Annotated in this window: 51 protein-coding genes, 7 tRNA genes, 1 rRNA gene, 1 other RNA gene and 1 pseudogene (2 of these 61 cut by a window edge); 5 read left to right on the top strand and 56 right to left on the bottom strand. The window is 60.4% G+C overall.

The window, feature by feature from the left end:
* The 5 genes from B8V81_RS11020 to B8V81_RS11000 form a co-directional block, all read right to left on the bottom strand.
* Positions 1-631, bottom strand: partial view of a carbohydrate ABC transporter permease gene (locus B8V81_RS11020; RefSeq protein WP_028599313.1) — the 5' portion only. Its footprint begins 257 nt before the window's first position; the window shows 631 of its 888 coding nt (coding positions 1-631); it begins with the start codon at positions 629-631; its stop codon lies beyond the left edge, outside the window.
* Between the two features lie 14 nt (positions 632-645).
* A complete protein-coding gene (locus tag B8V81_RS11015; RefSeq protein ID WP_028599312.1) occupies positions 646-1,536 on the bottom strand; it encodes an ABC transporter permease in 891 nt (296 codons plus the stop codon).
* 91 nt (positions 1,537-1,627) lie between these two features.
* Positions 1,628-3,334: an extracellular solute-binding protein gene (locus B8V81_RS11010; RefSeq protein ID WP_028599311.1), complete on the bottom strand. Its 1,707-nt coding sequence runs from the start codon at positions 3,332-3,334 to the stop codon at positions 1,628-1,630.
* Positions 3,335-3,462: 128 nt separating this feature from the next.
* Positions 3,463-4,512 (bottom strand): response regulator, encoded by a 1,050-nt coding sequence (locus B8V81_RS11005; protein ID WP_101808374.1) that lies wholly within the window; start codon positions 4,510-4,512, stop codon positions 3,463-3,465.
* Positions 4,509-6,239, bottom strand: coding sequence for a sensor histidine kinase (locus B8V81_RS11000; RefSeq protein ID WP_180968425.1), 1,731 nt, complete (start codon positions 6,237-6,239; stop codon positions 4,509-4,511). Before B8V81_RS11000 ends, B8V81_RS11005 begins: the two co-directional genes overlap by 4 nt.
* 213 nt (positions 6,240-6,452) lie before the next feature.
* Between B8V81_RS11000 and B8V81_RS10995 the strand changes: the two genes are divergently transcribed.
* Positions 6,453-6,716: an AbrB/MazE/SpoVT family DNA-binding domain-containing protein gene (locus B8V81_RS10995; RefSeq protein ID WP_028599308.1), complete on the top strand. Its 264-nt coding sequence runs from the start codon at positions 6,453-6,455 to the stop codon at positions 6,714-6,716.
* Positions 6,713-7,117, top strand: a complete 405-nt coding sequence (locus B8V81_RS10990; protein WP_101808372.1) for a type II toxin-antitoxin system death-on-curing family toxin — start codon at positions 6,713-6,715, stop codon at positions 7,115-7,117. Before B8V81_RS10995 ends, B8V81_RS10990 begins: the two co-directional genes overlap by 4 nt.
* A 178-nt stretch (positions 7,118-7,295) precedes the next feature.
* On the opposite strand, the gene B8V81_RS25240 is transcribed toward B8V81_RS10990, so the two are convergent.
* The 19 genes and pseudogenes from B8V81_RS25240 to B8V81_RS10905 all read right to left on the bottom strand — a co-directional run bounded on the left by B8V81_RS25240 (position 7,296) and on the right by B8V81_RS10905 (position 26,639).
* Complete coding sequence (locus B8V81_RS25240; RefSeq protein ID WP_180968424.1) at positions 7,296-7,445, bottom strand: hypothetical protein; 150 nt, start codon at positions 7,443-7,445, stop codon at positions 7,296-7,298.
* A gap of 105 nt (positions 7,446-7,550) precedes the next feature.
* Positions 7,551-8,483, bottom strand: a complete 933-nt coding sequence (locus B8V81_RS10985; RefSeq protein ID WP_101808371.1) for a DUF4928 family protein — start codon at positions 8,481-8,483, stop codon at positions 7,551-7,553.
* Positions 8,446-9,597, bottom strand: coding sequence for a DNA cytosine methyltransferase (locus B8V81_RS10980; protein ID WP_101808370.1), 1,152 nt, complete (start codon positions 9,595-9,597; stop codon positions 8,446-8,448). Before B8V81_RS10980 ends, B8V81_RS10985 begins: the two co-directional genes overlap by 38 nt.
* Before the next feature lie 70 nt (positions 9,598-9,667).
* Positions 9,668-10,087 (bottom strand): very short patch repair endonuclease, encoded by a 420-nt coding sequence (locus B8V81_RS10975; protein ID WP_101808369.1) that lies wholly within the window; start codon positions 10,085-10,087, stop codon positions 9,668-9,670.
* A gap of 669 nt (positions 10,088-10,756) precedes the next feature.
* Positions 10,757-11,530 carry a DUF2971 domain-containing protein gene (locus B8V81_RS10965; RefSeq protein WP_180968423.1) on the bottom strand — a complete coding sequence of 258 codons (774 nt, stop codon included), beginning with the start codon at positions 11,528-11,530 and terminating at the stop codon, positions 10,757-10,759.
* A gap of 146 nt (positions 11,531-11,676) precedes the next feature.
* The gene (locus tag B8V81_RS26340; RefSeq protein ID WP_101808366.1) at positions 11,677-11,994 is read right to left on the bottom strand and encodes an endonuclease NucS domain-containing protein; all 318 of its coding nucleotides are present in this window, start codon (positions 11,992-11,994) and stop codon (positions 11,677-11,679) included.
* A 72-nt stretch (positions 11,995-12,066) separates the two neighbouring features.
* Positions 12,067-12,207: pseudogene (locus tag B8V81_RS26335) on the bottom strand (DUF7669 domain-containing protein); the annotation flags it as partial.
* A gap of 80 nt (positions 12,208-12,287) precedes the next feature.
* Positions 12,288-12,896, bottom strand: coding sequence for a hypothetical protein (locus B8V81_RS24785; RefSeq protein WP_146000484.1), 609 nt, complete (start codon positions 12,894-12,896; stop codon positions 12,288-12,290).
* A gap of 75 nt (positions 12,897-12,971) precedes the next feature.
* Positions 12,972-13,335, bottom strand: a transfer-messenger RNA (tmRNA) gene (gene ssrA, locus B8V81_RS10955).
* A gap of 270 nt (positions 13,336-13,605) precedes the next feature.
* Complete coding sequence (gene smpB, locus B8V81_RS10950) at positions 13,606-14,091, bottom strand: SsrA-binding protein SmpB (RefSeq protein ID WP_101808365.1); 486 nt, start codon at positions 14,089-14,091, stop codon at positions 13,606-13,608.
* 65 nt (positions 14,092-14,156) lie between these two features.
* Positions 14,157-17,867, bottom strand: a complete 3,711-nt coding sequence (locus B8V81_RS25535) for an RNB domain-containing ribonuclease (RefSeq protein ID WP_244912751.1) — start codon at positions 17,865-17,867, stop codon at positions 14,157-14,159.
* Between the two features lie 169 nt (positions 17,868-18,036).
* Complete coding sequence (gene secG, locus B8V81_RS10940) at positions 18,037-18,267, bottom strand: preprotein translocase subunit SecG (protein WP_028599304.1); 231 nt, start codon at positions 18,265-18,267, stop codon at positions 18,037-18,039.
* A gap of 243 nt (positions 18,268-18,510) precedes the next feature.
* Positions 18,511-19,275: a sugar phosphate isomerase/epimerase family protein gene (locus tag B8V81_RS10935; protein WP_028599303.1), complete on the bottom strand. Its 765-nt coding sequence runs from the start codon at positions 19,273-19,275 to the stop codon at positions 18,511-18,513.
* A gap of 161 nt (positions 19,276-19,436) precedes the next feature.
* A complete protein-coding gene (gene eno, locus B8V81_RS10930) occupies positions 19,437-20,732 on the bottom strand; it encodes a phosphopyruvate hydratase (RefSeq protein ID WP_028599302.1) in 1,296 nt (431 codons plus the stop codon).
* A 132-nt stretch (positions 20,733-20,864) separates the two neighbouring features.
* Positions 20,865-22,403, bottom strand: coding sequence for a 2,3-bisphosphoglycerate-independent phosphoglycerate mutase (gene gpmI / locus B8V81_RS10925; protein ID WP_028599301.1), 1,539 nt, complete (start codon positions 22,401-22,403; stop codon positions 20,865-20,867).
* Position 22,404: 1 nt separating this feature from the next.
* Entirely contained in the window at positions 22,405-23,160 is a 756-nt protein-coding gene (tpiA, locus tag B8V81_RS10920) for a triose-phosphate isomerase (protein ID WP_028599300.1), read from the bottom strand.
* Between the two features lie 15 nt (positions 23,161-23,175).
* Positions 23,176-24,357 carry a phosphoglycerate kinase gene (locus tag B8V81_RS10915; RefSeq protein ID WP_028599299.1) on the bottom strand — a complete coding sequence of 394 codons (1,182 nt, stop codon included), beginning with the start codon at positions 24,355-24,357 and terminating at the stop codon, positions 23,176-23,178.
* Positions 24,358-24,475: 118 nt separating this feature from the next.
* On the bottom strand, positions 24,476-25,480 hold the full coding sequence (gene gap, locus B8V81_RS10910) for a type I glyceraldehyde-3-phosphate dehydrogenase (protein ID WP_028599298.1): 1,005 nt from the start codon (positions 25,478-25,480) through the stop codon (positions 24,476-24,478).
* 133 nt (positions 25,481-25,613) lie between these two features.
* Positions 25,614-26,639: a sugar-binding transcriptional regulator gene (locus B8V81_RS10905; protein ID WP_028599297.1), complete on the bottom strand. Its 1,026-nt coding sequence runs from the start codon at positions 26,637-26,639 to the stop codon at positions 25,614-25,616.
* Between the two features lie 270 nt (positions 26,640-26,909).
* Here B8V81_RS10905 and B8V81_RS10900 point away from each other — a divergent pair.
* Together B8V81_RS10900 and clpP are read left to right on the top strand one after the other, a co-directional pair.
* Positions 26,910-26,984 (top strand) — tRNA-Arg (locus tag B8V81_RS10900).
* A 246-nt stretch (positions 26,985-27,230) separates the two neighbouring features.
* Positions 27,231-27,812 carry an ATP-dependent Clp endopeptidase proteolytic subunit ClpP gene (gene clpP, locus B8V81_RS10895; protein ID WP_028599296.1) on the top strand — a complete coding sequence of 194 codons (582 nt, stop codon included), beginning with the start codon at positions 27,231-27,233 and terminating at the stop codon, positions 27,810-27,812.
* A 156-nt stretch (positions 27,813-27,968) separates the two neighbouring features.
* Here clpP and B8V81_RS10890 read toward each other — a convergent pair whose 3' ends face one another.
* The 23 genes from B8V81_RS10890 to hprK form a co-directional block, all read right to left on the bottom strand.
* Complete coding sequence (locus B8V81_RS10890; RefSeq protein WP_052333329.1) at positions 27,969-28,760, bottom strand: SIMPL domain-containing protein; 792 nt, start codon at positions 28,758-28,760, stop codon at positions 27,969-27,971.
* A 179-nt stretch (positions 28,761-28,939) separates the two neighbouring features.
* Positions 28,940-29,209, bottom strand: coding sequence for an HPr family phosphocarrier protein (locus tag B8V81_RS10885; RefSeq protein WP_028599294.1), 270 nt, complete (start codon positions 29,207-29,209; stop codon positions 28,940-28,942).
* A 152-nt stretch (positions 29,210-29,361) separates the two neighbouring features.
* Positions 29,362-30,294: a DNA-binding protein WhiA gene (whiA, locus tag B8V81_RS10880; RefSeq protein ID WP_028599293.1), complete on the bottom strand. Its 933-nt coding sequence runs from the start codon at positions 30,292-30,294 to the stop codon at positions 29,362-29,364.
* 7 nt (positions 30,295-30,301) lie between these two features.
* Positions 30,302-31,291 carry a gluconeogenesis factor YvcK family protein gene (locus B8V81_RS10875; protein WP_028599292.1) on the bottom strand — a complete coding sequence of 330 codons (990 nt, stop codon included), beginning with the start codon at positions 31,289-31,291 and terminating at the stop codon, positions 30,302-30,304.
* Positions 31,292-31,303: 12 nt separating this feature from the next.
* Positions 31,304-32,185: an RNase adapter RapZ gene (rapZ, locus tag B8V81_RS10870; protein WP_028599291.1), complete on the bottom strand. Its 882-nt coding sequence runs from the start codon at positions 32,183-32,185 to the stop codon at positions 31,304-31,306.
* Positions 32,186-32,251: 66 nt separating this feature from the next.
* Positions 32,252-33,202 carry an ROK family glucokinase gene (locus tag B8V81_RS10865; RefSeq protein WP_028599290.1) on the bottom strand — a complete coding sequence of 317 codons (951 nt, stop codon included), beginning with the start codon at positions 33,200-33,202 and terminating at the stop codon, positions 32,252-32,254.
* Positions 33,203-33,601: 399 nt separating this feature from the next.
* Positions 33,602-34,549, bottom strand: a complete 948-nt coding sequence (gene trxB / locus B8V81_RS10860; RefSeq protein ID WP_028599289.1) for a thioredoxin-disulfide reductase — start codon at positions 34,547-34,549, stop codon at positions 33,602-33,604.
* A gap of 102 nt (positions 34,550-34,651) precedes the next feature.
* Entirely contained in the window at positions 34,652-36,370 is a 1,719-nt protein-coding gene (locus B8V81_RS10855) for a tetratricopeptide repeat protein (RefSeq protein WP_043111478.1), read from the bottom strand.
* Between the two features lie 155 nt (positions 36,371-36,525).
* Entirely contained in the window at positions 36,526-37,476 is a 951-nt protein-coding gene (locus tag B8V81_RS10850; protein ID WP_028599288.1) for a ribose-phosphate diphosphokinase, read from the bottom strand.
* 95 nt (positions 37,477-37,571) lie between these two features.
* Positions 37,572-38,378, bottom strand: a complete 807-nt coding sequence (gene hisJ, locus B8V81_RS10845; RefSeq protein WP_028599287.1) for a histidinol-phosphatase HisJ — start codon at positions 38,376-38,378, stop codon at positions 37,572-37,574.
* A gap of 92 nt (positions 38,379-38,470) precedes the next feature.
* Positions 38,471-39,172, bottom strand: coding sequence for a bifunctional phosphoribosyl-AMP cyclohydrolase/phosphoribosyl-ATP diphosphatase HisIE (hisIE, locus tag B8V81_RS10840; RefSeq protein WP_028599286.1), 702 nt, complete (start codon positions 39,170-39,172; stop codon positions 38,471-38,473).
* A complete protein-coding gene (hisF, locus tag B8V81_RS10835) occupies positions 39,169-39,927 on the bottom strand; it encodes an imidazole glycerol phosphate synthase subunit HisF (RefSeq protein ID WP_101808364.1) in 759 nt (252 codons plus the stop codon). Before hisF ends, hisIE begins: the two co-directional genes overlap by 4 nt.
* Positions 39,928-39,945: 18 nt before the next feature.
* Complete coding sequence (gene hisA / locus B8V81_RS10830; RefSeq protein WP_028599284.1) at positions 39,946-40,701, bottom strand: 1-(5-phosphoribosyl)-5-[(5-phosphoribosylamino)methylideneamino]imidazole-4-carboxamide isomerase; 756 nt, start codon at positions 40,699-40,701, stop codon at positions 39,946-39,948.
* 28 nt (positions 40,702-40,729) lie between these two features.
* Positions 40,730-41,362: an imidazole glycerol phosphate synthase subunit HisH gene (gene hisH, locus B8V81_RS10825; protein ID WP_101808363.1), complete on the bottom strand. Its 633-nt coding sequence runs from the start codon at positions 41,360-41,362 to the stop codon at positions 40,730-40,732.
* A 1-nt stretch (position 41,363) separates the two neighbouring features.
* Positions 41,364-41,975, bottom strand: a complete 612-nt coding sequence (hisB, locus tag B8V81_RS10820) for an imidazoleglycerol-phosphate dehydratase HisB (protein ID WP_101808362.1) — start codon at positions 41,973-41,975, stop codon at positions 41,364-41,366.
* 2 nt (positions 41,976-41,977) lie between these two features.
* Positions 41,978-43,306: a histidinol dehydrogenase gene (gene hisD / locus B8V81_RS10815; RefSeq protein WP_101808361.1), complete on the bottom strand. Its 1,329-nt coding sequence runs from the start codon at positions 43,304-43,306 to the stop codon at positions 41,978-41,980.
* Between the two features lie 28 nt (positions 43,307-43,334).
* Entirely contained in the window at positions 43,335-43,982 is a 648-nt protein-coding gene (gene hisG, locus B8V81_RS10810; RefSeq protein ID WP_101808360.1) for an ATP phosphoribosyltransferase, read from the bottom strand.
* Complete coding sequence (locus B8V81_RS10805; RefSeq protein ID WP_101808359.1) at positions 43,979-45,259, bottom strand: ATP phosphoribosyltransferase regulatory subunit; 1,281 nt, start codon at positions 45,257-45,259, stop codon at positions 43,979-43,981. The genes hisG and B8V81_RS10805 overlap by 4 nt, the downstream gene beginning before the upstream one ends.
* Positions 45,260-45,445: 186 nt before the next feature.
* Positions 45,446-46,558, bottom strand: coding sequence for a polysaccharide deacetylase family protein (locus B8V81_RS10800; protein WP_101808358.1), 1,113 nt, complete (start codon positions 46,556-46,558; stop codon positions 45,446-45,448).
* Positions 46,559-46,645: 87 nt separating this feature from the next.
* A complete protein-coding gene (locus B8V81_RS10795) occupies positions 46,646-47,140 on the bottom strand; it encodes an acyltransferase (protein ID WP_028599279.1) in 495 nt (164 codons plus the stop codon).
* Complete coding sequence (gene ppaX, locus B8V81_RS10790; protein WP_101808357.1) at positions 47,137-47,799, bottom strand: pyrophosphatase PpaX; 663 nt, start codon at positions 47,797-47,799, stop codon at positions 47,137-47,139. The genes B8V81_RS10795 and ppaX overlap by 4 nt, the downstream gene beginning before the upstream one ends.
* Positions 47,768-48,793 carry a prolipoprotein diacylglyceryl transferase gene (lgt, locus tag B8V81_RS10785; RefSeq protein WP_052333327.1) on the bottom strand — a complete coding sequence of 342 codons (1,026 nt, stop codon included), beginning with the start codon at positions 48,791-48,793 and terminating at the stop codon, positions 47,768-47,770. Before lgt ends, ppaX begins: the two co-directional genes overlap by 32 nt.
* A 24-nt stretch (positions 48,794-48,817) precedes the next feature.
* A complete protein-coding gene (gene hprK / locus B8V81_RS10780) occupies positions 48,818-49,756 on the bottom strand; it encodes an HPr(Ser) kinase/phosphatase (protein ID WP_028599277.1) in 939 nt (312 codons plus the stop codon).
* 251 nt (positions 49,757-50,007) lie between these two features.
* On the opposite strand from hprK, the gene nagZ reads away from it, so the two are divergent.
* Positions 50,008-51,477 (top strand): beta-N-acetylhexosaminidase, encoded by a 1,470-nt coding sequence (gene nagZ, locus B8V81_RS10775; RefSeq protein WP_146000483.1) that lies wholly within the window; start codon positions 50,008-50,010, stop codon positions 51,475-51,477.
* A gap of 96 nt (positions 51,478-51,573) precedes the next feature.
* Here the strand turns inward: nagZ and B8V81_RS10770 are convergent, their stop codons facing one another.
* The 9 genes from B8V81_RS10770 to B8V81_RS10730 all read right to left on the bottom strand — a co-directional run.
* Positions 51,574-52,695, bottom strand: a complete 1,122-nt coding sequence (locus B8V81_RS10770) for an ABC transporter ATP-binding protein (protein ID WP_028599276.1) — start codon at positions 52,693-52,695, stop codon at positions 51,574-51,576.
* A gap of 108 nt (positions 52,696-52,803) precedes the next feature.
* Positions 52,804-53,904 carry a PucR family transcriptional regulator gene (locus tag B8V81_RS10765; protein ID WP_101808355.1) on the bottom strand — a complete coding sequence of 367 codons (1,101 nt, stop codon included), beginning with the start codon at positions 53,902-53,904 and terminating at the stop codon, positions 52,804-52,806.
* A 145-nt stretch (positions 53,905-54,049) separates the two neighbouring features.
* Positions 54,050-54,125: transfer RNA gene (locus tag B8V81_RS10760), tRNA-Lys, on the bottom strand.
* Between the two features lie 12 nt (positions 54,126-54,137).
* Positions 54,138-54,223 (bottom strand) — tRNA-Tyr (locus B8V81_RS10755).
* A 45-nt stretch (positions 54,224-54,268) separates the two neighbouring features.
* Positions 54,269-54,344, bottom strand: a tRNA-Phe gene (locus B8V81_RS10750).
* Between the two features lie 17 nt (positions 54,345-54,361).
* Positions 54,362-54,438 (bottom strand) — tRNA-Asp (locus tag B8V81_RS10745).
* A 9-nt stretch (positions 54,439-54,447) separates the two neighbouring features.
* Positions 54,448-54,523: transfer RNA gene (locus tag B8V81_RS10740), tRNA-Val, on the bottom strand.
* Between the two features lie 7 nt (positions 54,524-54,530).
* Positions 54,531-54,607 (bottom strand) — tRNA-Met (locus B8V81_RS10735).
* 138 nt (positions 54,608-54,745) lie between these two features.
* A 23S ribosomal RNA gene (locus tag B8V81_RS10730) occupies positions 54,746-56,853 on the bottom strand (it continues 834 nt past the right edge of the window).

Below are 56,853 nucleotides of genomic sequence, written 5' to 3'. Positions count from 1 at the left end.
TCCAATGGTACACGCCGATGAACAGCGCCACGGCCGCCAGCACGGGAATCGAGCACGGCAGATAGACGCGGAACAGGATCGCCCACGGGCCGGCGCCGTCGACGACGGCGGCTTCGTTCAGCTCCTTGGGCAGGTTGCGGAAAAAGTTCATGATGAGGATGACGTTGAACACCGGCAAGCCTCCGGCCAGCACGAGCGCCCAGATCGAGTTGATCAGGCCGTAGCTCTGGACGGTCAGATACCATGGGATCAGTCCGCCGCTGAACAGCATGCAGAACACGAGGATCCACATGAACACGTTGCGCAGCCGGAATTCCCGGGAGGGCCTGGCTAGCGGGTAAGCCATCAGCACCGATACGAACAGCGACAGCCCCGTGCCGAGCACGGTGCGCTGGATGGAGATCCAGAACGAGTTGAAGAACAGCGCGTCGCCTAGAATTTCCTTGTAGGACGCCAAGGAGAAGCCGATCGGATAGATCGTCACGAGGCCCGCGTTGGCGGCGGCCTTGTCGGAGATCGATACGCAGAACGTATACCAGAGCGGATACAGGCAGCTGAACAGCAGAAGGGCGAGCAGCACGTAATTGGCGCCGTCGAACGCCCTCGAGCCGAATGTCTTGCTTTGGACCATGCCGTCTCCCTCCCTTAGAACACCGTGTAATCCGCATAGCGGTAGGCCAGCCGGTACGAGACGACGATCAGCACGAAGCTGATGGCCGACTTGAACAGTCCCGCCGCCGTCGCCAGCGAGAATTGCAGGTTCTGCAGGCCGAGGCGGTATACCCACGTGTCGAGGATGTCCCCGGTCGAGTAGACGAGCGGATTGTACAGGTTGTACACCTGGTCGAACCCGGCGTTGAGCACGTTGCCGAGGCTGAGCACGCCGAGCAGGACGACCGTCGTCGTCATCGCGGGCAGCGTCACGTTCCGGATCAGCTGCCAGCGGCTGGCGCCGTCGATCGCGGCCGCCTCATATAGGTTGAGGTTGATGCCGGTCAGCGCCGCCAGATAGATGATGGCGTTGTAGCCGAACTCCTTCCACACGTCGGTGCCGACGAGCAGCTGGCGGAAGATGCCGGCATCCGCCATGAACAGCTGCGGACTCACGCCGAACATGCCGAGCACCGTGTTGACGACGCCGTAATAGCCGAAGATGCCGATGACGATCGTCGCCATGATGACCCAGGACAGGAAGTGCGGCAGGTAGGCGACCGTCTGCACGAGCTTTTTGAAGCGCAGATGCCGAAGCTCGTTCAGCAGGATCGCGAAGACGAGCGGAATGATCAGATTGAGCACGATTTTTCCGATGGCGATGATGAACGTATTGACGATGACCGTCCGGCTGTCGCTCAGCTGGAACATGTACCGGAAGTTGTCCAGTCCGACCCACGGCGACTTCAGCAGGCCCGCCCCCGGATTGTAGTTCTGGAACGCCATCACGATGCCGGCCATCGGCACGATGCTGAACAGGACGAGCCAGACCATCCCCGGCAGCAGCATCAGATAGTAATGCTTCTCGACGTTCATTCTTCTCATGGCCGCCGATCCCCCCTTCACGGACTCGCCGGCTTGCCGCAGGCTCCGGCCGCCTTTTCGCAGGCAGCCGGAGCCGCTGACCGGCAACTCGTTATTTTTTCAGCAGCTCGGCGACTTCGGCCGTGATCTCGTCTCCGCCTTGAGCTTTCCAGTCCTTCACGAACTTGTCGAAGGAATCGATCGGCGCCTGGCCCAGAATGATTTTCAGCACCGTCTCGTCCTCCAGCTTCTTGAGGTTGGCCCACTTCGTCTCCATCGTCGGCGTCTGGTTGTAGGTGACGCTGAACACCTTTTTGTCGATCGGCACGGTCGAGAACGGACGATCGCCGATCAGCAGCGAGTAGAGGCGCTGGAAGTCGCCGAAGTTCGCCGTATTGAAGTTGCTGACGTTCAGCTCGTCATAAGGCGGCTTGATGACGTCCTTCACTTTTTTGGCGTCGGCGTACATCAGCTTGTACAGGCTGTTCGGCACGTTGTAGTCCTCGGCCTGCGTCTCGCCCTTGAGCACCTTGAGCAGCTCGGCGTATTCGTACTCCGTCTCGTTGGCCGCGGCCATGACGTTGCGCAGCGGATACCAGCCGACCGCTACCGACAGGTCGAACGTCGCCTCGTCGCGGACGAGCGCGTTGTTCATGATGAGGATCGCCTTGACGACATCGGGCTTGGCGTTTTTGCTGATGAGCGTATAGGTGCTGCCGGTCGTCTTCATATGCGCGTTCCACTTGCCGTCGTCGGTGTAGACGGGATAGGCCTGCCAGTTGGCCGTCGGATCGTTCTTGAACGAATCGCCGTTGCCGTAGCCGCCGCTCCACCAAGGGCCGAAGAAGATGCCCGTCTGGTTCGCGTTGATCGGATCGCCGACGTTGTCGCGGGTGCCGGCCTCGGGATCGATCAGCCCTTTTTTGTACCAGTCGGCCAGCGTCGCCAGCGTTTCCTTGGTCTGCTCCGTCAAGGTTCCGTACGTCACCGAGCCGTCGCCGTTGTCGAGCCAGTACCCCGGGTAGGCGTCCTTCGCGCCGAACAGCGGATCGAATCCTCCCAGGTTGTTGGACGAGGTGAGGAAGGTAGCGTAAGGGAACGTGTTTTTCGACGGTCCGGCGATGCCGATCGTGTTCGCGCCGCCGAGCTTGCCGTCCTTGAACGCCTGGGCGGTCTTCTCGATGTCGGCCAGCGTTTTCGGCACCGGCAGCCCGAGCTTGTCGAGCCAGTCCTTGCGGATCCAGAGCAGGTGGACGCCGTCGGTGTCGACGGTAATGTTGGGCAGCGAGACCATCCGGCCCTTGTAGCTGGCGTTATCCATGGCGCGGCCGCCGGTGCTCTCCATGATGTCCTTCACCTGAGTCGACTGGTATTGCTGGAACAGGTCGGTGATGTCGTAGAGCAAGCCGGAGCTGGCCGCCTTCGTCATGAACGAGCGGTCGTCGACGACCATGCCGTCCGGCAGCTTGCCGGAGGCGATCGTCAGGCTCACCTTCTGCTTGAAGTCGTTGCCGGTCGCCGCCGTCCAGTCCACGATGACGTTGATGTTGTACTTTTCCTTCAGGTAGCGCGTGTACTGGTTGTTGCTGACGCTGTCGCCCGCCGGCAGCGTCTTGTCGGTCGGATCGACCGGCATGCCGATATGGACGTCGACCGGCTCCGGGAATCGGTAGAACGCCAGATCGTCTCCCGACAGCGCCGGGCCGGACGATTCCGCGGGCGCCTGCGCGTCCGTATTCGTCGAGTTGGAAGATGAGCAGGCGGTCAGGCTTAGCCCCAGCATGAAGGCGGCCAGCATCGTGGCCATCGTTCGTTTCATAAGATCCCTCCCCTTGAATCGGTGCTTTCCCATTGTAATATGAAAGCGCTTCACAAAAGTCGGGGAGCTGTGCCGCCTTTTTCGGCGGCCTCTGCGGCAGGGGCGGTCAGATGTTTCGTCCGCAGCGATCATTCCTCCCCCTTGTGGTGCTGGGCGCGGAATTCCGACGGCAGCAGCGACGTCTGTTCGTGAAAAAGCTGGGAGAAATATTTGGAATCGCTGTAGCCGACCGCATTGGCGATCCAGCCGATGGAGCGGTTCGTCTCGCACAGCAGCCGCTCGGCGGCGCGGATCCGCTCCTGCCGCAAGTACTCGTTGAACGTCGAGCCGGTCCATTTCTTGAAGCATTGGCAAAAGTAGCTGCGGCTCATATGCACATGCTCGGCCGCGTCTTCGGCATGCAGCGCGCCGGTAGCCCGCTCCCGGATGAACAGGACGGCCTTCAGCATGCTCTCCATCGTCGTGGCGCCGTCGGAGGCCGCCGCGACCTGAGCGTAGATCACCGAGCGGCAGTCGCGCATCCACTGCAGGGCGGCGGCGACGTCGCCCGCTTCCGCCAGCCGCCCGAAGTCCGGCGCATGGACGTTCTCCAGCGGCGCGAGGATGCGGGGAAACAGCCCGGCCAGCCGGTGCACGGACACGCCTGCCTCCGCCGTCCGCTGGCAGAGGCGCTGGAACAGCGCCTCGCTGTACAGCCAGTGCAGCGAGCGCCACTGAGCCTCGAGCGCGCTCCAGTCCTCCTCCGCGGGAGGAGGGACGCTGCCGGGAGCGGCCGCGGCAGGAGCAGAGCGCGGCGTCTCGCTTGCGAGCCGCTCGCCGATCCGCTGCAGGATCTGCTCGTCGTCCTCGGATTCCAGCCGGACCTTCGACAGATAGTCCAGCACGCCCAGCCGGTACGCCGTCTGCACGCTTTCGAACTCCTCGTGAAAAGACAGCACGACCGACCGCACGTCCGGGAAGCGGCTCTGGACGATGCGCAGCAGCTCCAGGCCGGACATGACCGGCATGGAGAGGTCGACGAACAGCAGATCCACCTCCTGCCGTTCCATGAACTCCAGCGCCTTCGCGCCGTTCGCCGCCTCTCCCACTACGGTCATGCCATGCCGGGACCAGGGCAGGATGGAGATCAAGCCCTTGCGCGCCAGCTTGTCGTCGTCGACGATCAGCACCCGGATCATATCGCTCGCTCCTTTGCTTGGGGAAGGGAATAGGGCAGCAGCAGCGTCACCGTCGTGCCCTCGTTCGGGCCGCCCTCGATCGTCAGGCGCGCCTTGAAGCCGTAGAACGATTCCAGCATCGAGCGGACATAGCGCAAGCCAATGCCCCATCCTGCCTGCCGCTCGTCCGGCGTCTCGCGCTGCAGCAGCTCCAGCGTCTCGCGGCTCAGCCCCTTGCCGTCGTCGCGGATGACGATGGCGACCGTCTCCGTCGACGGATCGGGACGAACGACGATGTCCAGCCTCCCGTTGTCGTCGATGCCGTGGCAGACGGCGTTCTCCACGATCGGCTGCAGGATGAAGCGGGCGACGGGGCAGTCCAGGTAGCCGCCTTCGGCGACGTCCAGCCTCACCTCGAAGTCGTAGCGCATCTGCTGCAGCTCCAGGTACGTCGCCATGACCTGCAGCTCCGATCGCAGCGTAGCCGCTTCATTCGACTTGCCCAGGTTGTAGCTGAGCAGCGCGATCAGCGCCGCCGCGAACTTCTCGATCTCCTCCTGCTTGTGCAGCGCCGCCAGCCAGCGCATGGAGTTCAGCGTATTCATCAGAAAATGCGGGTTGATCTGGCTGGCGAGCTTCTCCAGCTCCAGCTGATGCCGGCGCTTTTCCTTCTGCTCCGCCTCCATCATCAGCTGCTGGATCTGCCGCTTCATGACGTTGAACTGGTCGAAGATGCGGTCGAACTCCAGCATGCCCGTATGGACCGTCCGGGTGCCCATGTAGCCTTTGCCGAACGTCTTCATTTCCTTCTCGATCAAGCGGAACGGCCGATTGATCAGCCGGCGCAGCAGCAGCATGAGCAGGAGCATCGTCAGCAGGGCGGCGCAGACGATCCAGAGCATGTGGTTTTTCCAGGCATACAGCTCGCGGTTGTAGCTCGATACGGGAAGCAGCAGCGCCAGGTCATAGCCGTACTCGCCCTGTACCCGGTTCCAGACGTAGCCGTCCGTCATGCCGGATTCTCCGTTCAGCTGCAGGCTCGCTCCGGCGGCGTAGGCATTCGGAGCGCTGCTGTAGGTCACCTTGCCCGCGGCATCGGCGACGAGCAGGATGTACGGCAGGTCCAAGTTGTCTGTAAGCGTTTTCATGTCGGTGATGATTTCGGCTCTGGCTTCGACATAGACGACGCGCTCCGTCCCGTCGGAGAATCGGATTTCCCGCGTCACCGATACGACTTGATCGTCGCTGAACCGGCACATCGAGAGATGGGGAGATTGATAGGCGATCCCTGCCGAGGCGGCCGCATCGGGCAGCGCGCTCAGATGGAAGCTTTCGCGAAGCGGGAGGTTGGAGTAGGAGGCCTGGCCTTTCGCCTCGTCGTAGTACATGACCAGCTCCATGGACGGGTTGGAGAAGGTGATCAGGCCGATATTGTAGGCGATGTCCCGCGAGAGGAGCAGCTGCCGGTAGGAGTCGGGCGCGGCGAGGTACGCCTCCGTCAGGTTGCCGACCGTGCCTTCCGGCGCCATCTGCTGCGTGACCTGGAGCAGATGGCTGTAGAGCTGGTTCAGCTTGCTGCTTTGCTGATACAGATTGAACGCCATGGACGTCTTGATCTTGTCGCGCTGCATCGTATAGATCGCATTGTAGGACACCGCGGCCATCAGCATGGCGAAGCATGCGAAGCCGACGATCAGAAACAGCATGATCCGCTTGCGCAGGGAGGAGAACCTGAACCACCGGCTCATCCTGCTGTCTTCCTCGACGAACATCCGGCGCAGATCGAGCATGGCGTCACCTCGCGAAAAGGATACCCTTGAATTCGCGGTTCGCGCGGCAACTCCTGCCTGGCGGACGGCAGGGAGAGCTCAGGGAGATACTGGGGACGTTGTCATTGAACATCTATTCCATTGTTGTATAATTGTTATAACAGTTGAATATACTCCTAAGGAGAGATTTCCATGAACAGGGTGGTTGAAATGGAACGAAAAGTGACCCGAATCGGCAACAGCCTTGGCTTGACGCTGACTGAAGCGCTGAAGCAGATCGGAGCGGAGCAGGGCGATCTGGTCAGCATTGAAGTGAGTCCCGCTACAGGTGAAATCAAGATTAGGAAATCAACCAAAGTCTCTCTGCCTGAGGGAATCAGCGCAGACTTCATGGATACTCTATCCGAAGTTATGGAGCAGTACGACAAGACGCTTCACGGACTTAAGGACAGATGACTCCGATTCGCTATCTTTCAGTCGCGGAAGCGATCGCCATTAATGTAGCGATGATTCGGGTTTACAGTCCGGGCGAACAAGTGGGCGTCAAAGAAGCTGGATTGCTCGAGTCAGCCTTTCATCGTCCTCAAACATCTGTTTTGGGCCAAGATGCTTATCCAACGATTTTCGAAAAAGCAGCAGCCTTGTTCGAGTCGCTTGGACAAAACCATCCCTTTCATAATGCGAATAAACGTACGGCATTTACGGCCATGGTGATTTCTCTTCGTTACAACCAACAGCAATTTATAATGGACGCAAAAGAAGCCGAGGATTTTACGGTGGATATGGTCAATCATCGATTCGACCGTCACCATGCAGCTGCAATCATCGAGGCGCATTGCGTCCCAATGACTGAATGATCTTACTCATCGTTCTTTAGAGCCCTCGGCGAAGGGCTCTTCCGAATGCTACAGAGGGCGCCTCAAAGCCTTCGCTTTGAAGCACCCTCTGTATTGTTTTTGCCTATGCCAATCCAGGTGAAGGCCGAGACAAAAAGGAGCCTTCCCGGAAGGCACCTCTACGCTTGGGGACATGTCCTCAAGCAGGCAGCTCCTGGGAAGCATGGGCGAGCAGCGCCTGAACGACGGATTCGTGCCCGCAGTCCTTGGCGAAGCTGAGCGCCGTATTGCCGTGCTTGTCCCGAACCTCCGGGTCCGCTCCCGCGGCCAGCAGAAAGAAACTATTCAAAAATGTATGAGTTAGCTGAAGAGTTCTACTATAAACTGAGGGGTAGAAAGTAAGGAATAACAAAAAAGCATGACTATCAACAACTTAGTCATGCTTTTTATGTTTCTATCCAACCGAAACTTTCAAACTTGGGTCCGTCTCTACTTCACTTACTATCTCATTATACTTTTCTATTAAGCGTTCAACTGTAACTCGTCTTTCTGACGTTAGAAATCCACTCAATTCGTATATATTTGTAGCAATAAACTGCTCTGCTTCCAAGATATCGACACGTCCCTCGATCTCTTGTATTTTGGCTAAGCTTTCAGCCGCTGGCATATTTTCATATACAGTTACGATTAAGGGTCTCGTGCCTGCCTCCAAATTTCTTTTGCATTTCCTGATTAATGCTTCACTAGGAGCTGTGGTAACATGGATTATTACTTCATCTATTACAAAGTCACCACTACGTCCAGTCCCTGCATCGGCCACAGAAAAGCCATGTCTGCTAACACGATCATCAGAAAGCAAGAGAGATAGCTTCGCTCCAACTAGATGCTGTAACACTGCGCCTGCATACATGGTCCCAGGATTGTCTTTCTGCCTTTTTACCGCTTGGGCCAGTAAATCTCTCACTATAGCCCTTAACGATTTACTAGCATCGTATCTAAGTACAAAGGGTTGTCCTGCGAAAAAATCTCTCACACGATCGACCCACCAAGATTCGATGTACTCCATATCCGCAATCCCTTGTTCATGAAGATCATTTAAGAACTCGGCATAACCTTCGACGTAACCGATACTTCCTCTACTAGTTCTCCCAGCCTCTTCTGCAAGAACTCTTTCAACTCCGTACTCTCTTAAGATGGCTTGTACATTGGCTTTACTAAGCCCTTTAATTTGACCCTTATTCTCTGTAAGCATCTCAGAAAAATCGAGCGGCAGTCCGTTCTTTTTGGCATTTCGGGTTGTTATTAAAATCGCAGCAAGCTTACCCTTCGTGCTCAATTTATGTTGCTCTTTAAATTGCTGTAACAACACGTGGAGTTCGTTCGACATCCAGTTCAGTTCCTCCTTGCGAATTACGAGAAGCCACCAAAGCCAATTTTGAAAGTAAATGCTTAGCTAAATATTCTGCTACTGGTACTGCTACTGCATCACCCATAGCCTTATAGCCATCATTGTAAGACCCAGGTAGTTTGTACGATTCAGGGGCTCCCATTAAGCGAGCAGTCTCACGAATCGTTAGTAACCTAGTCTTTAATTCACCATCACAATTTAGCACTAGATATTGTCTGCTGCTTCCTCCCTTAGGAGTTCGTAAGCACCCAGCAATTCCATCAAAACGCAGCTCAAGAACTTGTTTTCCATTCCTAGTCCTTTTATAGCCAGGAGCCGCTGAGACTCTATCACTGATAAACCGTTCCAAATGGTTTGGAGCTATTAAAGATATATTACGCTGACGTGCAACTTCATCATCACAAGGAGCATCCCACTCAACAATGTCTGAAAGTGTCTCCTGTCTTACAGCTGGTTCGGGCATATTCCACCAAACCCAATCCTGAACACTGTCAGCTACTTTTGCAATTGATTTTGTATGCATCCAAGTCGGTCCATTAGAAACTAGCTCAGTTGGTAACTCCATGTCATTTTTAATAGCAATAACAAAAATTCTCGGACGAGATTGTGGAATCCAATAAGCAGCATCAAGCATAACCGCACCTATCTTATAACCTCTGCTTCTCAATGCTTCATGCAAAACTCTATAGTGATTACCGCCTTCTGCTGAAACGAGTCCCTCCACATTTTCTGCCACTAAGAGCGGAGGCATTACAGACATTTCATCTAATATCCGCAACCACTCCCAGACCATTCCACTTCTCGCTCCATTAATCCCAGCGGTTTGTCCAGCCAAAGAAAGATCCTGACAAGGGAATGAAGCCCACGAGAGATCAGCTGTAGGCAAATCCACACCACTGATGGTCTGAATGTCTGCCGTGAGAAAGTGGCTATTCCCATGATTGGCTATGTACACGGCAGCCTTTTTTTCATCAATGTCATTGGCCCAAACAGTCCTAAAATACTTCTTCAAAGCATAAGCCACTAATCCACTTCCAGCAAAAAATTCTAGAAGAGTGAAGGCGGAGTCACTGCGTTTTCCAGTTCTTATCATTCGCTGCCACCTCCATGGTTAATACAATTCCACCGTAAATTTAGTTCTTATATGATACAACAAATCATTGTTATTGTCTCTTGGCAAGATTAACGAACTGGATCAACTTCTGCACTGTGCCAAGAAAATCTTCCTTTAGATCGTGCTCCCAGACCCTCATTACGTTCCAGCCAATAGAGTTGTAGTAACGATTAACAGATAAATCTCTCTCGATATTCCTCCGTATTTTGGTCACCCAGTATTCTTCGTTTGACTTTGGTATTCTACAATGTAATGAACATCCATGAAAAAAGCATGAGTCGATAAAGATTACTATTTTATATTTTTTTATCGCAATATCTGGCTTACCCAATAGATCATGAATATTTACCCTAAACCTCAATCCATGCTTCCAAAGTTCTTTTGTTACTTTGGACTCTAGGGAGGTCTTTTTGCTTTTTACAGCTCGCATAATCTTGCTTCGTTCCTCTTTTGTGAATGTATCCGTCATCTTGCCCCCCTCACACTGGAGAAACTTAGAGTAAACTACTCCCCTTCATACACTTATTAATTTTTCCCACTATCATTAAAACATTCATTCTTAAGTAATAAATCCATTTACTTTTACTGACCCCTCACTCCTTGGAACCATACTTCCACCTCTCTCCCAGAATATATACAGTTTTAAAGATCAGCATCAGTCCAAATCAGCTTGCACTCCATTTCCAGCACCTCTTTTCTCCAAATAAAAAGCACCACCAAACAGGCAGGGGTGTTCCCTGCAGCTTGGCGGTGCTTCCGCTTCATATTATATTTCCATTGTACACAACAATTTAGGTAGTATCAACAAATGAAGCAACTGCCCTGTTCTTCGGGCTAGATAAGCAAGCATTTCGAGAAGGTACTCAATGCAAAATTAACTCTTACGACTGCCTTCGTCCTTCAACGTTTATTTTTCACACGCTATTTATTTTCGACCCAAAATCATACGGTGGTGAAGAATATATCTTTTTACAATCGACGCATTGGACGTCGCATACTCGATTGTACAGCAGCTTTTCTTGCTTAGAAAGTTGTGATGGAATTTCCTCGACACCAGTAACAAGCAATAACCCACCATATTCCTTACACTCAAACAAAGCTATTACCCCCAAAAACTATTCGTGCATTACTGCCGTCATTAGTAAGTTGCCAGTTTAAACGAGTTCGATTGTTGGGTCATTTGAAAAATATCAATTTTCTTTTCTTTGGCTATTCTAATAAGTTCATTTTTGGCTTCTTGGTCCATTTTCAAACCTAGGTATAAAACTTTTGGCTCGCAGTGTTTTAAAATGTACTTTTTTGCTGCCAACAATTCCAAGTTGCCCTGCGCAGCATAGCCGTTCCAAACATAGAGTTTATCTGCTTCTACTTCATATTCTTCTCTTGGGTTCAAGTGTGTTACATCAGCATCCGTTATTGTATGTATCGCTCGCCATTCTTCCTCGTAGCTCCACTCTTTTGACTTGACATAGAGTAAAGTTTCCACCTTGTCCATGTCTAATTGATTCACATCAACCAAGTGAGGATGCTCAGCATACTCTACGTCATCAAATTTATCACTAATTTTTTTTATATTTTCTTCATCGTAACCAACACAAAAACCCGTATGTGAACCAGCATAATGTGCCCAAATAAGAGGATGGTCATATTTTTCCGTAACACAAAATACTCTGTGTTTAAAACTCAGAAGCTCTTTACTGTTAGCGGCTGTGCCCTCACTAAGATAATTTAGCGCATTAGAATCTATTGAATTAAAGTACTCCTGCATCTCAGGAGTTGCTTCATACTTAAAGTGACCAACTCCTTCAAAAGGATCATTGAAACCCAGAATGTCACTAAAGCAAACAACACTATTGCTTATGTTCTTCAATGAATGTTCACTTACTGAATAATACTTATATAACATCTTCATAAGTTTCAACTCCATGATTATTTGCACTATAGACATTATTGCTCAGACAACTTCACCTATACTAATCAATCCACGTAAATCAAACGAGGCAAACAACGAGATAATATAGTCTCATGGAACTATTAAGTGTCTTAAACATCATACACTCAACTCAGCAAACTAACAGCCGCTATGGAGAAACTAACTTGATACCTGTAAAGAGGTACACCTTCCACCATATTAGCTGCATACTTGAGTCTATCATCAATTTCTGGCACCACAATCTCGCCTTTTACAGTATTACCTGAACAAAGCTTGGATTTAACCCATCCCATGTACCGCAGTAGCTGGCCCAATGCATAATCGGCCCCTTTGCCTACTTTCAGTTCCAAGACAACGAAATTATCGTCTTCGTCAACAGCAAGCAAGTCGATTCTGCCTACTCCAGTTTGATACTCTATTCCCACATTATTATTGTTGTCCATGTATAGTCTAAGCGTCTTTCCATCCACACAAATGGAGATTGGGAAGTGGATAGTCTTGTTAATCCTTGAATTCTTATTTACGCTGCATATAAGAATAGCACAGTTTATAGTAGTCTCGTTTACGTTTCCGTACTCGCCTTTTATGTATTTTTTTATTTCACTATTGGAGGCTTTTCCCCTAGGTTCGTCACCACTTCCTTTACCATCTGCCAGACAAAAGGGCTAGTCATATGGTTATTAATTCCCCCTTCTAAACTGAACCACGCAGTATCGGGTGATTGATTCTAACTACTTCATAATTTTCTTCGGAACCCACTCCTGCTCTGCTCTTCAACCCAATGATTAAAGAGTAAATATCGTTGGTCGTTAATAGTATAGAGATCGCTGTAGTAACGTGGATAACCGTTAATATTGCGTTGTTCTAAAATATGGCTGTTTTCATCGTAAAGCTTCAAGATAGGATAATTAATATTAAAAGCTCTCTTCGAGTAATCAGCCTTTTGCAGGCGTCCAATTTCCTCGGTTGGTAATAAATCATTACCTACCAATCTCACCAAAGAGCTCTTTATCAATAAGCTGATCTTTATTTCCTTTTCTTCTATTTGCCTCGTTCCATCATTGCCTGCTGTTCTTTGCTTAGTTACAACTTCTCCTGACTTAGGTGCATCGTTAGCAAACAAATTGGACATCTGTATTGACCTCATAAACAATTCTGATGTGTCAGCAACGCTGCCGAATAAGGCTGTAACGACATTATAAATTTTTTCTTTAAACTCTTCATTGCATATTAACGAAATACGGAAGTTCAATCCAAATTGAAATAGTATCTGTTTCAACTCTTCAAAATGTGCATACAACGGGTCACTCTGATAACCTCCGAACATTGGCAAGAATCCAGTCATATCAAGGCTTCAGAAACCACCATGTATTCATAAAAACAAAAAAAGCACCTAGCACGGTGCTTCTTCTGATAAGTTTGGTGGAGGCGAGGGGATTTGAACCCCTGTCCGAAGGCAACGGCACACAGGCATCTACGGGTGTAGTCACGGATTTGATGTCACTTGCAAGAGCGCCCCGTAACCGGCTATCTCACAAGTCAGCCTGATTGTCTTCTTCTGCCGACCCCAGGCGGAGACCGAACAGCGTAGCCTACTAAGGGTGAGCCCCTACATCCGGCACATAGGCGATGCTGGAGAGGAGCTTAGCATACAGTTTCTTAGGCTGCTGCTAAAGTTGTACGTTGGTTGCCATTTAATAGGCTTTAGCGTTGATGAAGCGGACGCGTCCCCACTACCCGCAACCCATGCTCGAACTACCCCCGTCGAATCCATAAACGCCCCCGGACAGATCCGTCCTGCCGGCGCATGCACCTAAGCTGCAGCAGCCGCGCGGCGGTCCGAAGCGCAAGGACTGAGCGAGACACTCGCACAGCATTGCAAATTCAAAGCCAACGTAACTTGATACTCCTAGTATACCACAGGTGAATCGGAAAAAGCGAAGCGAAACGCTGGAAGCAGATAGGCAGCAGCAACTCTTGCGCCTGCTTCGGCAGCGCGAGACTTTGAGCAGCGCGAGGCCCGGCCCGGAATCGACGATTCGCCTCCTCCCGGTTTAGCGAGCCACCTTCTGCTTCTCCCGCAGCGCCCGCTGAATGTCGCGCTGGGCATCCCGCTTGGCGGCGGACTCGCGCTTGTCGTACTGCTTCTTGCCCTTGCCGAGTCCGATCAGGATTTTGGCGTAGCCGTTGCGCACGTAGATCTTGAGCGGGACGATCGAGTAGCCATCCTGCTTGGACTGGCCGTACAGCTTGGCGATCTGCGCCTTGTGCAGCAGCAGCTTGCGCGCGCGCGTCGGATCGGTCGGATTATGCCGGTTGCCTTGCTCGAACGGGCTGATATGCAGGTTGTTAAGGAATATCTCGCCGTTCCGCACGGTCGCGAACGCATCGTTCAAGTTCGCCCGCCCGGTCCGCAGCGACTTGATCTCCGTCCCCATCAGCACGATGCCGGCCTCGTACGTCTCTTCGATAAAGTAGTCATGCGAGGCCTTCTTGTTCTGAGCGAGCGGCTTCTGCGACTGATCTTTGTTTTTGGCCATGCCTCGATCTCCTCCTTTCGTTGAAAACAGGGATTGCCGGTTCGGCAACCCCTGTCCATGTCTGCTTACTCGGCGGAGTCCGATCCGCCCTGAGGCGCGGAGCTCGGATTCGTTCCCGCATCGCCGCCGCTCACCGGCGGAGCGCCTGCGGCGCCTTTGTTCTTCTTGCGGCGCGAACGGCTGCGCTTGGAGCCGCCCTCGGCCGGAACCGCGTCCGGCGTGACGGAAGCGCGCGATTCCGGATCCATGTCCCGGAACAGATCGGCGATGTCCGCCCGCGTCACTTCGCGGATGGACGGCGCCGTGCTGCTGCCTTTGCGGCGCTTGCGCTTCGCCTTGGCTCCGCTGGAGGCCTGCTCCTGCGGCACGCCTGCGGCCGTCTGGCCCTCTGCAGCGGAAGCCCCGCTGATCGTCGGACCGCGTCCGCCCTTAGGGCGTCCGCCGCGCGGCGCGCCGTCCGGAGACGGCCCGCGTCCGCGGCTGCGGTCCGCTGCCGGGCCTGCGCCCGGACGTCCGCCGCGGTTGCCGAGGCTGGCCGGCGGCACCGGCAAGCCCCACATGTCCGTGCGCTTCGTGCTCTCGATCTTGCCGCCCTCGCGCACGCTCCAAGGATTGTCATCCCGCACGTTCGGGATATCCTCCGGCATGCTGCCCCGCCAGCCGTTGGGGCCGAACCCGCTGTCGCGGCGGCCTCTGCCGCCGCCGCCCCCGCGAGGACCGCGCCCGGCTCCGCCCGGGCCGCGGCCGCCGGCTTCGCCGGCTCCGCGTCCGCGCTGCGCGCTCGGACGCGCGCCGCTCGCCGGCGCTGCCGGCGACCCGCCGCCCTGCGCGGCGGGCCTGCCGCCTGCGCCGGCGCGCCCGGCGGCTGCGCCGCCTTGCTGGCCGCCTGCACGGCCGGCGGCTTCCTTGCCGCGGCGCCCTTTGGCTCCGCGGCCCTTCCCGCGCGCTCCGCCTCCTTGAGCGGCTCCGCGCGAACCACCTTCGACCATCGCGAAGTCAATCTGATGATCATCCATATCTACCCGCTCCACGCGCACTTTCACCTCGTCTCCGATGCGATACATGTTGGAGGTGCGCTCACCGATGAGGATCATCTGCTGATCGTCAAAGTGGTAGTAATCGTCGTTCAGGCTGCTCAGCCTTATGAGACCTTCTACCGTGTTCGGCAGCTCCACGAAAATTCCGAAGCCGGTCACGCTGCTGATGAGGCCCGTGAACTCTTCTCCTACTTTATCGAGCATAAACTCGCATTTCTTGAGCTGATCCGTATCCCGCTCGGCGTCGACCGCCACGCGCTCGCGCTCCGACGACTGCTGGGCGATGTCCGGCATGCGGGCGGCAAGCGCCTCGATGCGGGCTTCGGACAGCGTGCCGCCGTTTTCCAGCACCTCGCGGATGATCCGGTGGATCACCAGGTCCGGATAGCGCCGGATCGGCGACGTGAAGTGGCTGTAGTACTCCGCCGCCAGGCCGTAGTGGCCGAGGCTCTGGGCATCGTAGCGCGCCTGCTTCATCGAGCGCAGCATCATCGTCGAAAGCACCGTTGCTTCCTTGGTGCCCTTGATCTCCTCGAGCAGCGACTGCAGCGCCTTGGGATGGACCGTGTTGTTCTTGCCGCGCACCGAGTAGCCGAAGTTCGAGGCGATCTGGATGAACGTCATCAGCTTCTCGCCCTCCGGATTCTCGTGCACCCGGTAGAGGAACGGCACCTTGAGCCAGAAGAAATGCTCGGACACCGTCTCGTTCGCCGCCAGCATGAACTCCTCGATGATCATCTCGGCGATCGTGCGATCGCGCTTGATGATGTCGGTCGGCTTGCCTTCGTCGTCCACGAGAATCTTCGATTCCGAAAAATCGAAGTCGATCGCGCCGCGGTTCATGCGCTGGCGGCGGAGCTTCATCGCGAGCTCCTCCATCAGCTGGAACGTCGGCACGAGCTCGGCATAGCGCTCCAGCAGCTGCTCGCGCTCCGCGCGCCGCTCGGCGCGGTCCTGGCGCTCGGCGGCGAGCCGCGCTTCGCGCTCGGCATCCGTCTCGGCCGGCTGAGAAGCCGGAGCCTGTCCGCCGGCAAAGGCGTCCAGCTGGTCGAAGTCCTCCTGCCGCGTGCGCACCTTCTCCGCCTTGCGGATCGGCTTGTTGTTGATGACCGGCTGCGCTTCCTGCGCCATCCAAGGATTGTCCGACTCGCGGGAGCGCGTCGGTCCGCCGGCTCCGGCTCCGCGCAGCGGATACGGCTCGCCGTCGTCCGCCTGCGCGGCCGGCGCATCCGACTCGTCATCGGCAGCGAATTCCTCGTCGGCATTTTCGCCCGGACTGCCGGCATCGCCTCCAGGAATGATGAGGCCCATGTCCGACGGACGGCTCAGCCGCTCCGGCTGACGGACGCCTTCATCCTCGTCCTCGTCGCTCGAGGCCTCGACGAACGGCTCCTCTTCCTCCTCCGCTTGGCGCGGCACGCCGCCGTCATCGTCGGCGACGATCGTGCCCATGCCGCCCGGAGGCAGCTTTTCGGCCGGCGCGCTCAGGCTCGGGTCGAACTCTGCCTCGTCGGACGCGAAGTCCGCCTGAGACGCATGCAGCGGCTCCAGAGGCTCGTCCGATACGATCGCTTCCGCCGTCTCTTCCTCCACCGGAGTCAGAATCTTGCGCACGTTCGTATACGACATGCGTTCCTTGGAACGGATGACGCTCGTGAAGATGTCGTGGCGCACGCGCTTCAGCGTCGAGGCGTCGAACTCCATCTCGCAGCTCATCGTCAGCCGGTCGACCTGCGGATGCAGCGAGCAGATGCCGTTGGACAGCCGATGCGGCAGCATCGGGATGACGCGGTCGGTCAAGTAGACGCTCGTGCCGCGGCGGTACGCTTCCTGGTCGAGCGCGCCGCGCTCGCGGACATAGTAGCTGACGTCGGCGATATGGACGCCGAGCAGGTAGTTGCCGTTCGGCAGCCGCTCGATGTTGACCGCGTCGTCGAGGTCCTTGGCGTCCTCGCCGTCGATCGTGACGATCGTCTTGGCGCGCAGGTCGCGCCGGCCCTGGCTGACGATCTCCTCCTCCGTGATGGAGTCGGGAGCCGCCTCGGCCTCCGCCATCACGTCGTCCGGAAAGCTCTCCGGCAGCTGATGCTTGCGGATGATCGACAGGATGTCGACGCCGGGATCGTTCTTGTGTCCGAGCACCTCGACGACCTCGCCTTGAGCCGCGGCGCGGCCCTGCGGGTAGTGCGTGATGTCGACGACGACCTTCATGCCGGTCACCGCTCCGCCGAACGAGCCTTGCGGGATGAAGATGTCGCGGCCGAGGCGCTTGTCGTCCGGCGAGACGAAGCCGAAGCTCTCATGGCTCTCGAACGTGCCGACGAACTGCTTGACGGCCCGCTCGGCGACGCGCACGACTTCCCCTTCCATGCGTCCGCCGCCCGGTCCGCGCGTCTGGACGCGGGCGAGCACGGTGTCGCCGTTCATGCCGGTGTTCAGATCGTTCGCCCCGATATAGACGTCGGGGTGGGTCTTGTCCTCGGGCAGCAGGAACGCGAAGCCTTTGGCATGCACCTGAAGGCGGCCCTTGAGCAGGTCCATGTGCTGCGGCAGGCCGTATGCGCCTGCGTCGTTGCGGAAGATCGCTCCTTGATCCTCCAGCTCATTGAGCAGCTTCAGGAACGCCTTGAAATCGGAGGCGTTGTCGATGCCGAGCTGCCGTTCCAGTTCTTGATACGTCATCGGCTTGTAAGCCGGCTGGTTCATCAAGTCGAGCAATGTTTGATGTTCGATGGTCATGTTCTCCTTCTCACCTCGTGCCGTAAGGACCCGTCCTGCTATCCTGGCAGATCCAGCCACTTCTATCTCCTTGATAGTATACACGAATTCGGGCCTCATCAACCGCCAACGTTCCGGAATATAAAGAAAAAGCGGGGATTCCCCCGCTTCCTCAAGGCTGTATTCCGTGCTATTTCAGGTAGGCGACCAGCAGCGCGACGATGAAGAATCCGGCGGCGAGCCCGATCGTCAGGCGCTGCAGGAACAGGTCCAGGCCGCGCGCCTTCTGCTTGCCGAACAGATGCTCCGCTCCGCCGGAAATCGCTCCGGAGAGGCCAGCGCTCTTACCTTTTTGCAGCAGAACTACCGCAATCAGTCCGAGGGAAAAAATCACGAGCAGAATCTTCAGGAAAATATCCATGCGTACGTTACCTCCCAGCCTTCGTACAGCCTCCCGGCTGCCTGCCGCTATGAGTTTTGCACATGCAGGCCGTCTCCTGCGGCCAGCAAGCGGCTTGCATGGGCAAAACCAAATCATAAACAGCGGTTTCATTGTACCATAGCCAGGCCTGTGGAAACAAGCGCGTCCTTTGCGCTCCGAAAAAGCCCGTCCGAACCGTGCCGGTCCGAACGGGCTTCCTGCGGAAGGGCTGCGTCCGCGGGCCTAGTAGCCTTTGCCGCGCAAATAGTCGAGGCTCAGCTTGGCGCTCTCGAGCGAGGAGCTGGCGAACTCCTCCTGCTCCACGATGAAATATTCGATGCCGGCTTCCTCGGCGATCGCGAATACCGGGTCGAACTCGACCGAGCCGCTGCCGACCTCGGTGTCGCGGCGTCCGACGCCGAAGTCCTTCAGATGCGCGATCGGGGTGCGTCCTGCGTAGCGCTGCACGTATTCGACCGGAGATTGGCCGCCCATATGCACCCAGCCGAGGTCGAACTCCATGATCATGAGGTCGGCCGGAATTTTTTGCAGCAGCAGGTCGATGACCGGAGTTCCGTCGACTTGCTTGAACTCGAAGTCATGGTTGTGATAGCCGTAGATCAGGCCGGCCTCCTTCACCTGGCGGGCCGCCTTCTCAAGCGTCGAGGCCAGGCTGTCCACGTCCTCCAGCTGCGGGTTTTCCGGCAGCGGAGCCCACGGCGTAATCAGATACTTGAGGCCGATCGCCTTGGCGTACTCGATCTGCTCCGCCAGGTCCGCCTCCATCTTGTTCGGATCGTTGAAGTTCAGGCCGACATGCGCGGACACCGCTTGGATGCCCGTCTCCTCCAGCACCTTGTTCAGATCCGCCGGGCTCGTGTTGAAGTAGCCCGCGAATTCCACGTACTTATAGCCCATATCAGCGACCTTGCGGATCGTGCCGAGGAAGTCTTTTTCCGTCTGGTCGCGCAGCGTATACAGCTGCAGTCCGACTTGAGGTTTTGCCATCGCTTAACACCGCCTGTTCGATAGGTTCGTCTAGCCTAGCCTCAGTATAGCGTTTTCAGGGAACGGCGGGCTATGCCGGTTTTTGCGCCGTTTGTTTGTGATTTTGGCCTAACGAACCTAAAAAAATCCTGTCCGCACAGGGCGGACAGGATAAGAGAGCTCTATTTCTTGAAGCTTTTGAGGTTGTAGAACGCGCTGCGGCCGGCGTACTGGGCCGTGGAGCCGAGCTGGTCCTCGATGCGGAGCAGCTGGTTGTACTTGGCGACGCGGTCCGTGCGGGACGGAGCGCCCGTCTTGATCTGGCCGGCGTTCGTCGCCACGGCGATGTCGGCGATCGTGCTGTCCTCGCTCTCGCCGGAGCGGTGCGAGATGACCGCCGTGTAGCCGGCGCGCTTCGCCATTTCGATCGCGTCGAACGTCTCGGTCAGCGAGCCGATCTGGTTGACCTTGACGAGGATCGAGTTGCCCACGCCTTTGTCGATGCCGTCCGCCAGGCGCTCGGTGTTCGTGACGAACAGGTCGTCGCCGACGAGCTGCACTTTGCCGCCCAGCTTGTCGGTGAGCAGCTTCCAGCCCTCCCAGTCGTCCTCGGAGCAGCCGTCCTCGATCGTGAGGATCGGGTACTTGTCCGCCCACTCGGCGAGCAGGTCCACGAATTCAGCCGACGTGTAGGACTTGCCTTCGCCCTCGAGGTGGTATTTGCCGTCCTTGTAGAACTCCGTGGAGGCGACGTCCATGCCGAGGAAGACGTCCTCGCCCGGCTTGTAGCCCGCGCGCTCGATGGCGGAGATGATCGTCGTGATCGCCTCTTCGTTGGAGCCGAGGTTAGGCGCGAAGCCGCCTTCGTCGCCGACAGCCGTGTTCAGGCCTTTGTCCTTGAGGACGGACTTCAGGCTGTGGAAGATCTCGGCGCCGATGCGCAGCGCTTCCTTGAAGCTTTCCGCGCCGACCGGCAGCACCATGAACTCCTGCACGTCGACGTTGTTGTCGGCATGCTCGCCGCCGTTGATGATGTTCATCATCGGCACCGGCAGCACCTTGGCGTTGAAGCCGCCCAGGTACGTGTAGAGAGGCACGTCCAGCGCGTCCGCAGCCGCGCGCGCCACCGCCATCGACACGGCCAGGATCGCGTTCGCGCCCAGCTTGCCTTTGTTGTGCGTGCCGTCCAGCTCGATCATCTTGCGGTCGATCAGCACTTGGTCGAGCGCGTCGAGGCCGATGATTTCCGGAGCGATCAGCGTGTTCACGTTCTCGACGGCTTTCAGGACGCCTTTGCCGAGGTAGCGGCCTTTGTCTCCGTCACGAAGCTCGACAGCTTCGTAAGCGCCGGTGGAGGCGCCGGACGGAACGATCGCGCGGCCTTTGCCGCCGGATTCGAGGGATACTTCGACTTCGACGGTCGGGTTGCCGCGGGAGTCGAGCACTTCGCGTGCGTATACGTCAACGATGATAGACATAGTTTGAACACTCCTTCAAGGAATTGAGTTGGTTGTAGCAGGCTGTAACCAGTATAACCGATTGCCAGCCGCGGAACGAGTGCGGGCGAAGGCGCGGGCCGAAAGGCCCGCGCCTTTCGGCCGCAACCGCCGTCAGCTCGGGCGGATGAGGCTCAGGCCGGTCATCTCGGCCGGCTTGGGCAGCTCCATCAGGTCGAGCAGCGTCGGCGCGATGTCGGCGAGGATGCCGCCCTCGCGCAGCTGCACGCCTTTTTGCGTGACGATCAGCGGCACCGGATTCGTCGTATGCGCCGTGAACGGGCGTCCGTCCGGTCCGATGACCATGTCCGCGTTGCCGTGGTCGGCCGTGATGAGCACGACGCCGCCCTTGGCCAGCACCGCGTCGACGACGCGTCCCATGCATTCGTCCGTCGCCTCGACCGCCTTGATCGTCGGCTCCAGCATGCCGGAGTGGCCGACCATGTCGGGGTTGGCGAAGTTCAGGATGATCGCGTCATGCTTGTCCGAGTTGATCTCGCGCACGGCGGCGTCGGCCACCTCGTAGGCGCTCATCTCCGGCTTGAGGTCGTACGTGGCGACCTTCGGCGAGTTGATGAGCACGCGCGTCTCGCCCGGCAGCTCCTGGTCGCGGCCGCCGCTGAAGAAGAACGTCACATGCGGATACTTCTCCGTCTCGGCGATGCGCAGCTGCGTCTTGCCGTTCTGCACGAGCACCTCGCCGAACGTGTTGTCGAGGTTTTTGGGCTTGTAGGCGACGAAGCCGCCGACCGTCTCGCTGAACAGCGTCAGGCAGACGAAGTACAGGTTGGCCGGAGCCTTGTCCCCGCGGTCGAAGCCGCGGAAGTCTTCGTTGGTGAACACCTGCGACAGCTGGATCGCGCGGTCCGGACGGAAGTTGAAGAACACGATCGCGTCTTCGGACTCGACCAGCGCGACCGGCTGTCCGTCCGCCTCGACGATGACCGTCGGCATGACGAACTCGTCGAAGACGGATTTCTCGTACGACTCGCGCACCGCCAGGATCGGGTCCGTGTACTGCGGGCCGTCTCCGTACACCATCGCGCGGTACGATTTCTCGACGCGCTCCCAGCGCTTGTCGCGGTCCATCGCGTAGTAGCGGCCCTGCACGGTCGCGATGCGGCCGATGCCGAGCTCCTCGATCTTGCCCTGCAGCTCGGTCAGGTAGCCGACCGCGCTGTCCGGCGCGACGTCGCGGCCGTCAAGGAAGGCATGGATGTACACCTGCTCCAGCCCTTCCTTTTTGGCCAGCTCCAGCAGCGCGAACAGATGCGCGATATGGCTATGGACGCCGCCGTCGCTGACGAGGCCGTACAGATGCAGCTTTTTGCCGTTCAGCTTGGCGTGGCGCACGGCGCCGATCAGCGTGTCGTTGTCGTAGAACTCTCCGTCGCGGATCGACTTGGTGATGCGGGTCAGATCCTGGTAGACGATGCGGCCGGCGCCGATGTTGAGATGGCCGACCTCGGAGTTGCCCATCTGGCCCTCCGGCAAGCCGACCGCCTCGCCGCAAGCGGTCAGCGTCGTGTTCGGATATTCCGCGAGGAAGCGGTCATAGTTCGGCTTGTTCGCCTGCGCGACGGCATTGCCGACGATGTCGCTGCGAAGGCCGAATCCGTCCATGATGATGAGCGCAACCGGTTTGGGAGCCATCTTACTTCGCCCCCTCGACGAGGGCGATGTAGGAAGCCGGCTCCAGGCTGGCGCCGCCGACGAGCGCGCCGTCGATGTTCGCTTGGCCCAGGTATTCCTTGACGTTGGCCGGCTTCACGCTGCCGCCGTACTGGATGCGGACCGCATCCGCCGTCGCTTGGTCGTACAGCCCTGCGACGACCTGGCGGATATAGGCGATGACGTCCTCAGCATCCTCGGCCGTGGACGACTTGCCCGTGCCGATCGCCCAGATCGGCTCGTAGGCGATGACGGTCTCGGCCGCCTGCTCCGCCGTCAGGCCTTTCAGGCCGCCCTCCGTCTGCACTTTGCAGACGTCCTTCGTCTCGCCGGCCTCGCGCTCCTCGAGCTTCTCGCCGACGCACAGGATCGGAGTCAGGCCGTGCTTGAACGCCGCGACGACCTTCTTGTTCACGATCTCGTCCGTCTCTCCGAAGTACGCGCGGCGCTCGGAGTGGCCGACGATGACGTACTTCACGCCGAGATCGGCCAGCATGACGCCGGAAATTTCGCCGGTGTACGCGCCGTTGTCCTCGAAGTGCAGGTTTTGCGCGCCGATGGCGATGGAAGTGCCTTTGGCCGCTTCGACGAGAGCCGGAAGGGTCGTGAACGGAGCGCAGATGACGCTCTCGACGCCATCGACCTCAGCGCCGCCTTTCGCTTCGTTGAAGAAGGAGACCGCCTCGGAGACGGTCTTGAACATTTTCCAGTTGCCTGCGATGATCGGGGTTCTTGCCATAGGTTGTTCTCCTCTCTACTTGTCGTTAAGGGCGACAACGCCCGGGAGGGCTTTGCCTTCCATGAATTCGAGGGATGCTCCGCCGCCGGTGGAGATGTGGTCCATCTTGTCCGCGAGGCCGAACTTCTCGGCCGCCGCCGCGGAGTCGCCGCCGCCGATGACCGTGTAGCCCGCCGTTTCGGCGCAAGCCTGAGCGACGGCGCGCGTGCCGTGGGAGAACGGCTCGATCTCGAACACGCCCATCGGTCCATTCCAGACGACCAGCTTGGAGTCCTTGATCACGTTCGCGTACAGCTCGCGCGTCTTCGGTCCGATGTCGATGCCTTCCCAGTCGGAAGGGATGCCGTCGACGCCGACGATGTTCGTGTTGGCGTCCTTGCTGAACTCGTCGGTGACGACGATGTCGACCGGCAGCAGGAAGTTCTTGCCGAGCTTCTTGGCCTTCTCGATGAACTCGAGCGCCAGGTCCAGCTTGGAGTTGTCGACGAGCGACTGGCCGATCTCATGGCCTTGCGCCTTGAAGAAGGTGTAGCTCAGGCCGCCGCCGATGAGGATGTTGTCGGCGATCTCGATCATCTTGTTGATGACGTCGATCTTGTCCTTCACCTTGGAGCCGCCGACGATCGCGGTGAACGGACGCTCCGGATTGTTCAGGGCTTTGCCGAGCACGTCCAGCTCCTTCTCCATCAGCAGGCCGGATACGGCCGGGAGCAGATGAGCGATGCCTTCCGTGGAAGCATGCGCGCGGTGCGCGGCGCCGAACGCGTCGTTGACGTACAGGTCGGCCAGGGAAGCCAGCTGCTTGGCGAACTCCGGATCGTTGCTCTCCTCGCCGGCGTTGAAGCGCGTGTTCTCCAGCAGCAGCACGTCGCCGTCCTGGAGCGCCGCGGCTTTAGCCTGGGCGTCCGGACCGGCGGTGTCGTCCGCCTTGGCGACCGGCTTGCCGATCAGCTCGGACAGGCGCGCCGCGACCGGGGTCAGGCGCAGCTCTTCCTTGACTTCTCCGCCCGGACGGCCGAAGTGGGCCGCCAGGATGACGCGCGCGCCGCCTTCGATGAGGTGCTGGATCGTCGGCAGCGTCTCGCGGATCCGGGTATCGTCGGTGATCGCGCCGTCTTCCATCGGCACGTTGAAATCGACGCGCACGAAGACGCGCTTTCCTGCTACTTCCACATCACGAACACTTTTTTTGCTCACAGCTGCTCGCCCTCCCGATATATAGGTTTCTATGGGTTAAACATCGTTAAAGAGGAGAACGAAACGCTCGCCTCTCCTCTTTAACCTTACCGCTGTCTATGCAGTTAAGCGCCGCTTCTTACAGCCCTTTGGAGGCGATGTAAGCCGCCAGGTCGATAACACGGTTGGAGTAGCCCCACTCGTTGTCGTACCAGGACACGACTTTGACCATGTTGCCTTCAACGACCATCGTGGACAGGCCGTCGATCGTGGAGGAAGCCGGGTTGCCGTTGTAGTCGCTCGATACGAGCGGCTCGTCGGAGAAGTACAGGATGCCTTTCAGCGGGCCTTCAGCCGCTTCTTTGAGGGCCGCGTTGACTTCTTCGACCGTGACGTTGCTTTTCACTTCGGCGACGAGATCCGTTACGGACACGTTTTTCGTCGGCACGCGCATCGCCATGCCGTTCAGCTTGCCTTTCAGCTCAGGCAGAACGAGGGAGACGGCTTTGGCAGCGCCCGTCGAGGAAGGAATGATGTTCTCTGCGGCAGCGCGGGCGCGGCGCAGGTCCTTGTGCGGCACGTCCAGCACGGACTGGTCGTTCGTGTAGGAGTGGACCGTCGTCATCATGCCTTTGACGATGCCGAACTTGTCGTTCAGGACTTTGGCGAAAGGCGCCAGGCAGTTCGTCGTGCAGGAAGCGTTGGAGATGACCGTGTGAGAAGCCGCGTCGTATTTCTCTTCGTTGACGCCCATGACGATCGTGATGTCTTCGTTCGTAGCCGGAGCGGAGATGATGACTTTTTTCGCGCCGCCTTTCAGGTGAAGCTCGGCTTTTTCCTTCGCCGTGAAGATGCCCGTCGACTCGACGACGATCTCAGCGCCGACGGAGGACCAAGGCAGGTTTTCCGGATTGCGCTCGGCGAACACTTTGATTTCGCGGCCGTTGACGATCAGCGCGCCTTCTTTGGCTTCGACGGTCGCGTCCAGCACGCCGTGCGTCGTGTCGTATTTGAGCAGGTGAGCCAGCGTTTTCGTGTCGGTCAGGTCGTTGACGGCGACGATTTGAACTTCGCTGCTGTTCAGAGCGGCGCGGAATACGTTGCGTCCGATACGTCCGAATCCGTTAATACCAACTTTTACCATGGTTGAAAACCTCCTGAAATTAGGTGATGGTCCTGCATGATCCTTCAACGCGAAGCGCTCGGCCCTGCCCCTGTCAGGCGCAGAGCCCGCTTCGCCTTCATTCACGGTCGCGGTTGCGACGCGGATCGCCGGTCTAGTCCGCCATCGCGGCGATCTCCAGCGCGGCCGCCTCGTCGGTCACGAGCACATCCTCGTGGCCGAAGCGCAGCACCGCCGCGATCGCTTCGGCCTTGGACCTGCCGCCGGCGACGGCGATGACGACCTCGGTCGTCATGATATCCTCGAGCCGGATGCCGGCGGTCGGCATCTTGTGCACGACGGACCCGGCCCGGTCGAAGTAGTAGCCCCACGCCTCGGCGAGCGCCCCCTCCTGGCGGAGCTCCTCGACGACATCCGATTCCACTCGCCGTCGCCGCGCCATCGTCATCGCATCGCCGATGCCGTGGATGACGATGCGGGCTCCGCGGATGACGCCGACGACCTCTTTGACGCCGGGCTCGTGCATGAGGCTCGTATAGGCCTCCTCGCTCAGATGGTCCGGCACATGCAGCATCCGGTACTGGGCGCCGGTGCGCTTGGCCATCGCCGAGACGATCGTGCTCGCCTGGTACTCCAGGCTCTCTCCGAGCCCGCCCCTGGCCGGTACGAACAGATTGCTCGGATGCGGGACGGGGGCGTTCAGATGGCTCGCCACCTGTGCGAGCGTGGAGCCGCCGGTGACGGCGACGACGTCGCCCTCCCGCAGCTGTCCCAGCAGGGCGGACGCCCCGGCGCGTCCGAGCTCCCGCTTCGTGCTAGCGGAGTGGTCGGAGTCGCCCGGCACGATGACGACCTTGCTCAGGCCGAAGCGCGTCCGCAGCTGCTCCTCCAGGTTGGACAGGCCGAGCAGTCCGCTCAGCACCGGCTCCATCTCCTCGAGCAGGCGCCGGCCGCTCTGGCTGACGCGCATGCCGGAGGCGTTGATCTCCAGGAAGCCCTGCTCCTTGAGGAAGTCGGTCTCGGCCCGAAGCACCCGCTCGGTCATGCCGAGCGCCGAAGCGAGCGAGCGGCGGCCGATCATGTCCGCCACGAGCACCTGATGGAGAATCCCATAGCGGAGACGGACCGTCTCCAGCAGATCGGGCACCAGCTGACGCTGCAAATCAATAAGGCTGCGCATGAGCGCTCCAACTCCACTCGTTAGCTATCCGTACGGGACAATTAATGTCCCAGCTATTCAATAAACGTCCCACAACCTCATTGTACTCCTTCTGCCGAGGACCCGCAAGGGACCTTTACCCGATGAAAACGGTTGCCGACACGCCTTTCGGCCTAAATGTTTTCCAGCAGTTGCAGGGAAACGGAGCCCTCCGGAAGCCGGACAGGTTAGTGTTGCTTTTTCTGGCAGGCTGTTATACAATCTTAGACGTTACGCTTTTCAAGCATACATGCGCCCGTGGTCCAATGGATATGACGTAGGCCTCCGGAGCCTGAGATCTAGGTTCGATTCCTAGCGGGCGCGCCAATCATTTACATCATGCTTTTCCGATACATGGGATCGCGCCCCTCCAGGGCGCGATCCTTTTTTGTTTTTGCAAGCCTCGTTTAAGAGGCGCCCGAGCCGGTTAAAATGGGCTATTGAACCGGCTTGGCGAAGCCGTCTCCGACCTCTTTGACCAAATTTGACTTTAACAATCGATTCTCGTAGAATGAAAAAAGCACCTGCAGTGACAACCTTAATGAGGATATAAGGAGGGACTTGCACATGAACATGAACTACGTGCCTATGGTCATCGAGCAGAGCAACCGCGGCGAGCGCGCCTACGACATCTACTCGAGGCTGCTCAAGGACCGCATCATCTTCCTCGGTACCGGCATCAACGACATGGTCGCCAACTCCGTCATCGCCCAGCTGCTGTTCCTCGCCGCCGACGATCCGGAGAAGGACATCTCCATCTACATCAACAGCCCCGGCGGCTCCATCACGTCCGGCATGGCGATTTACGACACGATGCAGTTCATCAAGCCTGACGTCTCGACGATCTGCGTCGGCATGGCCGCCTCGATGGGCGCGTTCCTGCTGGCCGCGGGCGCCAAGGGCAAGCGCTACGCGCTGCCGAACAGCGAGGTCATGATCCATCAGCCGCTCGGCGGAGCCGAAGGCCAGGCCAGCGACATCGAGATCCGCGCGCGCCGCATCCTCCAGATGCGCGACAAGCTCAACCATATTCTCGCCGAGCGTTCCGGTCAGCCGCTGGAGCGCATTGAGAAGGACACCGACCGCGACTACTTCATGAGCGCGGACGCCGCCCGCGAGTACGGCCTCGTCGACAAGGTCATCGAGAAGCTGTAAGCCAGGCTGCGACAGGCAAAAAGCGCCGCCCCTTCCGAATCGGAAGGGGCGGCGCTTTGCGTTTCGACGCTCTCGCGGCCGTCGCGGGCACGCGCGCAGGCCATCCTGCGCGGCGCCGCGGCTGCCGCGGCAGACCGGGGCTGGCCGAGAGCTATGCTACTTCAGCTGGTACACGACGGTCAGCTGGCCTTGCACGTCGACCTGGCCCGGCTCGACGGAGGTCGAAGCGCTGTCGCTGGCAGCCATGGCCTTCATCTGCGCCATCTCGCGGTACACCGGCACGGCCTGCGCGCCGTTCTCGGTGATGTTCACGACCGGACCGAGCGAGCGGCCCGCAGCGGCGGCAAGCGCCTCCGCCTTGACGCGCGCGTTGTCGAGCGCTTTTTTGAGCGCGTCGTTCGTATACGCGTCCGTCTTTTCCGTGCCGAAGGAGACGCCGCTGATCTGGTTCGCGCCCGCGCTTCCGAGGCTGTCGAGCAGCTCCCCGGTCTTGTCGATGCTGCGCCAGGAGATGCTCAGCTCATGCGTCGCCGTATAGCCGGTCAGCACCTGGCCTTCCTTTTCGGTGTAGCGGTACTGCGGCTGCACGTAGTAGGACGTCGTCTTCAGATCCTTGTCCGCCAGACTGTAGGTTCCTTTAAGCATTTTGACGACCGCGTCGTACCGCTTGGCCGCTCCGGCCTGAGCCTCCTTCGCCGTCTTGGCCGTCACGTTCACGCCCGCTGTGACATACGCGATGTCCGGCGCCACCGACAGCTTGCCTACGCCTTGCACTGCGATCGTGTTCTCCATCGCCGCTCCTTGCTCCGCCGCATAGACGGGCTTTGATCCCGAGTCCAGCACGCCGGCTCCGTTCAGAGCCAGCAGCGATCCTGCCGTCAGCGAGGCCGCCAGCAGCAGCACCTTGCCTTGACTTGCCAGCTTGCCGAATCCTTGTTTGCTTCCCATATCTGTTCGCCTCCGTTTCGGTTTGTCCTTTGAAACGCTCGCCCGCCTGAAAATGTTGCACATACAGGTCAGGATTCCCAACGGGGGCTTCAGCCAATGGCCAAAACGCAAAAAAAGCCCCCGGATCGGGAGCCTCGGGAGCCGCAGCGAATCAAGCTTGGGGACCGGCAGGCCGAGACCTACTGGTTCTCCAGCTCTTCCTTGCTGACGAGCGATACTAAAGCGTTTACAGCCTGCTCGGCGTCCGAACCTTCGGCACTGATGTGAACTTCGGTGCCGGAGCTGATGGCAAGGCTCATGATGCCCATGATGGACTTGGCGTTCACTTTTTTCTCGTCCTTCTCGACAAAGATCTCGGAGGAGAATTTATTCGCTTCCTGGACGAAGAGCGCGGCCGGTCTTGCGTGAAGACCCGTCTTCAGTCTCACGACTACGGGTTGTCTTGTCATGAACTCTATACCCCCTAATCCTAATTCATTGCTGCATGGCCGCCGGAAGGCGAACGTGAGGCATGCTCTTGCAAAGGGCCGCCGGGTGGAACGGACCTTACCTTGCGTGACAATTGCTTTCATTATACCATCGGCCGGCGCAACATGAAAGTTCAGCTTCCCCGGATTTTTTCGGCGAGCTCGTCGATCTTGCGCAATCGGTGGTTGACCCCGGACTTGCTGACGGAGCCCTTGAGCATCTCGCCGACTTCCTTGAGGTTCATGTCAGGATGCTGCAGCCGGATCTCCGCCACCTCCCGCAGCTTCTCGGGCAGGTTCTCGAGGCCGAGCTCCTTTTGCAGCAGCCGGATGTTGTCGATCTGGCGCACGGCCGCGCCGATCGTCTTGTTGAGATTGGCCGTCTCGCAGTTGACGATCCGGTTCACCGAGTTGCGCATGTCGCGCATGATGCGGACATCCTCGAACTTGAACAGCGCCTGATGCGCGCCGATGATATTCAGCAGCTCGATGATCTTCTCGCCTTCCTTGATGTAAAAGACGAAGCCCTTCTTGCGCTCGATGCAGCGGGCGTTGAGGCCGAACTTGTTGGCGAGCGTGACGAGCGCGGAGCAATGCTCCTCGTACATGCAGGCGATCTCCAGATGGTAGGACGAGCCCTCCGGATTGTTGACCGAGCCGCCGGCGAGGAACGCGCCGCGCATGTAGGCTCGCTTGCAGCATGGCTTGCGGATCATGTCCTTGTCGATGCCCTGGTTGAACATGAAGCCCTCGGAGACGATGTTCAGCTCCTTGAGGATCTCCTGCACCCGCGCCGGGATGCGCACGATGTAGACGTTGTTCTTCTTGAGCCGCATCTTCTTGCGCACCAGCAGCTCCGTATGCACGTCGAACAGCTTCTTGATGAGGCTGTAGATTCTGCGGGCGATGGCTGCATTCTCGGTGGAGATGTCCAGAATGACCTTGCGGCTGGACAGATGCACCGAGCCGTTCATGCGGATGAGCGCGGAAAGCTCCGCCTGCTCGCAGCAGGCATCCTGGTTCTCGACGAGCGTCAGCTCTTTTTTGGTTTGAGCGGCGAAGGACATCCCTCTCTCACCCCTTTCGGTCCATCCAGCTGTCGACGAGCTGGTAGATATGATGGCTCAGCCGCACGGCGTCATGCCGCAGGTAGGTGCGGAACAGCACGAGCCGGTCGGCGATGACTTTGTAGCCTTGACGCGTCACCTCGTCCAGATCGAGCTGGACCGCCTGGGCGCCCATCTCGGCATAGCGGTCCTGCACCTGCGGCGGAATCTCGCCGTCGTTGACGATGATGTAGTCGAACAACTGGTGGCCGACGTGGCGCTCGATCGCCTCCAGATGATCGCTCACCGAGTAGCCGTCCGTCTCCCCCGGCTGGGTCATAACGTTGCAGATGAAAATTTTGATCGCGCTCGACTGCACGATGCAGTCGGCGAGCTTGGGCACGAGCAGGTTCGGAATGATGCTCGTGTACAGGCTGCCCGGTCCGATCAGGATGGCGTCGGCCTCCTGGATCGCCAGGCACGCCTCCTCGAGCGGCTCCACGTCCGCCGGCTCGATGAATACCCGCTTGATCGGCTGGCCCGCCAGCGGAATGCTCGACTCGCCTTCGACGATCGAGCCGTCCGCGAGCTCCGCCTTGAGCACGATCGACTGGTCGGACGCCGGCAACACCGTGCCGCGCACGGCAAGCACGCGGCTCAGCTCGCGGATGCCGGTGACGAAGTCGCCGGAGATGTCCGTCATCGCCGCCAGCATCAGGTTGCCCAGGCTATGTCCGGCCAGGCCGGTGCCATTGGAGAAGCGGTACTGGAGCATCTCGGAAAGCAGCGGCTCCACGTCCGCGAGCGCGATCAGCACATTGCGGATGTCGCCCGGAGGCGGCATCTGCAGCTCGCTGCGCAGCACGCCGGAGCTGCCGCCGTCGTCGGCGACCGTGACGATCGCCGTAATGTCGAGGGGCTTCTCCTTCAGGCCGCGCAGCATGACCGACAGGCCGGTCCCGCCTCCGATGACGACGATCTTGGGGTTTTTCGGGTCCGCAGACCTTTTTCTTGCCATTGCACTCCCGCCTTAGGGGCGATCGCGGTCAGCATCGCGATGGCTGACCCGGACCGACTCCGTCTCGCTGCTGCCGAGCATCCGCCCGAGATATTCCGCTATGGCCACGGAGCGGTGCTTGCCTCCCGTGCAGCCGATGCCGATGACGACCTGGCTCTTGCCTTCCTTGCGGTATAAAGGAATGAGGAATTGAAGCATATCCAGCAGCTTGGTCAGAAACGTCTGGGTATCGGGCCATTTCATAACATATTCATATACATCAGGCTCCCGTCCGGTGCGTGGACGAAGGTGATCCACATAATGCGGGTTCGGCAGGAAGCGCACGTCATAGATCAGGTCGGCGTCGATCGGGATGCCGTACTTGAAGCCGAACGAGGTCACATTGACGGAGAAGCGGGACTGCTTGAGGTTCGTGAAGCGCGAGATGATCGCTTCCTTGAGCTGGGCGGGCTTGAGATTGCTCGTATCGATGATCTGGGTCGCCGAGTCCTTGAGCTCCTCCAGCAGGCGGCGCTCCATCGCGATGCCGTCGAGCGGCAGCCCCTCCGGGGCGAGCGGATGGCGGCGGCGGCTCTCCTTGTAGCGGCGCACCAGCACGTTGTCGGTGGCGTCGAGGAACAGGATCTCGTACGGGATCGTGAAATGAGTGCGGATATGCTCCAGCGAATCCGCCAGCGCCGTGAAGAATTCCCGGCCGCGCAGGTCGATGACGAGCGCGACCTTGGCGATCTTGCCGCTCGAGCCGTCGATCAGCTCCGCGAATTTGGGAATGAGGACGGGCGGCAGGTTGTCGACGCAAAAGAAGCCGAGATCCTCGAGGCTTTGCACCGCGATCGTTTTGCCTGCGCCGGACATGCCGGTAATGATGACGAGCTGGGGTGAGTTGGTTTCCATCGGGATTCCCCTTCCTGCGGCTGGATCAAGCCGAAAAGCCGCCGCGCGAGGCGGCGGCGGGCCGAACTAGGAGCGAAGGATGAGGCCGGCCGCTCCGACGACGCCGGCATTGTTGCCGAGCGTGGCCGCGACGATCTCGACGCCTTCCTTGGCTTCCGGCTGCGTATACTTGGCGAACACCTCGCGGATCTGGTCGAACAGGAAATCTCCGGCCTTGGCGACGCCGCCGCCGACGATGAAGCGCTGCGGGTTGAGCGTGACCGCCGTCGCGGCCATCGAGCGGCCGAGGTAGTACGCCGCGCGGTTGACGATGCGGGCCGCCACCTCGTCGCCTTCCTTGGCGGCGTCGATGACTTCCTTGGCCATGAGGTTCGGCACGAGCGACAGGCTCGTCTTGTCCCCGCGGGCGACGGCGTCCTTGGCCATGCGGATGATGCCGGTCGCCGAGGAGACCGTCTCCAGGCAGCCCGTCATGCCGCAGGTGCATTGGATCGCTTCGAGATCCGGCACGATCGACATATGGCCAAGCTCGCCGGCCATGCCGTTGTAGCCTTCATAGATGCGGCCGCCGATGATGACGCCGCCGCCGACGCCCGTGCCGAGCGTGTAGCAGACGCAGTTCGGCACGCCGCGGCCGGCTCCGCCCCACGCCTCGCCAAGCGCGGCCACGTTGGCGTCGTTGTTCACCTTGACGATGACGCCGAGCTGATCCTCGAGCATCTGCTTCAGCGGAACGTTGCGTATGTTCAAATTGTTGGAGAACTTCACGATGCCGTTCGGAATGTCGAGGAATCCGGCGATTCCGACGCCGACGCCGCCTACCTGCTCCCAGGAATGTCCGGTCGCATCGACGATATGGCGAACGTACTTGACGATATTGTCGACGATGCGGTCCGCCCCATGGCTCGCCTCGGTCGGTCCCTCGTACGTCTGGAGCAATTCGCCCGCCGCGCTGCATACTCCAACTTTAATGGCGGTGCCGCCGATATCTGCTCCAACGTAGATCGTCTCTGACATGTGATAGCCACCTCAACGAATTAGTTTAACTTCTTTAGCTACTATAAGCGAAGGCATGGGTTAGGTCAAGGTAACAACGCCCCCCGGCGAACCGCGCCGAAGCTGGCCTCTCGCGGCTTTTCGGGAGCGCCGGGAAGGGCTTTTGAATCGTTTTTGGATTGCTCTCGGATTGCTTTTGGATGGCTTTCTGATGGCTTTCGAATGGCTTTCAGACCGCTCTCGAAGCGTCTTCGGGGCGCTGCCCAAACTGCCGCATGACCAGGCAATACCGGGTCCGCCCCGTCTCTCGCCGACCTTCGCGCCTGACGTTGCAGATCGACGTTAGCCGCAGGGCGATCCGCTTTTCCCCGTAAAAAGAAACGTCCGCCATCCGGAAGGATGGGGACGCCCGAAGCAAGCTTATAGGGACTGGCTCCAGTCATGGACCATCGAGCCTTCAAGGAACTTCTCGCAGTCCAGAGCGGCCTGGCAGCCGCTGCCCGCGGCGGTGACCGCCTGGCGATACTTCGTGTCCTGCACGTCGCCGCAAGCGAACACGCCCGGCACGTTCGTCTCGGTCGTGCCCGGCTTCACGACGATGTAGCCGTGATCGTCCGTGTCGACCTGCCCGCCGAGGAACTTCGTATTCGGCGTGTGGCCGATCGCGACGAAGATGCCGTCGGTCTCGATGAGCTCTTCCTGGCTCGTCTCGTTGTTGCGCACCTTGAGGCCGGTGACGCCGAGCGGGCCGGCGACGACCTCCAGCGGCGTGCGGTTGAGCGCGAAGCTGATCTTCTCGTTGTCGCGAGCGCGGTCCTGCATGATCTTGGAGGCTCGCATCTCGTCGCGGCGATGAACCAGGTCGACGCCGGTCGCGAAGCGCGTCAGGAAGTTCGCCTCCTCCATCGCGGAGTCGCCGCCGCCGACAACGACAATTTTCTTGCCGCGGAAGAAGAAGCCGTCGCAGGTCGCGCAGGTGCTGACGCCGCGGCCGACGTTTTCTTTTTCCCCCGGGATGCCCAGGTAGCGCGCGGACGCGCCGGTGGAGATGATGAGCGACTCGGCGACGAGCTCGCCCTGGCCCTCGACCTGGAGCTTGAACGGACGCTGCGAGAGGTCGACGCTGTTGACCCAGCCCGTGCGGAATTCGGCGCCGAACCGTTCCGCCTGCTTGCGCATGTTGGCCATGAGGTCAGGGCCAAGGATGCCGTCAGGGAAACCAGGGAAGTTCTCGACCTCGGTCGTCGTCGTCAGCTGTCCGCCCGGCTCCGGTCCCTCGATGACGAGCGGATTCAGGTTGGCGCGGGCAAGATAGATGGCGGCGGTGAGCCCGGAAGGTCCGGTACCGATAATGATGGATTTGTACACGATGAAACTCCTCCTTGTTGCCTGCTTGATTATAATTATTCTAATCCAAAGCGAGGCGATCCGTCAAAAGCGGCGGCGTATTCTTCATAAAACGTTCATCCGTTACTTTTCCCAATGGCCGCAAATCTCATCAATGCGCTTGGCATGCTTGCTCACGGTCGCCGCGGACGCGCCGTAGCGCTCCGCTACCTCCTGATAAGAAACCGTCCGGCGATGCTGCTTGGCGGTCAAATATTCAAGCGCGGCCGACCAGCTCTCCGGCTTGGCCATGCGCGGCACGTCCGGATACACCCGGACGAGGTAGTCGAGCCAGAGCTTCATCAGATCGTACTGCTGCAGCAGGCCGTACTCTTTCCCCATATGGCGGAAAGCGGTATCGAGCACGATCTGCCAGCTCGGCTCCCAATCCGGCAGCGGGCTGCCGTCCTCGAACGCCGTCTCGGCCACCGAGCCGAGCATCCGGCGGCGTCCCGACAAGACGGCGGGCACCGGCTCCTCGACACCGAGCTTGCGCAGGACGAACAGCGCGATGCGTTTCAGATCGTCCTCCTCGTCGGGCTCCAGCAGAAACGCCCGCAGCGCTTCCTGCACCTCTCCGTCGCCGATCGCGGCGAAGGCCTGGATGACCTGCAGCTTCGTCTTGCTGTCGCCGTGGCGCAGCGCCCAGAAAAACGAGGAGCGCACGAGCGGATTGCTGCTCATCCCTTCGGGCATCGCTTCCGGCGTCCGTTCCCACGTCTGGAACTGCTCCTCGAAGGGCAGGTGGTAATGGTAGCTCGCCGTCATCCGCTCTTCCTGCCCGCGCAGCATCGGCAGCTGCTCGAGGTAATACCGGGCCACATCGGACTCGGGATCGAGGCGCGCCGCCTGCTGCCAGAACCGCCGCGCCTCTTCCAGCCGACCGGAATGCACGGCCGCTACCGCCGCATAATGGTAGAGCGAAGCCTCATGCTCTCCCGATTCCCCCTTCAGCAGCCGGCGGAAATGGCGCAAGGCGCATTCATGCTCGCCGAGAATGCCCATCGTCGTCGCCAGCTTGAACACATGCTCCTGATGGAAGGGCACGGTCCGGCGCAGCCGATCGGTCAGCGGCTCCAGCGGCTCCCGATCGTCCGCATGCTGATAGAAGATCGCCAGGTTGCACAAGGCGTGAAGGTTGCCCTCCTCCTGCTCCAGCGCCTCCCGGATCGTCTCCATCGCGCGGTCGAGACGGCCCATATAATAGTAGGCCAAGGCGAGATTGTTGCGCGCCGCCATGAAATCCGGCGTCCGCTCCAAAATCGACTCCAGCAGCTTGGCCGCTTGGGCGAATCGGCCCTCTTCCAGCAGAGAGCGGGCGCGGTCATGCTCCGCCGTTCCCTGGCGAGCCTTGATCGTTACGGCCGGCGCAGGGCGCTTCAGCTCGTACTGAAGCAGCTCCATCATCTCCTCGGCGTCGTCGAGGTAATGCCCTTCCTCGTCCTCCTCGAGATAACGCAGCAGGGCGTGCTCGGCCTTGTCATACTGCTCCATGTTGGCGTAATTGTTGGCCATATAAAAGAAGCATTCCGTCATAGACGGATCCAGCGTCTCCAAAATCTCGATCAGGATCCGATTGGATTCCTCGTACTGGCCCGTCTCCGACAGGATTCCGGCCAGATTGCAATGGTTGACCGGATTGTCCGGCTCGTATTCCACGGCCTTGCGGAAATATTTCAGCGCCTTGTCGTAATGATAGCGGTCCATCGAGCGCACTGCGCGCTCGAAGAAGAACGTCGCGTCCCATTGGATCGGTATAATCTTCGCTGCCTGGTCCGCAGCCGCCCTGTTGTCCTCTTTCACCCGCCAAGGCACCTCCTCTGATTCCGTTAAAATCGAATGCACATGATTATACCATAACGTGTAACGCTTAACACGGTAGAAAATAAGGAACGAAAACGTCAAAAAACGGAAGGCCGCGAGTGGCCTTCCGTTCTTCGGAAGAGCAGGTTGGCCGGTCAGATGCCGGCATTTTTGAACAGGGTGCTGATCGAGCCGCCCTGCATGATGATCTTGGTGGCGTCCGCCAGCATCGGAGCGACGGAGAGCACCTTGAAGCGGTCCGAACGAATGTCCGGCAGCGCGATGGAGTCGGTCACGACGACTTCCTTGATGAGCGGATGGTCCAGCTTCTGCAAGGCGTTGCCCGAGAACAGCGGATGCGTCGCGCAGACGTAGACGTCTTCGGCGCCGCGCTCCTTCAGTCCTTCGACAACGTTGACGATCGTCGTGCCGGTGTCGATCAGATCCTCGATGATGATCGGGGTCTGGCCCTCGACGTCGCCGATGACGTGGGTGATGACGGACTCGTTGTGGGCCGGGCGTTTCTTGATCATGATAGCGAAAGGCGAATCCAGGTAGTTGGCCAGCTTCTCCGCCGTGGAAGCTCGTCCGGCATCAGGGGAAACGACAACGGGATTCTTGATGTTTTTGCTCTTGAGATGATCGCTGATGAGGTCCAGCGCCGTCAGATGGTCCACCGGGATGTTGAAGAAGCCTTGGATAGCCGGAGCGTGAAGGTCGATCGTGATGATGCGGGTCGCCCCGACGGTCGTCAGAATGTCCGCCAGCATCTTGGCCGAGATCGGTTCGCGCGGCGCGGATTTGCGTTCCTGGCGCGCATAGCCGTAGTACGGCATGATGATGTTGATCGTCTTGGCCGACGCGCGCTTGGCGGCATCGATCATGACGAGCAGCTCCACGAGGTTCTCGTTGATCGGATGGGAGAACGACTGCACCAGGAATACGTGGCAGTTCCGGATCGTCTCCTCATAGTGGCAGTAGACTTCTCCGCTCTTGAACCGGGAGATCGTGATCGCCCCAAGCGGCAGCCCCAGCTCCGCGCTGATCTTCCTCGCCAGCTCCGGGTTCGAGGAACCCGAAAAAATTCGCAACTTGTCGCTAAACATGATACCCTCCTGAGCGTTCCAACCAAAAATTTGACATCATCCTGCTAAAGCTCTGCGTGTTCGACACATCTATTATACATCCTGAGCCGCAGATTTCAAAAAGGAATCGGGAAGCGCTTGCGCTCCTTGAACGTGAGCAGCTGCGTGTAGCCGGCCTGGCGCAGCGCCTCGCGCGCTTCGGGCAGGTACTGCTCGAGCCGCTCCGGCTGGTGGCAGTCGGAGCCGATCGTGACCGGGATGCCGAGCTCATGCGCGCGCCTCAGCATGCGCGGTCCCGGGAACATCTCCGCGCACGGCATGCGCAGCCCGGAGGCGTTGAGCTCGATCGCCATGCCGGCGTCCGCGACCGCTTGCAGCGCGGCGTCCTCCAGATGCGTCACGTCCTGCTCCGGCGCGTAGCCGAAGCGCTTGATGACGTCGATATGACCGATGTAGTCGTAAAAGCCGGTGCGCGCCGCCTTGATGACGGCGTCGTAGTACGTCTCGTACACCTGCAGCCGGTCGCGGCCTTCCCAGCCGGCCGTCTGCCGGAAGTCGGTGATGTCCCATGTCCCGAGGAAATGGACCGATCCGATGACGTAATCCCACGGATACGCTTCGATGATCGCTTGGATCTGCTCCTCGCAGCCCTCGATGTAGTCCCCCTCGAGTCCGAGGCGGATGTCGATCTGGCCGCGGTATTTCTCCCGCAGCTCGAGCACCTCCTCGACGTAGCGGGGAAGCTCCTCCATCGGCATGGCCATCTCGGGGAAATAGTCCTCCGGCCTGACATGCAGCAGCGGCATGTGGTCGGACAGGCCGATCTGCGCGAGGCCGCTGCGGATGCCTTGGCGCACATAGTCCTCCAGCGTGCCGACGGCATGGCCGCAGCGCTCGTGATGGGTATGGTAGTCGATGCGGATCGTCATGGATGGGCTCCTTTCGCCGCTAGGCGCTTCTCGCTATGGGATAGCTCGCTGCTCAGCGCTCTCGTTCCGGCATCTCCCGGAACTCGCTACCTATTCATCCTGTTCGTCGTCGGCTGGCCGTGGCGCTCGCGAAGCACGGCCATGACGTCGTCCAGCGGCAAGCCGCGCTCGCGAAGCAGCACCATGAGGTGGAACAGCAGGTCGCCCGCCTCCGCGCGAAGCTCCTCGTTGTCGCCGTTCTTGGCGGCGACGACGACCTCGATGCTCTCCTCGCCGAACTTCTTGAGGATCTTGTCGAGCCCCTTTTCGAACAGGTACGTCGTATACGCGCCGTCCGGCCGCTCCGCGTACCGCTGGGCGATCGTGCCCTCCAGCTCGCCGAGCATCGCGAAGCGGTCGCCGGCCGCCGCCTCCGCGGCCGCCTCTCCGCCCGCGACCGGCAGCGGGTTGTGGAAGCAGCTGTACGCGCCGGTATGGCAGGCCGGTCCCTGCTGCTCGACGCGCACGAGCAGCGTGTCGCCGTCGCAGTCGTAGCGGATCGAGCGGATGCGCTGCGTATGTCCGCTCGTCGCGCCTTTATGCCACAGCTCCTGGCGGGAGCGGCTCCAGTACCACGTCTCGCCGCTCTCCAGCGAGAGGCGCAGCGATTCCTCGCTCATGTAGGCAAGCATGAGCACTTCCTTGGTGAGCGCGTCCTGCACGACGGCCGGCACAAGACCGGCCGCGTCGTACCTGATACGGCTCAGGTCGAGCTCGAGCCCGCCTGACGCCTGAAGATCCTTGCTCATCGCACCGCCACTCCTTCCCGCCGCAGCTCGTCCTTGACCTCGGCGATCGTCATTTCCTTGTAGTGGAAAATCGTCGCCGCCAGTCCCGCGTCCGCGCCTGCTTCCCGGAACACCTCGCCGAAATGCTCCTTGCGTCCCGCGCCGCCCGAGGCGATGACCGGAATGCCGACCGACTGCGACACCGCGCGCGTCAGCGCAAGGTCGAAGCCGTCCTTGGTGCCGTCCGCGTCCATGCTCGTCAGCAGCAGCTCGCCGGCGCCGAGCTGCTCGGCGTGGCGCACCCATTCCAGCGCCCGCTGCCCCGTCGGCTTGCGTCCGCCATGCGTGTAGACCTCCCACTCGCCCCATTCCGGGTTGAAGCGGGCGTCCACCGCGACGACGATGCACTGCGAGCCGAAGCGGCGCGCGCCGTCGGAGATGAGCTGCGGATTCAGCACCGCCGCCGTGTTGATGCCGATCTTGTCCGCGCCCGCGCGCAGGATGCGCTTCATGTCGTCGGTCTGCGAGATGCCGCCGCCGACCGTGAACGGGATCGTGATCTCGCCCGCCGTGCGGCGCACGACCTCAATCATCGTCGCCCGCCCTTCGACCGAGGCGGAGATGTCGAGGAACACGAGCTCGTCGGCCCCCTCGCGGTCATAGAGCGAGGCGAGCTCGACCGGATCGCCGGCGTCCCGCAGATTGACGAAATTGACGCCTTTGACGACGCGTCCGTCCTTCACGTCCAGGCAAGGGATGATTCGTTTAGCCAGCATAGGCTCGACCTTCTTTCGCTAGATTCCCTGACGCCGGCCTTGCGGCTCCAGCTCCCGCACCGCTTCCGCGAGCGAGATCGCGCCGGTGTACAGCGCCTTGCCGACGATCGCGCCGCGGATGCCTTCTCCCGCATGCTCGACCAGCGTGCGCAGATCCTCGATCCGGCTGACGCCGCCCGATGCGATGACGTCCGCTCCCGAATACGCGGCCAGCGAGCGGATCGCCTCCACGTTCGGCCCCTGCATCATGCCGTCGCGGGAAATGTCGGTGAAGATGAACGTCTCCGCGCCTTTGGCCGCCAGCTCCCGGGCCAGCTCCTCGGCCTTGACCTCGCTCGTCTCCAGCCAGCCGCGCGTCGCCACATACCCGTCCTTGGCGTCGATGCCGATCGCCACGCGGCCGCCATGCCGCGCCAGCACGCGCTCGACGAACGCGCGGTCCTCGATCGCCGCCGTGCCGAGGATGACGCGCGAGACGCCGAGCGACAGCAGGCGCTCGACGTCCTCCTCCGTGCGCAGGCCGCCGCCGAGCTGCACCGGCACGGACACCGAGCGCGCGATCTCGCCGATCAGCTCGGCGTTCACGGGATGGCCGGCCTTGGCGCCGTCGAGATCGACGAGATGGATCCAGGACGCGCCTTGCGCCTCCCAGTCGCGGGCCGCCTGCACCGGACTGTCGTTGTAGACGGTCTCCTGGGCGTAGTCGCCCTGCACGAGCCGGACCGCCTTGCCGCCGCGGATGTCGATCGCGGGATAGATCGTGAATGTGGTCATGTCTTTTCCTCCAAGCGGGCCTCTCGCCCTATCGGTTGTCGCTTGCCGCCGGCGCGCCGGCCAGCCTTAGGAAGTTGCGCAGCAGGCTCATGCCGAGCTCGCCGCTCTTCTCGGGGTGGAACTGCATCCCCGTCACGTTGCCGCGGCCGACGATCGCCGTCACCGGCTGATGATAGTCCGTCACCGCGATCAGATCCGACGGCTCCGCCGGCAGCGCGTGGTAGGAATGCACGAAGTACACATGCCCCTCCTCCAGCCCCTCCAGCAGCGGGCTCTCCTGCCGGAACTTCAGCCGGTTCCAGCCCATGTGCGGAATCTTGTACTCGCCCCGGAAGCGCACGACGCGGCCCGGCAGCAGCCCCAGTCCTTGATGCGGACCGTGCTCCTCGCCCTCGTCGAACAGCAGCTGCATGCCGAGGCAGATGCCGAGCAGCGGCTTGCCGGATGCGGCGAACGCGCGCGTCGCCTCGTCCATGCCGGTCTCGCGCAGGAATGCCATCGCGTCGCCGAACGCGCCGACGCCGGGCAGGATCGCCCCGTCCGCGCTCAGAATCTCCGCCAGGTCCGACGTCACAAGCGCCTCGCAGCCGAGCCGCTCCACCGCCTTGCTGACGCTGTGCAGATTGCCGAGCCCGTAGTCGATGACCGCGATCGCGCTCATGCTAGAGCACTCCCTTGGTCGACGGCACGCCCTGCACGCGAGGGTCGATCGAGGTCGCCTCGTCGAGCGCGCGACCGAGCGCCTTGAACACCGCTTCGATCATGTGATGCGTATTTTTGCCGTAGTGCACGATGACATGCAGCGTGAAGCGCCCCTCGAGCGCCAGCTTCCAGAGGAACTCGTGGACGAGCTCCGTGGAGAAGCTGCCGACCTGCTGGGACGGATACTCGGCCCGATATTCGAAATGCGGCCGGTTGCTCAGGTCGATGACGACCTGCGCGAGCGCCTCGTCCATCGGCACGAACACGCTGGCGTACCGCTTGATGCCGCGCTTGTCGCCGAGCGCCTCCGCCAGCGTCTGGCCGAGGCAGATGCCGATGTCCTCCACCGTATGGTGGTCGTCGATGTCCACGTCGCCGCGGGCGTCGACCTTGAGGTCGAACTGGCCGTGCTTCGTGAACAGGTCCAGCATATGGTTCAGGAACGGCACATCCGTCTCGATCTCCGATACGCCCGTGCCGTCCACGGCGAACGCCAGCTTGATGTCCGTCTCGTTCGTCTTGCGCGCCACCTCGGCGCGGCGGAGCTCCCGCCCGTTGTCCCCAGTCGCCATCTCTATGCCCTCTTTCCTTCTGTCGATTGAAGTCCGGCCGCGCCTGCGGCCGCTTCCTTGTCCAGCCGCGCCCCGATCGCGCGGGCATGGCCCTCCAGCCCCTCGTGGCGGGCGAGCGTCATGATCTGCGCTCCGTCCCGCAGCAGCGCCTCGCGGCTGTACGAGATGAGGCTCGACTTCTTGATGAAGTCGTCCACGTTCACCGGCGAGCTGAAGCGCGCCGTGCCGTTGGTCGGGATGATGTGGTTCGGACCGGCGAAGTAGTCGCCGACCGGCTCCGAGCTGTACGGCCCGAGGAAAATCGCGCCGGCGTTCTCGATCGAGCCGAGCAGCCCCATCGGATCGTCCGTCATGATCTCCAAATGCTCCGGCGCCAGCCGGTTGACGACGTCGACGCCCGCCTGCAGCGAGTCGACAAGCAACGCGGCGCCGTGCCGGTCGATCGACTCGCGCGCGATCGCCGCCCGCGGCAGCAGCGGGAGCTGGCGCTCCACCTCGGCCGCGACCGCTTCGGCCAGCGCGGCCGAAGGCGTGATCAACAGGCTCGACGCCATCTCGTCATGCTCCGCCTGCGACAGCAGGTCCGCCGCCACATAAGCCGGATCGGCCGTCTCGTCGGCCAGCACCGCGATCTCGCTCGGCCCGGCCAGGCTGTCGATGTCGACCGCCCCGTAGACGGCGCGCTTGGCCAGCGCCACATAGATGTTGCCCGGTCCCGTAATCTTGTCGACCGGCGGGATCGTCTCCGTGCCGTAGGCCAGCGCCGCCACCGCCTGCGCGCCGCCGATGCGGTACATCTCCTTGACGCCGGCCTCGGCCGCCGCGACGAGGATGTACGGGTCGATGCCCGGCTTGCCCCCGGTCGCCGGCGGCGTGACCATGACGATCTCCGGCACGCCCGCCACCTGGGCGGGGATGACGTTCATCAGCACCGACGACGGATACGCCGCCTTGCCTCCCGGCACGTAGACCCCGACGCGCTTCAGCGGCCGGATCACCTGCCCGAGCATCGTGCCGTCCGGCTGCACGTCCATCCACGACTGGCGCTTCTGCCGCTCGTGATAGGCGCGGATGTTGGCCGCCGCCTGGCGCAGCGCCTCCAGAAAGTCCGGCTCGACCTGGCTGTACGCCGCCTGGATCTCCGCCTCGCCGACGCGCAGCTGCGCCGCGCTCAGCCGCACGCCGTCGAAGCGCTCCGTCAGCTCCAGCAGCGCCTCGTCCCCGCGCGTCCGCAGCGCCTCGACCGTCTGCCGCACTGACTCGTTCTGCTCCGGCGTGCCGTATTCGACCTCCCGGCTCAGCTTGAACTGCTCCGCTCGCATGATCCGCATCGTCCGTCTCCCCTTTCCTTCCTCGACTCTAGACCCGCGCCGACAGCGTCGCCTGCAGCCGGTCGCACAGCGACTGGATGCGGTCGTTCTTCATCCGGTAGCTGACGCGGTTGGCGATCAGGCGGCTCGTCACGCCGAACATCGGCTCCATCTCCACGAGCCCGTTGTCGCGCAGCGTCTGTCCGGTCTCGACCATGTCGACGATCCGGTCGGCGAGGCCGATCAGCGGCGCCAGCTCGATCGAGCCGTTCAGCTTGATGACCTCCACCTGCTGGCCGCGCTCGCGGAAGTACTGCGAAGCGACGTTCGGATACTTGGTCGCCACGCGCGGGTTCATGACCGGCTTCCAGTCCGGCAGTCCGATGACCGACATGCGGCACGGCGCGATGCCGAGGTCGAGCAGCTCGTAGACGTCCTTGTTTTCCTCCATCAGCACGTCCTTGCCGACGACTCCGATATCCGCCACGCCGTACTCCACATAGGTCGGCACGTCGACCGGCTTGGCCATGATGAACTCCATCCGCGCGTCCGGCACCTCGATGATCAGCTTGCGCGTATCCTCCAGGTCCTCCTGGATCAGCAAGCCCGCCTCGCGGAAGAGGCGGGACGCCTGCTTGTAGATGCGGCCCTTGGGCATCGCCACCTTGAGAATGTCCTTCGTCGGCTCTCCGCTCATCGTCCCGCCCCCTCTCCTGCCTCTTCATCGTTGAAAAAAGGAACAAAAACCCCGTAGGTCTGCCCGCCATAACGGACCGACTCTCCATCCGGCAGCCGCCGCGCCTTGCGCTCCAGCCGCTCTCCTGCGGCTGCGCCGGCTGCTCGCGCCTGCGCGCCATGGGCCACGCCTGGCGCCTCCAGCAGCGCCGTCACGACGACGGCGCCCTCGCCGCGCAGGCGGCCCGCCTCGGCCAGCGCCCGCTCGCGCGAGGCGGCGTCGTAGCCGATCAGAATGCGCCGCTGCGGCTCGCTCTCCTCTCCGACCAGCTCGAGCACGCGCGTCGTCTTGATCGCGAAGCCCGTCGCCGGCGCGGGCCGGCCGAACTGCTGCAGCAGATTGTCGTACCGTCCGCCCGCCACGACCGGGAACCCGAGATCCGAAGCATAGCCCTCGAACGTCATGCCCGTATAATAGGAGAAGTCGCCGATCATCGTCAGATCGATCAGCACATGCTCGCTCACGCCGTACGCCTCCAGCGCGTCCCACACTCCGCACAGATGGCCGATCGCGCTGCGCGCCGTCTCGTTGGCGCTCAGCTCCAGCGCCTGCTCGCATGCCGCGCGTCCGCCGCGCAGGCGCAGCAGCCCTTCGAGCTCCCGGCGCACGCTCTCGGAGAGGCCGAGCCGGCGCAGCTCGTCGCGATAGCCGACATGGTCGCGATTCAGCAGATAGTCCTTGAGCCGGCCCTGATCGCTCTCCCGGCCCGGCAGCAGCTCCTCCAGCAGCCCGTTGAGGAAGCCGACATGGCCGACCGCCATCCGGAACCGCTGCACGCCCGCCGCCTGCAGCGAGGCGATCGCCAGCGCGATCACCTCCGCATCGGCCTCGGCGGAAGCGTCTCCGACCAGCTCCACGCCCGTCTGGAAAAACTCCGCGTCCCGCCCCGCCTCGTTCTCGAACGCGCGAAAGACGCTCGCATGGTACGACAGCCGCAGCGGGAACTCGTGCTCCCGCAGCAAGGAGGAGACGACGCGCGCGATCGGCGCCGTCATGTCCGAGCGCAGCACGAGCGTCGTGCCGCGGTTGTTGAGCAGCTTGAACAGCCGCTGATCCGACGTCGAGCTCGCGACGCCGACCGTATCGTAATACTCCAGCGTCGGCGTCATGATCTGCTCGTAGCCCCAGCCGGCCATGCAGTTGAGCACGCTGCGCTCGATCTGGCGCAGCTTCGACACGGCCAGCGGCAAGTAGTCCTTGACGCCGACCGGCTTTTCAAACACCTTCGGTTTCGACATGATCCAATCTCCTATAAAGACGCGCATCACTTTAACGCGTTAATGTACTACCATGTTACCATACTGCCAAAGTAAAGGTATGGGTTATACTATCACGAACGCTCCGCATCCGTCAACCTGCGTTAAGCCGCCTCCGTCCGGCGGTTGCCGGCAGAGGCGGCTCGTGCCGACTTCCGCTCCTTCTTGCTACATCGGGTCTCGCCGCATCCGCGATCGCAGCCGCAGCTCTACGGCCAGCTCCCACGCGCTGCGCAGCCACAGGGCGCCGAGCAGCAGGCAGACGAGCGGCAGCAGCAGCAGCATATAGATCAAGCTCGGCCGCTCGTACCGGACATGGCCGAGCCGCTCCTCCGCATGCTTCATGAGCGCGATCTGCAGCGCCGGATCATTGTCGGCTCCGCCGGCGTTGAGCCGGTAGCCGTTGTGCTGGCCGGGACCGTTGAGTCCCGGCTTGACGGTCAGCGTCACGTCGATCCCTTCCTTGCGGCACGCGCGCAGCAGCGGCTGGGAGAAGGCCCCGTAAGGAAAAGCCAGCACGTCGTTGCGGACGCCGAGCTTCTCGCGCAGCACCGCATTGGCCTGGCGCACATCGCTTGCGATCCTGCGCTCGTACTCGCGCTCGGTCTCCCGTCTTCCCAGCCTCGGGACGAAAACGCGGCCGGCCAGCAGCGCGGTCTGTCCGCCGCCCAGCGCCGCCTCCGGCGCGTAAGCGTGGGAGTTGAAGGAATGGCTGTAGAACTCCATTCCGCCCCGCTTCATCTCCCGCACCTGCTCCCAGCTCAGCTTGGCGACGCCGTCGCGCCTCGCATCGCCGATCGTGCTCGCGATCAGGAAGTTCGTCGCCGTGACGCCATGCTTGAGCAGCAGCGGATACGCATAGCGGTAGAACGACTCGTAGCCGTCGTCGAACGTCAGCAGCACGGCATTGTCGGGCACCGGCCCTTTGCGGCGGATGAAGCGCTTGTATTCGTCCATCGAGATGACATGAAAGTTGTTCGCCCGGAGCAGCGTCAGCTGCCGGTCCAGCTTGTCCAGCGCGAGCGCCTTGTCGTCGGCCGGAGCGGGCGCGACATCGTGGATCATCAGCACGAGCACCTTGTTCCGATAGTAGCGGCCGTCCGGCGTATCCGGCTCCGACTTCAATCCTTGATACAAGACGGGCTCGCCTTGCGGCCCGAGCAGCTTTCCGAGCATCGGAATTCTGTCTTTATACGAAAAGGCCGCTCCCGCCAAGCCCGTGGCGAGAACAGCGGCGGCAAGCAGCGCGGTCAGCAGCGCGAAGCGGCCGGTCCGATCCATATTGATTGTCCTCCTCTTGCCTCAGCGAATCCATCTCCCTGACGATCCGCTTTCGCAAAAGGTTTCTCCCTGGTTGAAACGATTCCCTTATACATCCCTTTTATTCCGTTCGATCGGACGCGCCGGGTTGCCCCCGACGAACGCTCCTGCAGGCACGTCCCGGTGCACGACCGAACCGGCTGCGACGACCGCTCCGTCCCCGATCGTTACGCCCGGCAGGATCGTCGTGTTGGCTCCGATCATGACGTCGTTGCCGATGACGACATCGCCGAGCCGGTATTCCCGGATGAGGTATTCATGCGTCAGGATTGTCGTGTTGTAGCCGATGATGCAGTTGTCTCCGACGGTGATCCGCTCCGGGAAAAAGACATCGACCATGACCATGAGCGCGAACGAAGTCGTCCGCCCGACCTTCATGCCGAGCACGTTCCGGTAGATCCAGTTCTTGACCGGAAGCGACGGACAGTATCGGGAAACCTGGATCGCCGCGAAATTGCGCACGGCCTTGAAGCGGCTGACGGTCCGATACACCTGCCACAGCGCGTTCGGCCCCTCGGTCGGATATCGCTCCACCCGCCTCACGCGGGGCTCGGCTCCAGTCCGACCAGCGCATACAGGTCCCTCATATCCTGCAGCACATGCTGCGCCCCGTATTCGCGGAGCAGCTGCTCGCCCTTGAGCGACCAGGCGACGCCGATCGGCACCGCGCCGGCTTCAATGGCGGACTGCATGTCGACCGCGCTGTCGCCGACCATGAACGTCGCGGCCGGATCCGCGCCGAGCTGCTCCATCGCCAGCCGTACCGGCTCCGGATCCGGCTTCGGCCGCGTCACGTCATCCATCGTGACGATGGCGTCCATCAGGTCGAACAGCCCCGTCAGCTTGAGGCCCTTGTCGGTCGTCAGGCGGATCTTCGTCGTGACGACGCCGAGCTGGAAGCCCTCTTGCTTGAGGCGCTGCAGCACCTCGAGCGTATGGGGGAACGGCTTCACGAGATCATCGTGCAGCCGCAGGTTCATTTCGCGGTAGATCGGGATCAGATGCGAGGCATCGGCCAGTCCGGAAAAGAAGTTCATCTGGTCGAGCAGCGGCAGTCCCATATGCGGAATCATCTGCTCCCGCCCGAAGCCTTCCGGCGCGACGCCTTGCAGCGCGTGCAGGAAGCTGCGGATGATAAGCTCGTTCGTATCCAGGATCGTGCCGTCGAGGTCAAACAGTAGGGTTTTGATTTTGCGGGTCATCTTGATTCTCCTTGCCTTTGGCAGAGACGGCAGGCGCCGTCTCGGATTCCGCTCCGGCCGGCAGGCCGGTCTTGCGGTTGAGGATCGGGTCGCTGTAGCGCTCCGAGGACCAGCCCGCCTTGCGCCGCACCGCGATCAGGATCGCGCAGGCGAGCACGGTCAGCACCGCGATCAGCTGCGAGCTGCGGACGTTTCCGTAGTTCGGGTCGAGGAATCCGGCCTGGAACATCGCCGTCATCGGCGACCAGAGCGCATCCATCAGCGAGGCGAGCCAAGCCGGTCCCTGGAACGCCAGGCTGTCCGTGCGCAGCCCCTCGACGAAGAAGCGGCCGATCGAATACCAGATCAGATAGGTGAAGAACATCTCGCCGGCGCGCACCCATGGACGGCGGCGCAGCACGAAGATCAGCACGATGCCGAGCACGTTCCACAGCGACTCGTACAGGAACGTCGGATGATGGAACAGGCCGTCCTTCTCGACATACATCTGGTTTACGATCCAGTCCGGCAGATGCAGCTCTCCGGTGAGGAAGCGCTTGGTCACCGGCCCGCCGTAGGCTTCCTGATTGACGAAGTTGCCCCAGCGCCCGATGATCTGCCCGATCAGCAGCGACGGCGCGCAAATGTCGGCGATTCTCCAGAAGCTGTAGCCTTTGACGCGGCAGTAGATGACCGCGCTGATGACGGCGCCGATCAGCGCGCCGTAGATGGCGATGCCGCCGTTCCAGATGGCGAGGATCTCGCCGGGGTGCTCGCGATAGTAGTCCCACTTGAACAGGACGAAGTACGCCCTCGCCGCGAGGATCGCCGACGGCACTCCGAGCAGCAGGATGTCCATGAAGAAATCGGAGGAAAGCCCGAAGCGCTTGCCCTCCCGGATGGCCAGCACCAGGCCGGCGAGCGCGCCGAGCCCGAGAATGATGCCGTACCAATGGACCGTGATCGGTCCCAGCTTGAAAGCGATAGGGTCAATGAGCAGGCTGATAGGCGTCATCCAGACAGACCTCTTTCCGTTCTATTATTCGTAATCGTCCATATCGTCGGCGATCGTCTCGGTCAGCTTGTTCGTGAACTGCAGCGCCGCGTTGTAGCCCATGCGCTTGAGCCGGTAGTTCATCGCCGCCACCTCGATGATGACCGCCAGGTTGCGTCCCGGCCGGACCGGCACGGTGACGAGCGGCACGTCGGTCTCGATGATGCGCGTCGTCTCCTCGTCCAGTCCGAGCCGGTCGTACTGCTTGTCCGGCTGCCAGTTCTCGAGGCGGATGACGACGCTGATGCGCTTGTTGTTGCGGATCGCCCCTGCCCCGAACAGCGTCATCACGTTGATGATGCCGAGGCCGCGGATTTCCAGCAGATGGCGGATCAGCTCCGGCGCGGTGCCGTGCAGCTGGCCGTCCGACGTCTGGCGGATCTCCACCGCGTCGTCCGCGACGAGCCGATGGCCGCGCTTGACGAGCTCGAGCGCCGTCTCGCTCTTGCCGATGCCGCTGCCCCCGGTGATGAGGATGCCCATCCCGTAGACGTCGACGAGCACGCCGTGGATCGTCGTCGTCGGCGCGAGGCGGCGCTCCAGGAAGTTCGTCAGCCGGCTCGAGAAGATCGTCGTCGAAATCTGGCTGCGCAGCACCGGAATCTGCTTCTCCGTCGCCTGCTCCAGCAGCTCCGTCGGAGGCTCCAGCCCGCGCGTCAGCAAGATGCATGGCGTCTCGTCATGGCAGAGCCGCTCCAGCCGCTCGCGCCGCTCCTCGCTGCCCAGCGTCTCGATGAAGGCAAGCTCGGTCTTGCCGAGCAGTTGAACGCGCTCTTTCGGGTAATAATGAAAATAGCCGGCCATTTCAAGAGCGGGCCGGTACAGATCATCCGTCGTGATGAAGCGCTTCAGTCCGTCCTCGCCGGCCAGGATTTCCAGCTGGAACGGCTGGATCAATTCAGATACCTTTACTTTTTTAGGCATGGAAGCCTCCCTGTATCGATTCCTTCTGCAAGACTTATGTAGGAATAGTGGTGGTTCATTGCTCCTTGGCTGTTAGTTCCATCCTAATGGAAATCCGCTTTCGGCGCAACGTAGCGGCCCATGCGGCTTTTCCTGATTTCGGAAGGATTCCCGATCCTCGCCGGAGAAACCTTTTGGAAGCGCTTGTCGTCCATCTTTTCAAGCGGATCGTCCGGACCGTCCATTCCTTGTCCCTGCGGAGGTGCTGCCCCATGAGATCAAAACGAAAGTCGCCGTCCCGCTTGCGGCCGGGACGTCTTGCCGCTTGCCTGCTGCTTTCCGCTGCGGCGACGCTTCCCTTGGCCTACGCGTCATCCCGGCCGTCGGACTCGCCCGACGCGCTGACGGCAGCCGTCACCGCCCTCGCGCCGGCATCCGCCGCCGTCGCCGCCTTTACGGCTCCTGCCAAGCCCGCGCTGCCGTCCGCTGCCGGCGCTGCCTCTGCTTCGTCCGCCGAATCGATTCCCGCTCCCGTCGCCGATACGTCCGCTCCCGCTTCCTACGCCAATTCGGTTTCGCCCGCCGTTCCCGCGCATGTCTGGCCTCGCATCTCCGGCCTGTCCGAGCCGCAGCGAAAGCAGCTCGCGGATCAAGTGCTGCGGATGGCCCCGGAGGAAAAGATCGGACAGCTGCTCGTCGCCGGCATCGACGGCAGCGCGCCGGATCAAGCCGTCGCCCGCCTCATCGAACATCGCCAGGCCGGGGGCTTCATCCTGTTCCGGCGCAATATGGAGACGATCTCGAGCACCGTGTCGCTGCTGAACGAGCTTAAGAAGCTCAACCGCCAGGCCGGCGGGCAGCCGCTGTTCCTCGGCGTCGATGAGGAGGGCGGCCGCGTGACCCGCTTTCCCGCTTCCATGACGCGCTTGCCGGCAAGCGGAGCAGTCGGTCAAAGCGGTGACGTCGACTATGCTCGGGCGGTAGGCAAGCAGCTGGCCGAGCGGGTAAAGGCGTTCGGCTTCAACGTCAACTTCGCTCCCGTGCTGGACGTGAACAGCAATCCCGACAATCCGGTCATCGGCGACCGCTCGTTCGGCGGCAGCCCCGAGCTGGTCGCCAAGCTGGGCATCGCCGAGCTGAAAGCCCATCAGGAGGCGGGCATCCTCGGCGTCGTCAAGCATTTCCCGGGACATGGCGATACAGCCGTCGACTCGCATAAGCAGCTTCCTGTCTTGACCCATGATTTGAGCCGGCTGTCCAAAATCGAGCTGGCGCCGTTCGAAGCCGCCATCGAGAAGGGGACGGAAGCCGTCATGGTTGCCCATATTCTGCTGCCCAAGCTCGATCCCGACTGGCCGGCGTCTCTATCCAGCTCGATCATCGGCGGCTTGCTGCGCGGCAAGCTTGAATTCGACGGCCTCGTCGTCAGCGACGACATGACGATGGGCGCGATCACGGACAACTATGATCTCGGCGATGCCGCGGTGCGGTTCGTCGCTGCAGGCGGAGATCTCGTGCTCGTCTGCCACGATCCGCAGCAGGCGAAGCTCGTCTTCGCCGCTTTGCAAAAAGCCGTCCAGGACGGGACGGTTTCGACCCGAAGGCTGAACGACAGCGTATACCGCATCCTCGCGCTGAAGCTTCGTTACAAGCTCGATGATGCGCCAACCGCCGTCCCTTCGCTGAAACGGCTGAACGGGCAGGTCGAAGCGGCTCTCGCGCCGTTCGGCACGGCTCCCTGAAGCCCGGCGCGGGCCCATCCCATCCCGCATCGACAGCAGCTCCAAGCGTAAAAAAAAAGGCGATCCCGGATGGGATCGCCTTTGTCGTTCGTTGAATTAGTTCTCGAACAGGTTCAGCTCGGTCGCTTTGTCGAAGATGTGGACTTTGTTCATGTCCAGCGCCAGCTTGACCGTCGTGCCGTCGCGCATGCCGGAGCGTCCGTCTACGCGAGCGATGACCGTATCGTTGCCGATGCCGTTCAGGTACAGGTACATCTCATGGCCCAGGTTCTCGGCAACTTCGATGTTCGCCGTAACGATGCTGTTCGGGGATGCTTCCAGGAATACCGGCTCTTCATGCAGGTCTTCCGGACGCACGCCGAGAACAACCTCTTTGCCGGAGAAGCCCTTGTCGCGGAGCGCTTGAGCTTTGCCTTCCGGCAGGACGACGTCCACGCCTGGAGCTTTGAAGCGCAGGGCGCCGGCGACTTCGTTCAGCGTGCCCGTGATGAAGTTCATGGCAGGAGCGCCGATGAAGCCAGCGACGAAGATGTTCACCGGATGGTTGTACAGCTCCTCCGGAGTTGCGTTTTGCTGGATGATGCCGTCCTTCATGACGACGATGCGGTCGCCCATCGTCATGGCCTCGATCTGGTCATGGGTTACGTAGATCGTGGTCGTTTCCAGACGCTTCGTCAGCTTGCTGATCTCAGCGCGCATCTGGCCGCGCAGCTTGGCGTCAAGGTTGGAGAGCGGTTCGTCCATCAGGAACACTTGCGGTTCGCGGACGATGGCGCGGCCCAGGGCGACACGCTGGCGTTGACCGCCGGAGAGCGCCTTCGGCTTGCGATCGAGCAGATGCTCGATGTCGAGAATTTTCGCGGCTTCGCGCACGCGCTTATCGATATCCGCTTTTTTGAACTTGCGCAGCTTCAGGCCGAAGGCCATGTTCTGGTACACGTTCATGTGCGGGTACAGGGCATAGGATTGGAATACCATCGCGATGTCGCGGTCTTTCGGAGCGACGTCGTTCACGAGGCGGTCGCCGATGAACAGCTTGCCCTCGGAGATTTCTTCAAGGCCAGCGATCATACGAAGAGTCGTGGATTTGCCGCAGCCGGACGGACCGACCAGAACGAGGAATTCCTTGTCCTTGATGTCGAGGTTGATGTCCTTGACCGATGCGTTGTCGGATCCAGGGTATTTCTTGTAAACATGCTCTAAACGTACGCCTGCCATGTTCGTTTTCCCCCTATGTGAGTGATGGTGAGTTCCTGCTGTTCCTCTTGTAGATCCATCTTAACCGAAAATGTAAGCGTGTGACTATGCACAACTCCTACAAAAAAATCAGGGTCTTTTCGTAACTTTATACAATAGCAGAATGACCTTGACCATGACTGCGTCCCGGAACAGCCTCACATCGAGTCCGGTCTCCTGCTTGAGCTTGTCCAGCCGATACAGCAGCGTATTCCGGTGAATGTACAGCTTTTTTGCCGTCTCGCTCACGTTGCAGTCGAGCGAGAAGAACGTCTCCAGCGTCGTCATGATTTCCGGCTCCACATAGTAGTCGGAGCGGCTGAACGCCTGCTCCACGAACCGCGCGCGGTCTCCTTCGGGGATCGCGCTGAGCAGCCGCTCGAGGTGGAGCTCCCAGGGCAGGTGCACGCTCGACCCGATCTGGAAGCGGCGTCCGAGCTGCACCGTTTCCCGCAGCAGGGCGGTCGTCTCGACGATCGACTTGGACGGCTGGATCGGAAAAGCGATTGCGATATGGCATTCGCCGAGCCACTCGCTTGCCAGCATGTCATGCAGGCCAAGTCCGATCGAGCGCAGGCTCTCCTCTTCCGATTCCTCCTCTTCCCCCGAATCCAGCAAAGAGTCGCTCAAAGGCGCAGTCGGGCTCAGGATAAGCCACTCGTTGCGCTGCAGCGGCAGCAGGATGATCTCTTCCTCGAAGAAGGAGCGCAGCAGCTTCTCCAGCTCGGCGTACGGCTCGTCGACGAGTCCGTGATATTCTCGGATGAGCAGGAAAGGAATCATGTCGGCATACAGCCGGCCGCCCATCGTGAGCGCCTCCGGCAGCATCTCCGCTTGCGGCCTCTCCAGCTGCTCCATGATCCAGGCTCCGAGAGACGCCGCCTGCTTCTCGACTCCGGTCGGCGCCGCAGGCGCGGCTTTGCCGGCCTTCATCGCTCCTAGCATCCAGCCGATCAGGCGCAGCTCGGTATGGCCGAGCGGCCTTGCTCGCCGGATCTCCAGCACGTCCGCCCGTTGCGCGTCTGATGTCCCTTGCACCGCTACCGCACCATCCGGCAGCTGCCGGAACAGCTCCGGGTCTTCGTCCGCCAGCGTCTCCAGCTCCTGCCACTGCCCCGGCTTATAGGAGCGAAGCTGCAGATCCGCGTCCAGGATATGCCTCAGTTCTTCCAGCCAGTCTGCCGATGCCATGTGTCATCTCCTGTTCCTGTCTTTGGATGAGCTATGACCCAAGTGTACCATGAAGCAGAGCGCCTCTTCCAACGCGCATCGCCAGCCGCTTGCGGGAGAACGACAAAAAAAGCCCAGACAAGGTCTGGGCTTGGATCGATAAAACTGGTGAGCCATGAAGGACTCGAACCTTCGACACCCTGATTAAAAGTCAGGTGCTCTACCAACTGAGCTAATGGCTCTTGAAGATGAAGTGGTGGAGGGCGATGGATTCGAACCACCGAACTCGTCAGAGAACAGATTTACAGTCTGCTGCGTTTGGCCACTTCGCTAGCCCTCCACATTTGCTCTAAGATGCGCCATTGAAGCTCACTTAGAAAACCAATGGTGGCTCGGGACGGAATCGAACCGCCGACACAAGGATTTTCAGTCCTTTGCTCTACCAACTGAGCTACCGAGCCGTAAACGATTGAAAAAATGGCGGAGCTGACGGGATTCGAACCCGCGGTCTCCTGCGTGACAGGCAGGCATGTTAGGCCTCTACACCACAGCTCCAGGCGATAATGGTGGAAGCTGAGGGGATCGAACCCCCGACCCTCTGCTTGTAAGGCAGATGCTCTCCCAGCTGAGCTAAGCTTCCGTATAAATGGTAGCGGCAGAGGGGATCGAACCCCCGACCTCACGGGTATGAACCGTACGCTCTAGCCAGCTGAGCTATGCCGCCACATGTGTCAGGTCAGGCATCGCCAAATGCCTGCACAACTTGTCCTGCTCTCCGGCACTAGTCCGTGAAGCAAAACGAGCTTGCGCCCTGAAAACTGGATCGAACGAAATGCCGTGCTGACCGGCTGTTCTTGCTAAGTAGGATAAGCCCTCGACCGATTAGTACTCGTCAGCTGCACGCGTTGCCGCGCTTCCACCTCGAGCCTATCCACCTGGTCGTCTTCCAGGGGTCTTACATACTGGGAAATCTCATCTTGAGGGGGGCTTCGCGCTTAGATGCTTTCAGCGCTTATCCCGTCCGTACGTAGCTACCCAGCGGTGCTCCTGGCGGAACAACTGGTACACCAGCGGTACGTCCATCCCGGTCCTCTCGTACTAAGGACAGCTCCTCTCAAATTTCCTACGCCCACGACAGATAGGGACCGAACTGTCTCACGACGTTCTGAACCCAGCTCGCGTACCGCTTTAATGGGCGAACAGCCCAACCCTTGGGACCTACTTCAGCCCCAGGATGCGATGAGCCGACATCGAGGTGCCAAACCTCCCCGTCGATGTGGACTCTTGGGGGAGATAAGCCTGTTATCCCCAGGGTAGCTTTTATCCGTTGAGCGATGGCCCTTCCATTCGGTACCACCGGATCACTAAGCCCGACTTTCGTCCCTGCTCGACTTGTTGGTCTCGCAGTCAAGCTCCCTTATGCCTTTGCACGCTTCGAATGATTTCCAACCATTCTGAGGGAACCTTTGGGCGCCTCCGTTACATTTTAGGAGGCGACCGCCCCAGTCAAACTGCCCGCCTGACACGGTCCCTTCACCGGCTTCACGGTGACAGGTTAGAACTCCGATACGATCAGGGTGGTATCCCAACGGCGCCTCCACCGAAGCTGGCGCTCCGGCTTCCTAGGCTCCCACCTATCCTGTACAGATCGTACCAAAGTCCAATATCAAGCTGCAGTAAAGCTCCATGGGGTCTTTCCGTCTTGTCGCGGGTAACCTGCATCTTCACAGGTAGTAAAATTTCACCGGATCTCTCGTTGAGACAGCGCCCAAGTCGTTACGCCATTCGTGCGGGTCAGAATTTACCTGACAAGGAATTTCGCTACCTTAGGACCGTTATAGTTACGGCCGCCGTTTACTGGGGCTTCGGTTCACAGCTTCGGGTTGCCCCTAACCGCTCCCCTTAACCTTCCAGCACCGGGCAGGCGTCAGCCCGTATACTTCGCCTTACGGCTTCGCACAGACCTGTGTTTTTGCTAAACAGTCGCTTGGGCCTTTTCACTGCGGCCCCCTCGGGCTATTCACCCTACCGAGGCACCCCTTCTCCCGAAGTTACGGGGTCATGTTGCCGAGTTCCTTAACGAGAGTTACTCCGCGCGCCTTAGCATGCTCTGCTCGCCTACCTGTGTCGGTTTGCGGTACGGGCACCTTCGCCTGGCTAGAAGCTTTTCTTGGCAGCTGGAGATCATGACCTTCGGTACTGTAAGTTTCCCTCCCCATCACAGCCCAGCCTTACGGTTTGCGGATTTGCCAACAAACCAGCCTCACTGCTTGGACGGACACATCCATCGGTCCGCGTCACTACCCTTCTGCGTCACTCCATTGCTCATAACGGCTTACGGTGGTACAGGAATATCAACCTGTTGTCCTTCGACTACGCCTTTCGGCCTCGCCTTAGGTCCCGACTTACCCTGAGCGGACGAACCTTCCTCAGGAACCCTTAGGCTTACGGCGGATCAGATTCTCACTGATCTTTTCGTTACTCATACCGGCATTCTCACTTGTGTACCGTCCACCAGTCCTTGCGGTCTGACTTCAACCTATACACAACGCTCCCCTACCCAATGCTGCCAAGCTTGCGCTTGCAGCTTTGCCATAGCTTCGGTGGTGTGTTTAGCCCCGTTACATTTTCGGCGCAGAGTCACTCGACCAGTGAGCTATTACGCACTCTTTAAATGGTGGCTGCTTCTAAGCCAACATCCTGGTTGTCTGGGCAACTCCACATCCTTTCCCACTTAACACACACTTGGGGACCTTAGCTGATGATCTGGGCTGTTTCCCTCTTGACGATGGATCTTAGCACTCACCGTCTGACTCCCGGTTATACATGACTGGCATTCGGAGTTTGACTGGACTTGGTAACCCTTGGCGGGCCCCGCACCCAATCAGTGCTCTACCTCCAGCATGCTCAACACCGAGGCTAGCCCTAAAGCTATTTCGGGGAGAACCAGCTATTTCCGAGTTCGATTGG

The sequence above is a fragment of the Paenibacillus pasadenensis genome (assembly GCF_002864175.1).
In the GTDB taxonomy this organism is placed as follows: domain Bacteria; phylum Bacillota; class Bacilli; order Paenibacillales; family Paenibacillaceae; genus Paenibacillus_O; species Paenibacillus_O pasadenensis.
The sequence above is the reverse complement of the archived record's forward strand: the minus strand, read 5'-3'. Positions and strand labels throughout refer to the sequence as shown.

Excerpts from the sequence above, each read along its gene's own strand:
- tpiA (WP_028599300.1), bottom strand. The coding sequence starts at position 23,160 with ATGGCAAGAACCCCGATCATCGCAGGCAACTGGAAAATGTTCAAGACC.
- nagZ (WP_146000483.1), top strand. The coding sequence starts at position 50,008 with ATGAGATCAAAACGAAAGTCGCCGTCCCGCTTGCGGCCGGGACGTCTT.
- B8V81_RS10905 (WP_028599297.1), bottom strand. The coding sequence starts at position 26,639 with ATGCGCAGCCTTATTGATTTGCAGCGTCAGCTGGTGCCCGATCTGCTG.
- B8V81_RS10765 (WP_101808355.1), bottom strand. The coding sequence starts at position 53,904 with ATGGCATCGGCAGACTGGCTGGAAGAACTGAGGCATATCCTGGACGCG.
- clpP (WP_028599296.1), top strand. The coding sequence starts at position 27,231 with ATGAACTACGTGCCTATGGTCATCGAGCAGAGCAACCGCGGCGAGCGC.
- hisH (WP_101808363.1), bottom strand. The coding sequence starts at position 41,362 with ATGAGCGCGATCGCGGTCATCGACTACGGGCTCGGCAATCTGCACAGC.
- hisF (WP_101808364.1), bottom strand. The coding sequence starts at position 39,927 with ATGCTGGCTAAACGAATCATCCCTTGCCTGGACGTGAAGGACGGACGC.
- smpB (WP_101808365.1), bottom strand. The coding sequence starts at position 14,091 with ATGGCCAAAAACAAAGATCAGTCGCAGAAGCCGCTCGCTCAGAACAAG.
- gap (WP_028599298.1), bottom strand. The coding sequence starts at position 25,480 with ATGGTAAAAGTTGGTATTAACGGATTCGGACGTATCGGACGCAACGTA.
- whiA (WP_028599293.1), bottom strand. The coding sequence starts at position 30,294 with ATGTCCTTCGCCGCTCAAACCAAAAAAGAGCTGACGCTCGTCGAGAAC.
- hisA (WP_028599284.1), bottom strand. The coding sequence starts at position 40,701 with ATGACCACATTCACGATCTATCCCGCGATCGACATCCGCGGCGGCAAG.
- hisB (WP_101808362.1), bottom strand. The coding sequence starts at position 41,975 with ATGGCGACTGGGGACAACGGGCGGGAGCTCCGCCGCGCCGAGGTGGCG.
- lgt (WP_052333327.1), bottom strand. The coding sequence starts at position 48,793 with ATGACGCCTATCAGCCTGCTCATTGACCCTATCGCTTTCAAGCTGGGA.
- B8V81_RS10975 (WP_101808369.1), bottom strand. The coding sequence starts at position 10,087 with ATGACGGATACATTCACAAAAGAGGAACGAAGCAAGATTATGCGAGCT.
- B8V81_RS10965 (WP_180968423.1), bottom strand. The coding sequence starts at position 11,530 with ATGAAGATGTTATATAAGTATTATTCAGTAAGTGAACATTCATTGAAG.
- B8V81_RS10935 (WP_028599303.1), bottom strand. The coding sequence starts at position 19,275 with ATGGCAAAACCTCAAGTCGGACTGCAGCTGTATACGCTGCGCGACCAG.
- rapZ (WP_028599291.1), bottom strand. The coding sequence starts at position 32,185 with ATGGAAACCAACTCACCCCAGCTCGTCATCATTACCGGCATGTCCGGC.
- secG (WP_028599304.1), bottom strand. The coding sequence starts at position 18,267 with ATGGATATTTTCCTGAAGATTCTGCTCGTGATTTTTTCCCTCGGACTG.
- B8V81_RS10800 (WP_101808358.1), bottom strand. The coding sequence starts at position 46,558 with ATGGATCGGACCGGCCGCTTCGCGCTGCTGACCGCGCTGCTTGCCGCC.
- ppaX (WP_101808357.1), bottom strand. The coding sequence starts at position 47,799 with ATGACCCGCAAAATCAAAACCCTACTGTTTGACCTCGACGGCACGATC.
- hprK (WP_028599277.1), bottom strand. The coding sequence starts at position 49,756 with ATGCCTAAAAAAGTAAAGGTATCTGAATTGATCCAGCCGTTCCAGCTG.
- B8V81_RS10805 (WP_101808359.1), bottom strand. The coding sequence starts at position 45,259 with ATGTCGAAACCGAAGGTGTTTGAAAAGCCGGTCGGCGTCAAGGACTAC.
- hisD (WP_101808361.1), bottom strand. The coding sequence starts at position 43,306 with ATGCGGATCATGCGAGCGGAGCAGTTCAAGCTGAGCCGGGAGGTCGAA.
- hisG (WP_101808360.1), bottom strand. The coding sequence starts at position 43,982 with ATGAGCGGAGAGCCGACGAAGGACATTCTCAAGGTGGCGATGCCCAAG.
- B8V81_RS10985 (WP_101808371.1), bottom strand. The coding sequence starts at position 8,483 with ATGTCGAACGAACTCCACGTGTTGTTACAGCAATTTAAAGAGCAACAT.
- gpmI (WP_028599301.1), bottom strand. The coding sequence starts at position 22,403 with ATGGCTCCCAAACCGGTTGCGCTCATCATCATGGACGGATTCGGCCTT.
- B8V81_RS10885 (WP_028599294.1), bottom strand. The coding sequence starts at position 29,209 with ATGACAAGACAACCCGTAGTCGTGAGACTGAAGACGGGTCTTCACGCA.
- B8V81_RS11015 (WP_028599312.1), bottom strand. The coding sequence starts at position 1,536 with ATGAGAAGAATGAACGTCGAGAAGCATTACTATCTGATGCTGCTGCCG.
- B8V81_RS11010 (WP_028599311.1), bottom strand. The coding sequence starts at position 3,334 with ATGAAACGAACGATGGCCACGATGCTGGCCGCCTTCATGCTGGGGCTA.
- B8V81_RS26340 (WP_101808366.1), bottom strand. The coding sequence starts at position 11,994 with ATGGACAACAATAATAATGTGGGAATAGAGTATCAAACTGGAGTAGGC.
- B8V81_RS10990 (WP_101808372.1), top strand. The coding sequence starts at position 6,713 with ATGACTCCGATTCGCTATCTTTCAGTCGCGGAAGCGATCGCCATTAAT.
- B8V81_RS10850 (WP_028599288.1), bottom strand. The coding sequence starts at position 37,476 with ATGTTTAGCGACAAGTTGCGAATTTTTTCGGGTTCCTCGAACCCGGAG.
- B8V81_RS10890 (WP_052333329.1), bottom strand. The coding sequence starts at position 28,760 with ATGGGAAGCAAACAAGGATTCGGCAAGCTGGCAAGTCAAGGCAAGGTG.
- B8V81_RS10875 (WP_028599292.1), bottom strand. The coding sequence starts at position 31,291 with ATGGCAAGAAAAAGGTCTGCGGACCCGAAAAACCCCAAGATCGTCGTC.
- B8V81_RS11005 (WP_101808374.1), bottom strand. The coding sequence starts at position 4,512 with ATGATCCGGGTGCTGATCGTCGACGACGACAAGCTGGCGCGCAAGGGC.
- B8V81_RS25535 (WP_244912751.1), bottom strand. The coding sequence starts at position 17,867 with ATGACCATCGAACATCAAACATTGCTCGACTTGATGAACCAGCCGGCT.
- B8V81_RS10770 (WP_028599276.1), bottom strand. The coding sequence starts at position 52,695 with ATGGCAGGCGTACGTTTAGAGCATGTTTACAAGAAATACCCTGGATCC.
- eno (WP_028599302.1), bottom strand. The coding sequence starts at position 20,732 with ATGTCTATCATCGTTGACGTATACGCACGCGAAGTGCTCGACTCCCGC.
- B8V81_RS10865 (WP_028599290.1), bottom strand. The coding sequence starts at position 33,202 with ATGTCAGAGACGATCTACGTTGGAGCAGATATCGGCGGCACCGCCATT.
- B8V81_RS10995 (WP_028599308.1), top strand. The coding sequence starts at position 6,453 with ATGAACAGGGTGGTTGAAATGGAACGAAAAGTGACCCGAATCGGCAAC.
- hisIE (WP_028599286.1), bottom strand. The coding sequence starts at position 39,172 with ATGAGCAAGGATCTTCAGGCGTCAGGCGGGCTCGAGCTCGACCTGAGC.
- B8V81_RS10980 (WP_101808370.1), bottom strand. The coding sequence starts at position 9,597 with ATGATAAGAACTGGAAAACGCAGTGACTCCGCCTTCACTCTTCTAGAA.
- B8V81_RS11000 (WP_180968425.1), bottom strand. The coding sequence starts at position 6,239 with ATGAGCCGGTGGTTCAGGTTCTCCTCCCTGCGCAAGCGGATCATGCTG.
- B8V81_RS24785 (WP_146000484.1), bottom strand. The coding sequence starts at position 12,896 with ATGACTGGATTCTTGCCAATGTTCGGAGGTTATCAGAGTGACCCGTTG.